General features: G+C 61.9%; 49 protein-coding genes and 1 pseudogene (2 of these 50 running past the window's edge). 28 read left to right on the plus strand and 22 right to left on the minus strand.

Annotated elements, in window-relative coordinates:
- From R3E77_11835 to R3E77_11875, 9 genes and pseudogenes are all read left to right on the plus strand, one after another.
- Positions 1–536: the 3' end of an ABC transporter permease gene (locus R3E77_11835; protein ID MEZ5500103.1), read on the plus strand. The gene continues 553 nt to the left of window position 1, outside the view; the window shows 536 of its 1,089 coding nt (coding positions 554–1,089); the start codon falls outside the window, past its left edge; it ends in the stop codon at positions 534–536.
- A 79-nt stretch (positions 537–615) separates the two neighbouring features.
- A pseudogene (gene trxA / locus R3E77_11840) lies at positions 616–942 on the plus strand (thioredoxin).
- A 96-nt stretch (positions 943–1,038) separates the two neighbouring features.
- Complete coding sequence (locus R3E77_11845; protein ID MEZ5500104.1) at positions 1,039–1,344, plus strand: tetratricopeptide repeat protein; 306 nt, start codon at positions 1,039–1,041, stop codon at positions 1,342–1,344.
- Entirely contained in the window at positions 1,345–1,902 is a 558-nt protein-coding gene (locus tag R3E77_11850) for a hypothetical protein (GenBank protein MEZ5500105.1), read from the plus strand.
- 6 nt (positions 1,903–1,908) lie between these two features.
- Positions 1,909–3,237 carry a hypothetical protein gene (locus R3E77_11855; GenBank protein ID MEZ5500106.1) on the plus strand — a complete coding sequence of 443 codons (1,329 nt, stop codon included), beginning with the start codon at positions 1,909–1,911 and terminating at the stop codon, positions 3,235–3,237.
- 20 nt (positions 3,238–3,257) lie between these two features.
- A complete protein-coding gene (locus R3E77_11860) occupies positions 3,258–4,553 on the plus strand; it encodes an acyl-CoA dehydrogenase family protein (protein ID MEZ5500107.1) in 1,296 nt (431 codons plus the stop codon).
- Between the two features lie 3 nt (positions 4,554–4,556).
- On the plus strand, positions 4,557–5,591 hold the full coding sequence (gene selD, locus R3E77_11865; GenBank protein MEZ5500108.1) for a selenide, water dikinase SelD: 1,035 nt from the start codon (positions 4,557–4,559) through the stop codon (positions 5,589–5,591).
- Between the two features lie 33 nt (positions 5,592–5,624).
- Positions 5,625–6,650 carry a hypothetical protein gene (locus tag R3E77_11870; protein MEZ5500109.1) on the plus strand — a complete coding sequence of 342 codons (1,026 nt, stop codon included), beginning with the start codon at positions 5,625–5,627 and terminating at the stop codon, positions 6,648–6,650.
- Positions 6,647–7,213, plus strand: coding sequence for a VOC family protein (locus R3E77_11875; GenBank protein ID MEZ5500110.1), 567 nt, complete (start codon positions 6,647–6,649; stop codon positions 7,211–7,213). Before R3E77_11870 ends, R3E77_11875 begins: the two co-directional genes overlap by 4 nt.
- A gap of 2 nt (positions 7,214–7,215) precedes the next feature.
- Here the strand turns inward: R3E77_11875 and R3E77_11880 are convergent, their stop codons facing one another.
- On the minus strand, positions 7,216–8,484 hold the full coding sequence (locus tag R3E77_11880) for an MFS transporter (protein ID MEZ5500111.1): 1,269 nt from the start codon (positions 8,482–8,484) through the stop codon (positions 7,216–7,218).
- A gap of 17 nt (positions 8,485–8,501) precedes the next feature.
- Here R3E77_11880 and R3E77_11885 point away from each other — a divergent pair, with 17 nt between their 5' ends.
- A complete protein-coding gene (locus tag R3E77_11885) occupies positions 8,502–9,107 on the plus strand; it encodes a DUF938 domain-containing protein (GenBank protein ID MEZ5500112.1) in 606 nt (201 codons plus the stop codon).
- On the opposite strand, the gene R3E77_11890 is transcribed toward R3E77_11885, so the two are convergent.
- On the minus strand, positions 9,108–12,194 hold the full coding sequence (locus R3E77_11890) for an efflux RND transporter permease subunit (GenBank protein ID MEZ5500113.1): 3,087 nt from the start codon (positions 12,192–12,194) through the stop codon (positions 9,108–9,110).
- Complete coding sequence (locus tag R3E77_11895; protein ID MEZ5500114.1) at positions 12,191–13,453, minus strand: efflux RND transporter periplasmic adaptor subunit; 1,263 nt, start codon at positions 13,451–13,453, stop codon at positions 12,191–12,193. The genes R3E77_11890 and R3E77_11895 overlap by 4 nt, the downstream gene beginning before the upstream one ends.
- Before the next feature lie 227 nt (positions 13,454–13,680).
- Here R3E77_11895 and R3E77_11900 point away from each other — a divergent pair, with 227 nt between their 5' ends.
- The gene (locus tag R3E77_11900) at positions 13,681–14,049 is read left to right on the plus strand and encodes a hypothetical protein (GenBank protein MEZ5500115.1); all 369 of its coding nucleotides are present in this window, start codon (positions 13,681–13,683) and stop codon (positions 14,047–14,049) included.
- 11 nt (positions 14,050–14,060) lie between these two features.
- Here R3E77_11900 and R3E77_11905 read toward each other — a convergent pair whose 3' ends face one another.
- From R3E77_11905 to R3E77_11915, 3 genes are all read right to left on the minus strand, one after another.
- Complete coding sequence (locus R3E77_11905; GenBank protein MEZ5500116.1) at positions 14,061–16,229, minus strand: molybdopterin cofactor-binding domain-containing protein; 2,169 nt, start codon at positions 16,227–16,229, stop codon at positions 14,061–14,063.
- Positions 16,230–16,252: 23 nt separating this feature from the next.
- A complete protein-coding gene (locus R3E77_11910; GenBank protein ID MEZ5500117.1) occupies positions 16,253–18,982 on the minus strand; it encodes a phosphoenolpyruvate carboxylase in 2,730 nt (909 codons plus the stop codon).
- A 70-nt stretch (positions 18,983–19,052) separates the two neighbouring features.
- Positions 19,053–21,623: a TonB-dependent receptor gene (locus R3E77_11915; protein ID MEZ5500118.1), complete on the minus strand. Its 2,571-nt coding sequence runs from the start codon at positions 21,621–21,623 to the stop codon at positions 19,053–19,055.
- Positions 21,624–21,897: 274 nt separating this feature from the next.
- Here R3E77_11915 and R3E77_11920 point away from each other — a divergent pair, with 274 nt between their 5' ends.
- Positions 21,898–22,776 (plus strand): amidohydrolase family protein, encoded by an 879-nt coding sequence (locus tag R3E77_11920; GenBank protein MEZ5500119.1) that lies wholly within the window; start codon positions 21,898–21,900, stop codon positions 22,774–22,776.
- Entirely contained in the window at positions 22,773–23,381 is a 609-nt protein-coding gene (locus R3E77_11925) for a glutathione S-transferase N-terminal domain-containing protein (GenBank protein ID MEZ5500120.1), read from the plus strand. The genes R3E77_11920 and R3E77_11925 overlap by 4 nt, the downstream gene beginning before the upstream one ends.
- A 53-nt stretch (positions 23,382–23,434) precedes the next feature.
- On the opposite strand, the gene R3E77_11930 is transcribed toward R3E77_11925, so the two are convergent.
- On the minus strand, positions 23,435–24,667 hold the full coding sequence (locus tag R3E77_11930; GenBank protein MEZ5500121.1) for a CoA transferase: 1,233 nt from the start codon (positions 24,665–24,667) through the stop codon (positions 23,435–23,437).
- A 156-nt stretch (positions 24,668–24,823) separates the two neighbouring features.
- Between R3E77_11930 and R3E77_11935 the strand changes: the two genes are divergently transcribed.
- Genes R3E77_11935 through R3E77_11950 form a run of 4 tightly spaced genes read left to right on the plus strand, consistent with a single transcriptional unit; the run spans position 24,824 to position 27,806 of the window.
- Positions 24,824–25,516 (plus strand): hypothetical protein, encoded by a 693-nt coding sequence (locus R3E77_11935; GenBank protein ID MEZ5500122.1) that lies wholly within the window; start codon positions 24,824–24,826, stop codon positions 25,514–25,516.
- 15 nt (positions 25,517–25,531) lie between these two features.
- Positions 25,532–26,203, plus strand: a complete 672-nt coding sequence (locus R3E77_11940; protein MEZ5500123.1) for an isochorismatase family cysteine hydrolase — start codon at positions 25,532–25,534, stop codon at positions 26,201–26,203.
- Positions 26,200–26,880, plus strand: a complete 681-nt coding sequence (locus R3E77_11945; protein MEZ5500124.1) for a nitroreductase — start codon at positions 26,200–26,202, stop codon at positions 26,878–26,880. Before R3E77_11940 ends, R3E77_11945 begins: the two co-directional genes overlap by 4 nt.
- Positions 26,877–27,806, plus strand: coding sequence for a DMT family transporter (locus R3E77_11950; protein ID MEZ5500125.1), 930 nt, complete (start codon positions 26,877–26,879; stop codon positions 27,804–27,806). The genes R3E77_11945 and R3E77_11950 overlap by 4 nt, the downstream gene beginning before the upstream one ends.
- On the opposite strand, the gene R3E77_11955 is transcribed toward R3E77_11950, so the two are convergent.
- Positions 27,803–28,579 (minus strand): GntR family transcriptional regulator, encoded by a 777-nt coding sequence (locus R3E77_11955; GenBank protein ID MEZ5500126.1) that lies wholly within the window; start codon positions 28,577–28,579, stop codon positions 27,803–27,805. The two genes, R3E77_11950 and R3E77_11955, sit on opposite strands and share 4 nt — an antisense overlap.
- 129 nt (positions 28,580–28,708) lie before the next feature.
- On the opposite strand from R3E77_11955, the gene R3E77_11960 reads away from it, so the two are divergent.
- From R3E77_11960 to R3E77_11975, 4 genes are read left to right on the plus strand one after another with little or no spacing between them, the layout of a single operon-like run.
- On the plus strand, positions 28,709–29,227 hold the full coding sequence (locus R3E77_11960) for a MaoC family dehydratase (protein ID MEZ5500127.1): 519 nt from the start codon (positions 28,709–28,711) through the stop codon (positions 29,225–29,227).
- A 15-nt stretch (positions 29,228–29,242) separates the two neighbouring features.
- A complete protein-coding gene (locus R3E77_11965; protein MEZ5500128.1) occupies positions 29,243–30,412 on the plus strand; it encodes an acyl-CoA dehydrogenase family protein in 1,170 nt (389 codons plus the stop codon).
- On the plus strand, positions 30,409–31,599 hold the full coding sequence (locus tag R3E77_11970; GenBank protein ID MEZ5500129.1) for a CoA transferase: 1,191 nt from the start codon (positions 30,409–30,411) through the stop codon (positions 31,597–31,599). The genes R3E77_11965 and R3E77_11970 overlap by 4 nt, the downstream gene beginning before the upstream one ends.
- Positions 31,600–31,601: 2 nt before the next feature.
- Entirely contained in the window at positions 31,602–32,768 is a 1,167-nt protein-coding gene (locus R3E77_11975) for a CaiB/BaiF CoA-transferase family protein (protein ID MEZ5500130.1), read from the plus strand.
- A 37-nt stretch (positions 32,769–32,805) separates the two neighbouring features.
- Here the strand turns inward: R3E77_11975 and R3E77_11980 are convergent, their stop codons facing one another.
- From R3E77_11980 to R3E77_12040, 13 genes are all read right to left on the minus strand, one after another.
- Positions 32,806–34,788, minus strand: a complete 1,983-nt coding sequence (locus R3E77_11980; GenBank protein MEZ5500131.1) for a cation:proton antiporter — start codon at positions 34,786–34,788, stop codon at positions 32,806–32,808.
- Positions 34,789–34,864: 76 nt separating this feature from the next.
- On the minus strand, positions 34,865–35,797 hold the full coding sequence (locus R3E77_11985; protein ID MEZ5500132.1) for an AgmX/PglI C-terminal domain-containing protein: 933 nt from the start codon (positions 35,795–35,797) through the stop codon (positions 34,865–34,867).
- A 14-nt stretch (positions 35,798–35,811) separates the two neighbouring features.
- The gene (locus tag R3E77_11990; GenBank protein ID MEZ5500133.1) at positions 35,812–36,333 is read right to left on the minus strand and encodes a biopolymer transporter ExbD; all 522 of its coding nucleotides are present in this window, start codon (positions 36,331–36,333) and stop codon (positions 35,812–35,814) included.
- On the minus strand, positions 36,330–36,821 hold the full coding sequence (locus R3E77_11995) for a biopolymer transporter ExbD (GenBank protein ID MEZ5500134.1): 492 nt from the start codon (positions 36,819–36,821) through the stop codon (positions 36,330–36,332). The genes R3E77_11990 and R3E77_11995 overlap by 4 nt, the downstream gene beginning before the upstream one ends.
- Positions 36,818–37,654, minus strand: coding sequence for a MotA/TolQ/ExbB proton channel family protein (locus R3E77_12000; GenBank protein MEZ5500135.1), 837 nt, complete (start codon positions 37,652–37,654; stop codon positions 36,818–36,820). Before R3E77_12000 ends, R3E77_11995 begins: the two co-directional genes overlap by 4 nt.
- Positions 37,536–38,042 carry a hypothetical protein gene (locus tag R3E77_12005; GenBank protein ID MEZ5500136.1) on the minus strand — a complete coding sequence of 169 codons (507 nt, stop codon included), beginning with the start codon at positions 38,040–38,042 and terminating at the stop codon, positions 37,536–37,538. Before R3E77_12005 ends, R3E77_12000 begins: the two co-directional genes overlap by 119 nt.
- Positions 38,042–41,413, minus strand: a complete 3,372-nt coding sequence (locus R3E77_12010) for a tetratricopeptide repeat protein (protein ID MEZ5500137.1) — start codon at positions 41,411–41,413, stop codon at positions 38,042–38,044. The genes R3E77_12005 and R3E77_12010 overlap by 1 nt, the downstream gene beginning before the upstream one ends.
- The gene (locus R3E77_12015; GenBank protein ID MEZ5500138.1) at positions 41,410–43,350 is read right to left on the minus strand and encodes a hypothetical protein; all 1,941 of its coding nucleotides are present in this window, start codon (positions 43,348–43,350) and stop codon (positions 41,410–41,412) included. Before R3E77_12015 ends, R3E77_12010 begins: the two co-directional genes overlap by 4 nt.
- 9 nt (positions 43,351–43,359) lie before the next feature.
- Positions 43,360–44,040, minus strand: coding sequence for a hypothetical protein (locus R3E77_12020; GenBank protein MEZ5500139.1), 681 nt, complete (start codon positions 44,038–44,040; stop codon positions 43,360–43,362).
- 22 nt (positions 44,041–44,062) lie between these two features.
- Positions 44,063–44,551 (minus strand): TlpA disulfide reductase family protein, encoded by a 489-nt coding sequence (locus R3E77_12025; GenBank protein ID MEZ5500140.1) that lies wholly within the window; start codon positions 44,549–44,551, stop codon positions 44,063–44,065.
- Positions 44,552–44,773: 222 nt separating this feature from the next.
- Positions 44,774–46,375 carry a hypothetical protein gene (locus R3E77_12030; GenBank protein MEZ5500141.1) on the minus strand — a complete coding sequence of 534 codons (1,602 nt, stop codon included), beginning with the start codon at positions 46,373–46,375 and terminating at the stop codon, positions 44,774–44,776.
- A gap of 18 nt (positions 46,376–46,393) precedes the next feature.
- The gene (locus tag R3E77_12035) at positions 46,394–48,871 is read right to left on the minus strand and encodes a LamG domain-containing protein (protein ID MEZ5500142.1); all 2,478 of its coding nucleotides are present in this window, start codon (positions 48,869–48,871) and stop codon (positions 46,394–46,396) included.
- Between the two features lie 13 nt (positions 48,872–48,884).
- Positions 48,885–50,057 carry a hypothetical protein gene (locus R3E77_12040; protein MEZ5500143.1) on the minus strand — a complete coding sequence of 391 codons (1,173 nt, stop codon included), beginning with the start codon at positions 50,055–50,057 and terminating at the stop codon, positions 48,885–48,887.
- Positions 50,058–50,475: 418 nt separating this feature from the next.
- On the opposite strand from R3E77_12040, the gene R3E77_12045 reads away from it, so the two are divergent.
- The 6 genes from R3E77_12045 to R3E77_12070 are packed head-to-tail and all read left to right on the plus strand — an operon-like array spanning position 50,476 to position 56,451.
- Complete coding sequence (locus R3E77_12045; protein MEZ5500144.1) at positions 50,476–53,070, plus strand: hypothetical protein; 2,595 nt, start codon at positions 50,476–50,478, stop codon at positions 53,068–53,070.
- Positions 53,051–53,809, plus strand: a complete 759-nt coding sequence (locus R3E77_12050) for an SH3 domain-containing protein (GenBank protein MEZ5500145.1) — start codon at positions 53,051–53,053, stop codon at positions 53,807–53,809. Before R3E77_12045 ends, R3E77_12050 begins: the two co-directional genes overlap by 20 nt.
- The gene (locus R3E77_12055; protein ID MEZ5500146.1) at positions 53,779–54,495 is read left to right on the plus strand and encodes an outer membrane beta-barrel domain-containing protein; all 717 of its coding nucleotides are present in this window, start codon (positions 53,779–53,781) and stop codon (positions 54,493–54,495) included. The genes R3E77_12050 and R3E77_12055 overlap by 31 nt, the downstream gene beginning before the upstream one ends.
- Before the next feature lie 18 nt (positions 54,496–54,513).
- The gene (locus R3E77_12060; GenBank protein MEZ5500147.1) at positions 54,514–55,023 is read left to right on the plus strand and encodes a TlpA disulfide reductase family protein; all 510 of its coding nucleotides are present in this window, start codon (positions 54,514–54,516) and stop codon (positions 55,021–55,023) included.
- Between the two features lie 4 nt (positions 55,024–55,027).
- Positions 55,028–55,267, plus strand: coding sequence for a DUF4266 domain-containing protein (locus R3E77_12065; GenBank protein MEZ5500148.1), 240 nt, complete (start codon positions 55,028–55,030; stop codon positions 55,265–55,267).
- Positions 55,268–55,308: 41 nt separating this feature from the next.
- Positions 55,309–56,451, plus strand: coding sequence for a DUF3570 domain-containing protein (locus R3E77_12070; protein ID MEZ5500149.1), 1,143 nt, complete (start codon positions 55,309–55,311; stop codon positions 56,449–56,451).
- Between the two features lie 31 nt (positions 56,452–56,482).
- Here the strand turns inward: R3E77_12070 and R3E77_12075 are convergent, their stop codons facing one another.
- Complete coding sequence (locus R3E77_12075; protein MEZ5500150.1) at positions 56,483–57,478, minus strand: FAD:protein FMN transferase; 996 nt, start codon at positions 57,476–57,478, stop codon at positions 56,483–56,485.
- A 110-nt stretch (positions 57,479–57,588) separates the two neighbouring features.
- On the opposite strand from R3E77_12075, the gene R3E77_12080 reads away from it, so the two are divergent.
- Positions 57,589–57,671: the 5' portion of a lipid-binding SYLF domain-containing protein gene (locus R3E77_12080; protein ID MEZ5500151.1), read on the plus strand. It continues 724 nt past the right edge of the window; only the first 83 of its 807 coding nucleotides appear in the window; it begins with the start codon at positions 57,589–57,591; its stop codon lies beyond the right edge, outside the window.

Here is a 57,671-nt window from a genome sequence, read left to right on the forward strand (position 1 = left end):
TTACATCAATTGCCATCGTCCGCGAACGTGAACGCGGCAATCTCGAGCTGTTGATCACCACGCCCGTTCGCAGCCTGGAACTGATGGTCGGCAAGATCCTGCCCTATGTCGCCATCGGCTATGTGCAGATCAGCCTGATCCTGCTCCTGGGTGTGGGACTTTTCCATGTGCCAGTACGGGGCAGCGTCGGCGAACTGTATGTCGCCGCGGGCATCTTCGTGATATCCGTACTGACCCTGGGCCTTGCAATCTCGACACTCGCGAAGACGCAATTCCAGGCCTTTCAAATGACCTTCGTCACCTTTCTGCCACAACTGCTGCTGTCCGGATACATGTTTCCCTTCGAAGGCATGCCACGGGCCGCGCGCTATCTTGCCGAGATCTTTCCCATTACACATTTCTTGCGCATCGTACGCGGCATCCTGTTGCGCGGCGCCGAGCTTGCCGATCTCTACCGGCAGATATGGCCGCTGGCGCTCTTCTTTGTAATTGTCATTACTTTCGCGACGTTACGCTTCAGAAAGCGCCTGGACTGACATGTATACCAGCTGCCATCACAGGCTCGGCGACGCTGGCCACTTGAAATGACCTTGGCGCACCCCCATGCTGCTCCTCATGGCTGCCGTTTCTTCCGTTGGGAGCACAAATTTCCAGGCCGAAGTGCTCGATGCGTCGGTTCAGTTGCCGGTGCTGGTCGACTTCTGGGCACCCTGGTGTGGCCCCTGCCGCATGCTCGGACCGGTGCTGGAGGAAGTCGCGACCGAATACCAGGGCACGCTCAAGGTAGCCAAGCTCAATACCGACGAAGAGCCCGCACTCGCTGGCCAATATCAGATCCGTAGTATTCCGGCAGTCAAGCTGTTCCGCGACGGCCGCGTGGCCGACGAATTCGTCGGTGCACAGCCGCTTGGGGCCATCAGGCGTTTCCTCGAACCACATGTAAAACTTGCCAACGATCCGGTCGATGCCGAGCTTGAGCACGCTCGCCAGGCGATTCGCAACGGACTACCGCAGGAGGCACGGACCATCCTCGATGCGATGGAGCCCGCGCTGCAGTTCGAACCGAGGGTCCTGGCCGTGCGCGCGCTATGCCATTTCGCCGACATCCGGTCCAATCCAGACGAAACCGATGCTATCCAGAGCGCACGCGTGCGCGCCGCGCGACATCTATTGCACGACGAAACAGATCAAGGCATCGAATTGCTCCTCGCCACCATGCAACGCAACGCACGATTTGCGCGCGAGCAAGGCCGAAAGGATCTACTGGAGGCCTTTCACCTCGCTCCTGCCGACGCGCCATCGGTGATCAACGCCAGGCGCAAACTCGCCTCGCTCATTCACTGAGTGCACGCACTGCTGGCTGTAACCGGGCGATTCCAGCCGCTGCATAATGATCATCTGCAGCTGTTGCGTATTGCGTTCGACAATGCCGAACGCGTTATCATCGGAATCACCAATCCGGAGCCGGGGCGTGCCCAAATGCATCCGGCCAGCTCGCACAGGCACCAACGACACGCCAATCCCCTGACCTTCGAGCAACGCCGACTGTTGGTGTCCACCGTGCTCGACAGTTACGGCTGGGCAGTTGACCGTTACAGCATCGTCGCCTTTCCATTGGAGGATCCGTCCAAGTGGTCGATGCTGATTCCCATCACGGCCACACAGCTGGTGCGGGTGTTCAGTGACTGGGAGCGCGACAAAGCGCGTTCATTTGCGGCGCTCGGCTACAGCACCTGGGTAATCCAGGGCGATCCCGATAACCGCATCAGCGCGAGCAACGTACGCCGCCTGATGCGACAGAATGGCCACTGGCGACAGTACGTGCACCCGGCTGCCTACGCGCTGCTCCTCGAATGGCAAAGTGCTATGCTTGCGCACCAGGAGAGTTGTCCGGACATTTAATTCCAAATGAGCGATGCTGGCCTGCCGATCCTGCTCATCGTCCTGGACGGCCTGGGCGATCGCCCCTGCCCGCAACTCGATGGTCAAACGCCCTGTGAAGCCGCAAATACGCCGGTGCTCGATGCGCTGGCGGCGGCGGGAACCAGCGGAATTCACCTGCCTTTCGGTCTAGGCCGAGCGACATCGAGCGAACACGCGCACTGGGCCATGTTCGGCTACTCGACTGTACCGTTCCCGGGCCGCGCCGCTCTTGAGGCCTATGGTGTCGGACATCAGCCGCCGCATGATGTGGCCATTTTTCATCTTGCACTACGTGCAGGGGAAGCGCGCGGCAACCAGCTCTTCCTTGGTGCTCGCGCACGTGCGCAGGAGGATCGCGAATACGCGGCCGGGTTGATGCAGGCGCTAGCGGGCCGGCAAGTTGGCGAACACGTTTTCGAATTGCTGCCGTTGCGCACCGGCGAGGCAATTCTGGTCGTGCGCGGCGCACTCTCCTGCGACATCAGCGACAGCGATGCACTATTCGATCACCTGCACCCGTGGATGGAGCCGTTGCCCCTATCGGAATCGGCACGCCCCGAACACGCTGCCCGCCTCGCAGTCACAATGCGCCGCTGGCTGCAGGACAGTCGCCGCATCCTGCTCGGGCATCCGGACAATGCCGTGCGCCGAGCAATGGGATTGCCAGCGCTCGAAGTCGCCGTGACCAAGTGGGCAAGCTGGATCGATCCCCGACTCCCCGGCTTCAGCCGCCACACCGGCCTGCGTGGTGCCGCTGTGACCGACACAGCTTTGTATCGTGGCCTGGCGCGCATACTCGGCTTGTCCCTGATCGACATTCCCTATGATGAAACGGACCCAACTGGCGACATGACTCGTCGGCTTGAGGCGGCGGCGCATCTGTTGCGCGATGCCGATTTCGTTCACTTGCACGTAAAAGCAACAGACGAAGCGGCGCATACCAAATGCCCCGAACTGAAGCGCGACGTCATAGCCGCAATTGATCGCGGCCTCGAGCCACTCGGCAAGCTGGCAACACGCGCCGTTGTCGCAATTACGGGCGACCATGCATCTCCTTCAATTGGAGACCTGCTGCACAGTGGAGACCCGACACCATTTCTGGTGATTGCGCCGACGGTTCGGCCAGACGATGTTCAGCGCTTTGGCGAGCGTTTCGCCCAACACGGCAACTATGGTCACCTTCGAGCCGAAGACCTGCTGCCGTTGTTGGTCGGACTGGCGAACAAGCCGTTTTTCAAGGGCCACAGACCCGGGCCGTGGTTGTCGCACGCGCTGCCGAGCTCACCCGCCGCAATGCCAATTGACGAATGTTGACATCCCCGAGGATCGATTTCATGACGCCATCACTACCCGAATCTCTCGATGTCGAGCTTAGCCCGCCCGCTCACCTCGGCGATATCCTGTCCCGCATCGCGGCACTGTACGCGAGCGAAGTGGCGCCGCGCGAACATGCGTTGCGCCATCGGCTCGAGGACGAGCAACAGTATCTCGACTCGGACGGGCGATTGCACCCGCAGATCATCGAGGCGCGTCGCGAGATCATGCGCGCGGCAGGCAAGGCAGGGGTATACAGCGCCCATTTGCCGCAACGGGTTGGCGGCGCTGGTCTCGGCAGGGCGGACATGATCTATCTCGAGGAGAAGGTCTATGGCTATGGCTGCGGACTCAACCCGGCGCTGCTATCGTGGTCGGAAGGCGCAACCCCGCGGCTGCTCTATTGTCATGACTACCAGCGCGAGCAATTCGTCGATCCACTGGTGCGCGGCGAAAAAACCAGCCTGCATGCGGTAACCGAGTCGGGCGCGGGCTCCAATCTTTTCGACATGAAGACCCACGCCCGCCTCGATGGTCGCGACTGGATACTCAATGGCGCCAAGGCCTACATCACCAACGCCTTCGATGCCGACGTGGCGCAGGTACTGGCGATCACCGATCCTGGCGCAGGACGGCGCTCATTCAGCTATTTCATGTTCGATACGCGCGAGCATCTGGGTCGTGGCTATCGCACTGGACGCGTCTACCAGACCATGTTCGGCGATGGCTACACGGGTGAGCTTTTCTTCGACGACCTGCGCCTGCCGCATAGCGCACTCATCGGCGAACGCGGCCAGGGCTTCGACATAGCCGTCATGTCCTTCAACTACACCCGAATGCGCCGCGCCGGCATGTGCTCGGGCTGGTCGAAATTCCTGATCGAACGAAGCCTGGAGCGGGTCCGTTCGCGTCAAGTTGGCGATCGCCCGCTCGGTGCCAACCAGGGTATTCAGTGGATGTTAGCGGACATGTACGTTGACTGGCTGCAGACACGCTCACTGTCGCTGGAGGTTGCTCGCAGCATTGATGACCCCGGCCCTTGGTATGCCCTGCCCCGTCCCAAACATGAGATACGGCGGATCTGCGCGCTAAAGGTCAGCAATGACGAGTCCTTCTACCGCATCGCCGATCGCGCGCTGCAAGTGCATGGCGGTTACGGCGTAATGCGCAACAACGTCATCAACAAGCTGTTTCAGATTGCCCGCAATCTGCGCATTCCGGGCGGGACGGATGAAGTGCAGCGCACGACCATCGCCGAAACCCTTGGGTTGCGCTTCGAGGAATCGAAGTCGCGTGCGACGACGCGTCGCGGCTGATGCATGGACACCTTTGCGCCAGCACGACGGAGTCTGTCAACCGGGCTGCGAACCCTGGCGCGATGTGGCGGTTGTGCCGCCAAGATCCCCCCCGCACTCCTCGAGTCGCTGACCTCCGCGATTGCCGCAATCGGTCCGACTGACCCCCGACTGCTGAGCGGGCTCGATCCAAGCGACGATGCTGCGGTTATCGCGCTCGAGGGTGAACAGGCATTGGTGGCGAGCGTGGACTTCTTCCCGCCGCTGGTCGACTCCGCCGCGGATTACGGCGCCATCGCGGCGGCAAACGCCGTGAGCGACATCTATGCGATGGGCGGTGCGGTCGCGTTCGCACTGGCATTGAGCGGGTTTCCCGAATCGGTCGCCGCCGCCGTCGTCACGGAGGTCCATGCGAGTGCCGCAATGACCATCGCCGAGTGCGGCGGACGCATCATCGGCGGACACTCGATCCGCTGTGCGGAGCCGATATTCGGCCTGTGTGTTTTCGGCTTCGTCAATCGCGATCGCATATGGCGCAAATCGGGGGCATGCCCAGGAGATGCGCTCATGATATCCAAGGCGGTTGGCAGCGGACTGCTGCTTTCGGCCAAGGGTGCACGCAACGAGCGTATCGCAGTCGAGGCCATGCGCGTCACCAATGCAAGCGCGGCTCGGACACTTCTGCAGCTTCGTCGACCACCTCATGCAGTCACCGATGTTTCCGGGTTCGGACTGATAGGTCACACCGCGGAAATGGCCATCCGGTCCCGGATCGTCATCGAACTGCGCGCCGCTGCGGTGCCATTGCTGCCAGGCGCTATTGCAGCTGCCAACGCCGGTGTTCGAACCCGGGCCCATTCCAGCGAGCCGCCGTCAGGCTGCAAAGTGGACATCGATGAGAAAATTTCCCCATCGCTGCGCGTCCTGCTGCAAGATCCGCAGACATCCGGCGGCCTGCTCGCGGCGGTGGATCGCGAATGCGTCGATGAACTCGAGGCCAGCGGATTCGTCCATATCGGGGATGTTCGCACCGGCGATCCCGGAGTGCGCATTCTCTAGGGCAGCTCTGCGCTATTTCGTAAGGAGCCAATCATGCCGAGCGCACGCTTCGTCAAATATGTGGCCATCGCGTTGGCGACCCAGTTGCTCGTTGGCGCGGCACTCGCCGGTCCGGGCTATGATTTCGATCGTCACGAACTCGAATCGATCCTCGCCGATCTCAAGGCCTGGCTGCCCGGGCAGTGGAGTTCTGCGCCCCAGGTCTGGTACGAGCGCAATGTACGCATGCCGGCCGAAGGCGAACACGAGCACTGGCATCGTACTTTCGCGCTGATCGATGCGCCGCAGGTCGGCGACGTCGTGTTCTACGGACAGATCAATGTCGGCGGCAGCGATGGCCCGCTGTTGCCGGGAAGCCAGATCCTGTACAAGGCATGGATCGATCCGCAACGCAGCGTCGTGGCGATCAACGGCCAGGGACCGGTGGATCCCCAGCGCTACGCCGACCTGCACGCCCACCCGGAGTTGTGGCACGAAGTGCGCATGCGGGATCCGGACGGTATCCATTGCGATTTCATCTGGCGTCGGGACGGCGATCAGATTGTGGGCGTACTCGACGGCAAGAGCGACGAATACAGAAAATACGGCCCGGGAACCTGCAGCTATGTTTCAAAACGCACCAACGCCGAATTCATGGCCGACGCGGAATGGGTTCTGACACCAGAGACACTCTGGCTCTATGATCTGAACATGATGGGCGGACGGCGCATGCTCGGTCGCAAGGACCATACGCACATTCGCCTCTATCGTGCCCATCCCTTCCGTTGCCACGTGCGCGATGCGACTGGACGACACGAATTTGCCGCGCACGACCGCGGATACACCATGCCGACCAGCAGCACCGCCGCGGATACCTACCGGCTGACGCTGCTGCGCGCGTTCTTCCCGGGCGACGATGATCATGGCCTGCGTGATGAATTGCGCCTGCAGCTTGCAGGCAAGGACGCAGGCGCACCGCAGATTACGCTGGCGAGCGCAGCACCTGCTGCCGGTCGCATTCGCGCGAGGCATGAAAACCTGAGCGTCGACTGCCGGCAATTGCAGAGCGGCAAGCCATGAGGCGAATCGCGGGCAACGCCCGCTCATTGCCATTCGCTTTGCTGTTGGCGCTTGCGGCCATAGCGAGCCCAGCCTCGGAAGTTGCCGGCACGCTCCTGCGCACGACGTTGATAGTCGAGGACATGCAACGCTCGCTCGACTTCTACGCGACGCTCGGTTTCAAACCGGCGCAGGAAATCAGCGGTCCACGCAGTCCGGACAGCCCCTTCCCGGTCAACGCCCGGTCGCGCGAATCACGGCTGATCATCCTCGCGAGCGCGACACAACAAGGAAGCACCATTGCACTGCTGACCTTCGCGAAGCCCGCGCCCCGCTGGACACGCCGACGCGAGCGCCGAGTCGGTATCGGCGACATGGTTTTCGTGATCGGCGTGGAAGATGCCCGAGCGATCCACGCCGACCTGCATGCCGCCGGCATCAAGACGGTCGAGGAACCGTTTTCCTTCATATCTCGAACGCGCACTTCCGACGGCCGCGAACAACAGGGCTGGGTGTTCCATTTGTACGATCCCGACGGCTATTTGATAGAAATCTTCCAGCCACCACGCCCTATCGGCGACTGAAATCAGCCGGTCCGCGAACCGAGCCGTTGCTGGATCTCGTCCACGTCGATTCCCGAGGGCACCGGTTGCAGCGTCAGGTACAGGAAACCCGCCGTGAACAACGGCAGGACGGTTCCGGCAGCCATGGCCATGGTCCATCCGTAGTGATCGGACAGCCAGCCAATCAACAACGGGCCGGTCGCTTGCCCAAGATTGACGGGCAGTGAGCCGCAGACACTGATTCCGGTTGCACGCAGGCGCGTCGGGAACATCTCGGCAATGAACGCAAACTTGACCGCCGCCGTACCCAGAAGGAACACGGCAGCGCAGGAGAACCCGATCAGGCTCGAGAGGTAATCGCGACTCAACCACAGGAACAGCGCGTAGAAGGTGCCGCCGAGAAACGTCCACAAGACAGTGGTGGTACGGCGTGTCAGGTGAAACTCGCCAACCCAGGCGGCGAGCACATAGCCAAGTACTCCAATGAGGTTCGCAAGTCCCACCAGCACCGACGTGCCGCCGATATCGAATCCGCGCGCTTCGTGGAAATAAAGTGGCGCGAAGATGAACGCGCCACCATAGGCGATGACGAAGCAGTACTGGGCAAGAAACAGCGCGATGCTGCGACGTCGCATGTGAGGCGCAAAGAGTTCGCCAATCTTCGCGCGCTGCGCAGGGTCGGATGCAGCGGCAAATCGTTGTGACTCTCTGAGGCCACGCTGGATCACGAACACGAACGGCAGGCTGGCCAGTCCGAATACGAACATTGCACGCCAGCCGAAACGCTCGAGCACGAGCAGACCGATGAGCGATGCGAGGAACCATCCTATCGGGTAGGCAATCTGCAGCAAACCCGCCATGAATCCGCGAACCCTGGCAGGTGCTTCCTCGGCTATGAGCGCTCCGGTCGCCGGGTAGAGCAGCCCGCCGGTCGCAAGGCTCGCCGCGCGTACCAGCGTCAGGCTGAAGACGCCCCGGACCAGCGAATGAGCCGAAACGAACAGCGATGACAGTACCGTGCCCAACATGAGCATCCGGCGCCGACCCGCGCGGTCGGCGAGATTGCCGAGAGCAACCAGACCGAGCCCGCCGCAGACGAACGCCACGCCGGTCATGAGCCCGAGCTGCGTGCGGCTCAGGTCGAACTCCTTGCGAATGAGCGGCAATGCATAACCCCACATCGCGAGGTCCATCTGGCTGAACAGATAAGCACCGAAACAGATGAGCCAGACCCGCAGCGGGTAGCCGCGCATCAATTGCCGGACGGTGCGAAAATGAGTGAGCAGATCCATGAGCCCGACCAAGCATAATGCCTGATCCCGAAATAAGCCTGCTTTTTTCCCCAGCCAGCGAGCGCAACAAGGCACCGATCCTGGAAAGACTGCGCGTCGAGCTGGCGGATTGTCGCGAGGTGCTGGAAATCGGCAGCGGCACTTTGCAGCACGCGATCCATTTTTCCGTGGCCATGCCCTGGCTGCGCTGGCAGCCAACCGACACAGCAGCGCAATTCGCCGCGCTGAACCGCGCCTGCGCGAGCGCATCGATTGCAAATATTGCCACGCCGCTGGAACTCGATGTCGATCAGCCGCAATGGCCGGAGACTGATGCCGATGCCATGTTCAGTGCCAACACGCTGCATATCATGGCCTGGCCGAGCGTGGTTGGAATGTTTCGGCAGCTTGGACTGATGGCGGGCCTGCGCCGGGTGATCATTTATGGCCCGTTCAAGTACCGCGGCGCGTTTACGACTGCAAGCAATGAGCAGTTCGATCAGAGCCTGAAGCGGCGCGACCGCAATAGCGGGATCCGCGACTTCGAAGCGGTGAACCAGCTAGCGCAGCAATCGCAGCTGCGACTCGCTGCGGACCATGCGATGCCAGCCAACAACCAGCTGTTGGTCTGGCATCGCAATTGATCAGCCAAGCGGTTCCGACTGCGGGCGCGTGCCAACCGATGGCTCGCCCTTGTGAACCAGCGCCTTGCGGAAGCGTGGGGCGAGCCAGCGCTCGAAATCGTCGATGATGGTGAATGCCGCGGGCACCACCACCAGCGTCAGCGCCGTGGAGGTGAGCAGGCCGCCGATGACGGCTATGGCCATGGGCGAGCGAAACTCGCCATTGCCGTGCAGATTGAGCGCTGCTGGCAGCATGCCTGCAACCATCGCGACCGTTGTCATCACGATGGGACGTGCCCGCTTGTGCCCCGCTTCGATCAGGGCATCGAGTCTGTTGCGGCCTGCGCGAATTTCCTCGATCGCAAAATCCACCAACAGGATGGAATTCTTGGCAACGATTCCCATCAACATCAGGATGCCGATTACAACCGGCATTGAAAACGGATTTCCGGTCAGGAACAGCGCCATGGCAGCACCACCGATGGACAGTGGCAATGCAGAGAGAATGGTAATTGGCTGGAATACCCTGACGAAAAGCAATACCAGCACGGCGAAGACCATCAGCACACCCGCCGCCATCGCAAGGATGAAGCTCATGAACATATCGGCCATGAATTCCGCCTGACCCACGTCCACCTTGCGTATGCCAGTAGGAAGGTTCTTCATGGTCGGCATGTTGTTGATGGCCTTCATCGCCTCGCTCAACTGCACGCCATTGAGATCGGCCTCGAGCGCGAGGCGGCGACTCTGGTTGTAGCGTCGCACTGTCGTCGGCCCAAGTCCGAAACTGAGGTCGGCGACTGCTTTCAATGGTACTGTCGTACCCGAACTGGTTGGAACGGGAAGGTTCTCCAGTGTCGACAGGTCCTGCCGAGAGCTCTCCTGGAGGGTTACCCGGATTGGAATCTGGCGGTCCGAGAGCGAGAACTTGGCAGCGTTCTGCGGCAGCTCACCGATGGTCGCGATTCGAATGGTCTGGGATATTGCTGCAGCCGAAACGCCAAGCTCGGCGGCAATCTCCTGCCGTGGCCGCACCAGGATTTCCGGTCGTTTGTAATCGCCATTGATGCGCGGGTCGCGGACTTGCGGCAGCTCGCGCATCTCGCGAATGACCTGGTGCGCCGTGTCCTCGAGGAGTTTCGGATCGTCGCCGGTGAGGTAGATCGAAATATCGCGCCCGAGTCCCATTGACTGGCTATTGAAGCTGACTCGCACGTCGGGAATCGTCTTGAGTTCATCGATGACCCGACGCTCGAACTGCAGCTGGCTGGCTTCGCGCTCGTGTCGCGGGAGCAGGGTTATGTACTGCGTCGCGCGCCTCACTTCGTCGTTGTCACCGATCGACTCGATGACATCGGTGACTTCGGGCTGCTTGCGGATGATTTTGGCGAGTTGATCGGACACGCGCGCCGTGTCATCGAGCAAGACCCCGGGCGGCAACTCGATGTTCAACTGCGAAGTCCCAAAATCGCCCGGCGGTATGAAGGTCTGGGGCAACATCGCGAGCGCCACGATGGAGACTGCGAAGAAACCGGTACCGGCCGCGACTGTGCGCCAGCGATGCAGGGCGCACCATTTGAGCAGCTGCAAATAGCGCTCCATGATCGGTCCATCGGCCGAACGGAGATTCTCGTGTGGCTTCAGGAAATATGCCGCGAGCAGCGGTGTAATGAGGCGCGCTACCAGCAACGAGAAAAACACTGCCGCAGCAACCGTCAATCCGAATTGCTTGAAATATTGCCCGACGATGCCGCTCATGAAACTGACCGGAAGGAATACCGCAATGATGGTCGATGAGGTTGCCACCACCGCAAGGCCGATTTCGTCCGCAGCTTCGAGCGCCGCGCGATAGCCGTCCTTACCCATGCGCATGTGGCGTACGATGTTCTCGATCTCGACAATGGCATCGTCGACCAGCACGCCCGCGACCAGCGAGAGTGCGAGCAGCGTCACGCCATTCAACGTAAAGCCCATCCACTGCATGAAGGCGAAAGTCGGGATCGCCGACAAAGGTATGGCCAGGGCCGACAGGGCCGTGGACCGCCAGTCGCGCAGGAACAGGAACACCACCACGACCGCAAGCAGCGCACCTTCGAACAGCGTCCAGAGCGCCGAGTGGTAGCTTGCCATCGTATGATCGACGGTCGTGAAAACACGCGTGATGCGTACGTCAGGGAATTGCGTGCGAATCTTGGCAAGCTCAGCTTCGACGCGCCCGAGGGTGGCGACATCCGAGGACCCACGTGCCTTGAATACACCGAAGTTGGTCGCCTCGCGGCCATTCCAGCGCGAAATCGTGCGCCGCTCGGCGACGCTGTCGCGAACATCCGCGATGTCGCCCAGGCGCACATTGCGCCCGCCGGCAACGGCGATCTGCACTTCCGAAAGCTGCTCCGCCGAGCCCGCGCCGCCGAGTACGCGAATCGCCTGTTCGCCGCCACCGACCTGCACGCGTCCGCCGGCCGCATCGACATTGCGTTGCCGTAACTGGTTGTTGACCTCGACCGCGGTTATGCCAAGGGCCTGCATTCGCGACGGGTCGAGAAGGACGCGCATCTCGCGATCGACACCGCCGCCGCGCGAGGCCTGGGCGACACCGTCGATCGATAACAAGCGCTTGCTGATGGTGTTGTCGACGAACCAGCTGAGGTCCTGCTGGCTCATGGCCGTACTGCCTACGGCATAATAAGCGATGGCGCCGCCGTCCATGTCCATTCGCTGGACGACCGGTTCATTGATGCCTTCAGGAAGATCGGCGCGTATCTTCGCTACCGCATCACGCACGTCATTGACGGCGCGGTCGAGCGGCGTACCGAGCTCGAATTCGATGTTCATCCAGGTGTTGCCTTCGCGCGCGATGGATACGATGTTGCGCACGCCCATCACGCTGGCGACCGAACCTTCGATTTTCTGGGTTACCTGTGCCTCGAGTTCCGCCGGCGCGGCACCCGGCTGGGTGACGCTGACCGTGACGAACGGAAAAGTCACGTCCGGATCCTGGTTGATCGGCAATCGAATGAATGAAACGATTCCGACGAAAGTCAGGACGACGAACAACACGACCGGACTGACCGGATTGCGAATCGCCCAGGCCGAGATCTGCCTCATGACTCACCTCCGCCCGGCTGTGCCGGTTCGTCGGCCTGTACCGGTTCGTCGGCGATACGCACTTCCTCGCCTTCGCGCAGGAAAGCAGCCGCCGTCGCGACGACGCGTTCGTCACCCTTCAGGCCAGTGTTGATCACGACGCCACCCGAACGCGTACCGCCTGTGCGCACCTGGCGCTTGGCAACCTTGTTTTGTGCATCGACGATCATGACGTAGGTACCGTCCTCGTCGGCAAGTACGGCAGTCTGCGGCAGTACCGGTGTCGTCGACTGGTCCACCGTGATCTCGCCGCGGGCGAATGCGCCCGGTCGAAGGTCGGCATGCGATGGCAAAGCAACACGCACCTCGCCGAGCCGGGTCGCAGGATCGATGACGGCACCAACCAGCCGCACCCGGCCATCGAAAGGCTGGTCGACGCCGGTTATGAAGACCCGCACAGGCTGGTCGGGTCGCAACTGTGGCATGTCCTTCTCGGCAATCTGTCCGCGCAATTCGACTTCGCCGTCACGCGCGAGGCGAAACAGCGGCCCGCTGCCCGCCGATACCGTCTGGCCGATTTCCGCCGAGCGGGTAAGGACAATGCCATCGTCGGGGGCACGGATTTCGGCTCGCCCCATGCGCGCTCGCGCCTCGGCGAGCTGTGCTTCGGCAACCTTGACCTTGGCGGCTGCCGCCAGAGCGCTGGAACGCCGCCGCTCGACTTCCTCGGCAGACAATGCGCCCGTACCCGCCACGGCCTGCGCGCGCTCATAATCTGCCGTTGCGAGCGATGAGGATGCGCGCGACTCCTCGAGTGCCGCGGCAAGACTTGCCACCTGCGGCCGCAACACGGACATGTCGAGGCGCGCCAGTACCTGGCCCTTGCGCACGCGATCTCCCGCCTCGACCAGGAGCGCAGCGACACGGCCACCCTCGCCTTCGGCACTGATCGGCATGTCGAACCGGGCGCTGATCGTGCCGGTCACGCTGACGGTCGCCGCAAAACTCTTCGGGCTGGCCGAAATGACGGTAATGAGCGGCCGATCATCTGTCGCAGCCATGCCCTTGCCCGCCGCACCCGCGCCACTGCGCATGACGGCCCAGGCGATGAGCACCAGCAACAAGGCAACCACGGCGGCGATGACGATGCGCCGCTGCGTCGTACTGAGTCCGGGCAGCCAGCCCCCGGACGGCCCCGCCACGGGGTTGTCCGGCAGATAGCGTTTGAGTTCGGTCACGCGGTCGGCCGCATCCGAACGGTCTTCGAATTGAGTGTTCACCAATGCTCCGCGGCTGTCGCCGGGCGGGTCGTAAGAATGGACATAATTCTACTCCCAATGACGCGTCGCGTCATGCGACGCCACACGCCCGAATATGGTTAGACGCAGCGCGGGCGCCGTCGGTTTAAGTCACCTGGCAGAACGCTTATGTCGTCCTGACCGTGAAAATTCCGGGTTGTGTGGCGCAGGCCCTGGCGCCGATACCGCGCCCGGCGCACGATGCCCGCATGCATGCCAAGTTGCACCGCTGCGCAATTATCCTGCTTGGTCTGGGGTGTGCGACCGCACAGGCCGAGGACCTCACCGAGACCTTGACGAGCGCGCAACTCGCCTCGCCCGCCGTTCATACGGACCGCACGATCGCGCAAATGTTCCACGAACCGGGGCCGCGTCTTGCCTCGGCGACCACCAGCGGGACGGACACGGGCAGGTCACTGCACTTCGAGCGTGAGGCGCGCTGGCTGCGGCGCATCGAGGCGCTCGGCGATGATGGCATACCCATGTTTCGTTTCAGGGAAACGCTCAACATGAATCTGGCCTTCGGAATCAATCCCGACGGCTTCATCGGTATCTATACGGTCGGAAGCCGGCACTAGGCCGGCTGACCCTAGACGAATCGATAACCGGCGGATGCCACCGGCAGGCTGCGTGGCCGCTTGCCGCCAGCAGCGGCAATGGCATTGGCGAGCGCCGGAGCCACCGGCGGTACACCCGCTTCGCCGACACCGCCAGGTCCAGCCTCACCCGGAACGATGTGCACATTGATCGGTGGCAGCTGTGCCATGCGCATGATCGGCGCAAGATTGAAATTGCTCGCTCGGGAGCGCCCCTGCGAGAAGAGAATCTCGCCATCGATCGCCGCCGTGAGCCCAAACACCGCGCCGCCTTCGAGCTGTGCTTCGACCGTCCCTGGGTCGAGTGCAAGGCCGCAGTCAATCGCAAGATGCACTTCGGCGATCGAGAGCCGGTTGCCCGCGACTCCAACACGAATTGCGGCAGCGCAAAAGCTGCCGAAGCCTGGCGAGAATGCAATGCCCCGTCCCTGACCGGCGGGCAGTGTCTGCGACCAGCCGGCCCTGTCGGCCACCAGCTGAAGCACCCGCTGCGCGCGGGGCTGCTGCGCGAGCCAATCGAGTCGCAACTGCAGCGGATCCTTGCCGAGATCCAACGCCAGTTCATCGAGCGCGCTTTCGAAGAAAAAGCAATTCATCGAACTCGACACCGACCGCCAGGTACCGACGGGCACCGGCCAGTCGACGGCGACGAAATCGCTGTAGCTGTCCGGGAGATCGTACATGTCATTGATCAGCAGGGTCACGGAGATCGGATCTGCCATGCCTTTGAATGGCGTACCGTAGATCGACTTCCACACGTCGATGCCTGCGCTGCGCGCGCGCAGACTGGTCACCTTGTTGCGCGAATCCAGAGCCACCTCGAAGCGCGCACCGTAGCCTGGTCGATAGCGGTCGTGCTGGAAATCCTGCTCGCGGGTCCAGGTCAGCTTGATGGGCGTGCCCGGTCGTGCCAGGGCAATCTCGATCGCTTGACGCGTGAAGTCGAGGTCGTGCTTGCGGCCGAATCCTCCGCCCGCGAGCAACACGTTGACGCGCACATTGGCCACGTCGACATCGCACATCGTCGCGGCCAGATCGCGCAGCCGGTCGGGCTGCTGCGTCGGCGCCCAGATCTCCACCTTGCCATCGCCGACCAGGACGGTGGCGTTGAGTGGCTCCATCGCCGCATGCGCCAGGAACGGCACTGAATACTCATAGCTGAGGCGGCGCGATGCTTTGTCGAAAATCTGCCGCGTCCGTTCGACATCGTAGGCGCGCGGGCTGAAGATCTGCCTTCCGGGCCTGGCACGCGACTGATCGTCGAGCGCCCGGCGCACTTCGTCCGTCCAGGCGTCGCTGTCGACCATGGCACTCGCACTCTCGTCGAATTCGATCCGCAATGCTGCTGCAGCGCGCATCGCGCGGTAGGTCGAATCGGCTATGACTGCCACGCCCTCGCGAAGCGCAACCAGCGCTTCGACGCCTGGCAGCGCCAGGGCTGCCTCCTTGTCGTAATCCTTCACGGTGGCTGCCACCGCGGTCGAACGCCTGACCACCGCATAACGCAAGCCCGGCAGTTGCAGGTCGAGACCGAACTCGGCCGAACCGTCGCATTTGCCCGGCGTATCCTTGCGCGGCTGACGCGTTCCGAGCAGGCGATATTGCGACCTGTCTTTCAATACCGGCGTGCCTGCGCTACGCAGTGCGGCCGCCGTGCAAAGCTCGCCATAGCCGAACTTTCTCCCGGTCGCCTCATCGATGACCTGGGACGCTTCGGTCCGGCAGGCGTCAACCGTGATACCCCAACGCGCGGCAGCCTCACTGACGAGTTGCAGGCGCGCGGTGGCACCCATCTGGCGCATCACATCGAAGTAACTCTGCACCGATTGACTCGCAGCCGTGCGCTGGCGTTTGGTTACGGGGCTGCGCAATGCATCGTCGGCCTGGGGCAGGTGGACATGCACGCTCGCCCAGTCGGCATCGAGCTCCTCGGCGACCAGCCGCGGCAGACCGTCGAGGACACCCTGACCGAGTTCGGACTGCGGACAGGTGATATGAACGGTACCATCGGTCTCGATCTGCAAGTAGGCGTTGAAGTCGATACGTTGTGGGGCAGCAACTTCCGGCGGCGTATCAGGTAGCCCGGGTAGCGGCAACGAACAACTGACCAGCATCCCGCCGCTCGCGCTGGCCGCCACCTTGATGAATTGCCGTCGCTGCATGTGATCGCCTCGCCTGTCGTCTATCAGCCAGTGGTTTGCAGGCCCTGCGCAATGCCGCTGATGCTCGCCAGCAAGGCCGCGAACAAATCGCGGTCCTGGCGATCACTTTCGCGCCACCGCTGCAACAGGTCAACCTGCATCAGATTCATCGGATCGACATAGGGATTGCGAAGTTGCACTGCACGCTGCTGGGTCTGGTCGGAATCGAGCAGCTCGGCACAATCCTTGATCTGCAAGATCATCAGTCGTGCGAGATCGAACTCACGTTTGATGATCTCGTGCTGCGACCGCAGGGTCTTCGAAACCAGCGGCAGGTACTGCTCGGCAATGGCAAGATCCGCGCGCGCGAGCATGATTTCCACGTCGTCCACCATGTTGTGGAAGAAGGGCCAGGACGCGTACGTCTCGCGCAGTCGCTCGATGCCTGTCGCCTCGAGCAGGGCCTTGAGCCCAGTGCCGGCAGCGAACCATCCGGGCAACATGTAACGCGGCTGCGACCAGGCAAACACCCAGGGTACGGCACGCAGGCCCGCAAGGCCGGCCACCTGTTCCCGCCGGGCAAGTCGCGAGCCGATCTGCATGCGCTCGATGACATCGATAGGTGTCGCCTGTTCAAAGAACGCCTGGAAGTCCTTGTTGGCGTGGACTTGCCCGCGATAGAAAACGGCCGAAGTGCGCGCGAGGTGCTGGGCCATTTCCTGCCGTTTGGCCTCGGCATTCGCAGCCGCGGCGGTTTCCCTGCCGGCGAGCGATTCGGCCAGCGAGTGAAACGCCCGCTCCATGGTGCGCAGCGCAATCGGCCGGAGGCCATAGTTCTGGTTGACGATTTCGCCCTGCTCGGTGAAACGCAGGACACCACCGACCGCTTCGGTCGGCACGGACCGTACCAGCTCGTCGATGCGATCACCTCCCCGCGCTATGCTGCCGCCGCGCGCATGGAAGACCACGAGCTCGTCCTGCGCCATGTGCAGCCGCGACGCGAGCGTCTGCTGTGCCCGAAGTACTGCGAAGCGCGACGCGCAGATGCCGGCTTCCTTATTGCTGTCCGAGTAACCGACCAGTGCACACTGCGTGCGATCGCGGGCAGCCAGGTGGGCGCGATAGACGCGATCGGCGAGCAGGATGCCGATCGTCTCGCCGCAGCCCTCGAGGCTGTCGATGGACTCGAACAGCGGTGCGATGTCGATGGGCACCTGGCCGCTGCCGCGATCGTAGGCCTCCGCCCAGCGCGCCAACAGGAGCGGTGCCAGAACGTCGTCCGCATGCCGCGCGCCACTCACAATGTAGTAGCCGACCGCAGCCTCGCCATATTGTTTGCGCGCCATCAACATGGCGTCGAACACAGCGAGCGTGCGCCGCCCGAGCGCCGAAAGTTCAACGCGCGGCCCGAGATCGCGTTCGATGGCATCCACCAGATAGTCGTGGCGCCTGGCTGTCGGCGAGGACTGCCAGTCGCTCAGGGCGAGGCCATTGGCCAGCACCGCGTGGTGCACGTCGCTGTGCTGGCGTACATCGAGCGTCGCCAGGTGAAACCCAAAAGTATCGATTCGGCGCAGCAACCGGCTCACCGCAAAATAGCCGGCATGGGTGCCGCGGTTGTCCTTGAGGCTCGCAGCAGCCAGGTTGATGTCGATCCTGAACTGATCGGCGCTTTCGTAGGCATTGGATGCGCCGTCGTACGTGCGCCGCAGCCGCTCAGCGACCTGCAGGAACCACGCGCGATAGGGCATGCGGTCATGCCGCGCCGGCACCGCTGAACGCGCCGCCGGAAACAATCGCGAATACTCGTCGAGTCGCTGCGCAAGGTCGGCGGACACGCCGACGCGGCCTGCGCTCTGCGAGAGTTTTTCTGCCAGTGCCTGGCACTCACCGAAATAGGCGTTGATGACGACGCGCTTCTGGCGAGCCAGGGTTTCGCGTATCGTCTTGGCGTTGACGTCCGGATTGCCGTCCATGTCGCCGCCCACCCAGGTGCCGAAAGACAATATCGAGGGCAGATCAAGCGCGTCGACCTCGCGGGCAAAAGTGCGCTGCATCGCCGTCGCGATTTCTTCATAGAATCCCGGGACGATTCGGTAAAGCACCTCGACCAGGTAGAAGAGCACGTGCTCGCGCTCATCGGCGACCATGAGCCGCTCGCGTGGATACTCCTCGGTCTGCCAGGCCGTCGTGAGCTCACTGCGTATCTGTTCACACAGCGTGTGCTCCTCGGGCGGCGTGAGTGTCGGATCGATGCGATCGAACAACAGCTGCGCCACCCGCAACTGGCGGCGCAGCACAGTACGTCGTGTGGATTCGGTAGGGTGCGCTGCAAACACGGGCTCGATGCGCAGCCGGCGCAGCAGCGCCAGCACCGCGTCGAAATCGAGTCCTGCGCGCTTGAGCTTCTCGAACGCCGCCTGCACGCCACCGGGCTGGGGACGGGTGGTGTCGGCAAGAAAATACTCGCGGCGGCGGCGGATTCTATGAACCTTTTCCGCAAGGTTGACGGCCTGAAACCACAACGAAAACGCGCGCACGAGGTCGCGCGCCTCGGTAGGCGGCCGTGCTTTGACCCGAACGGCAAGGTCCACCGCCGCATTGGAATCACCGCCACGACGGCGAATGGCGGTGCGACGGTCGCCTTCGACCAGCGCGAAAAGCGCATCGCCACCCTGCTCGCGGACGATTTCGCCGACCATGCCGCCGAGCAGGTGCACATCGTCGCGCAAGGCCGCATGCTGGGGCGGGAACTGGATCTGCTCGCGGTTCATCGCGATCGCGATTCTACAAAGAAAACGCCGGCGCGAGGCCGGCGTTTCCTGACTCGGGGGTCGTTCGCGGCTAGAACTTGTAGCCGACCTCAACCGACAGGCGCCGCTCGGCACCCGGGTGGATGAAGGCGCCACCGAATTCCGGCGCAGGAATTACTTCCTGCAGGAATTTCTCGTCGGTGATGTTCTTGCCAATGAGCGCGAAAGACCAGTTGCGTGAGGTCAGTGCCAGTCGAGCATCGACCGTCGAGAACCGGTCGCGCTCGCCATTGGTGAAGTTGGCCGTACCAAATGCCACCGTTTGGTTGTCCTGCGCCTGGATCACGTGGAACCAGGTGGGACCCACCTGGTTCCAGTAGGCGCTCGCCTTGAATTCCCAGTCGCCCGAACCTATTGGTGCATTGAACTCCGCACCCAGCGTGGCCGTATAGCCGGGCGTGTAGGGAGACTCATTGCCCACTGACGCAGGACGCGACGTATTTTGCTTGATCTCGCTCTGCACCCGGCTGTAGCCACCGACAAGGCTGAGCATGTGATTGACGCGGAAACTCGCGCCGACTTCAATGCCCTGGATGTCGACCTTGTCGATGTTGTTCACAACGCGCAACAGGCCGAACTGCCCGACCAGGAATTCGAAGAACTGCATGTCATCGACCTGGGTGTAGAACAAAGACGTCTCGAGCGACAGGCGGCGGTCGAGCAACTGCGCCTTGAAGCCGAGCTCAGCGGCGCTCGATTTTTCCTTGTCGTAATCGTCACGCACGATCACGCTGCGATACTGCGGCACGGGGCTTGCCGCCGAGCAGTTGTTGAGTTCGCCATTCGGTCCGCGGCCCGTGAAACAGTTGATGAACAGGTCAACTGTCGCAGCCGACCCACCGTTGTTGAAACCACCGCTTTTGAAGCCGACGCCCCAGTTGCCATAGAAAGTCCACTCAGACGATGCCTCCCAGGTGAGCGAAACCTTCGGCTCGAACTGCGAGAACGTGCGGCTGCGATCGTTGATGACGCCGGACGGATTGATTGTCGGATTGAGCGCAGGGTTCAAGGGCGCATTGCCGACGAAGGCGTTATCGAACGGGTCGTAGTCGAAGTAAATCGTGCGGGCAGCAGTCGGTACCAGGTTATGGACCTTGCGCTCCTCTGTATCGTAACGCGCGGCCACCGCAAGCTCGAGCGTATCGGTCAGGTCATAGGAAATACTGCCGAAGGCCGCGTAGATATCGCTCTTGAAGTTGTCCCATACGAGCTGTTCGGTCGAATTCGGCTGCCCGGCCGGAATGAACAACGTCGGCACGACACCGACCCCGCTGTCGATGCCGGTGCTGATGCCGACTTCGCGATCGATGTTGAGGTAGTAGACGCCCGCCAGCCAGCGCAGGCGCTGATCGCCCGACGACGCAATGCGTGCCTCGAAGCTGTAGTCCTTTTGGTTGCGAACCTGGTATTGCGTTCCGTCGCAGCGGGTCGGGGTATAAGGTCCGAATATGGCCGCCGGAACGGTATTGGGTGCAGCGAAGAAAATGATCTGGGGTGGCGGCAGCGCAAACCCGGCATTGAACACGTCGGCCGCAGACTGCTGGCAATTCGGGTCCGCGTTGAAGAAGCCGTAGGAGGCGCTGGTACCATCCGAGCCAAAATCGTTCTGAATGTCGCTATAGAGCGCCCACAGGGTCAGCTTGCCGAATGACAGGTCGGCGTCGTACTTGACCGACAGATCCTTCGACTCCTGGTTGTTGTATGGGAAGACGTTGTTTACAAAGTTGAAGTCGTGCGTATTGACGTCTTCGTCGAAGAGCTGCGCATTGGGCAGCCCCGAGAACACCAGTCCCGGCACCAGGAAGTCGGCATTGAACGAGATCGATGCGGCCTCGACGTCGCCAGCATGCGCCTTGATATCGAGCGTCGAGCTCTCGGTGGGTTCGAAGAGGAACCGGCCCGTGATATTCCAACCCTTGAAGTAATCGACCGCATCGTCACGGCCAAGGAAACTGTTGCGGAAGAATCCGTCCGTCTTGCGATAGTCCGCAGCGACTTTCCAGCCGGCGCGATCGGACATGGGCCCGGACAGCACGGCCGAACCGGTCAGCGTGTTGTCCTCTCCGTAGCCGACCTTGAAGTCGCCGGTAAATTCGTCCGTGGGCTTGGTCGTCGTGACGATGATGGCGCCTGCCGCCGCATTGCGACCGTAGATGGCACCCTGCGGGCCTTTCACGATTTCGATCTGCTTGAGATCGGCGTATTCGCGGTTGAAGGCGGCGGGATTGGTCTGCAACACGCCGTCGATGATCAAGGCAAAGCTGTTCTCGGCATCGCGCGCGCCATTGATGCCGCGGATATTGACCTGGGCATCGGCAACTTCGGCGGTCTGCACGAGCGATACGCCCGGCGTGAGGCGTACGAAATCGCCGGCACGTTCGACCGACGCTGCTTCCAGCGTATCGGCGGTGATCGCGGTGATGGTTGCCGGTACGTCCTGCAAGGCTTCCTCGCGTTGACGCGCTGTGGTGATGACGACTTCCTGCAAATCGTCGTTGGCATTGGCGCCCTGCGACCATGCAGGCGCAGAAGCCATGCCGGACAAACCCAGGCCCAACGAAATGCACAAGACCTTCCTGAGTGAATTCGGGACGGAATTCATGATGTTGCAGCTCCCCTGGACGTCATTTAGGTAGGATCGGATCGAAACGCGACGGCCGATCCTAGCATGGTGGTTTCCGAGCAACCATGGGATTTCGGCGCCGACAGGTGGGCAGCCGACTCTTCAATTTTGCCGATGATCGCCCCTGCGCCGCCTAATAGGGTATGAAAAATAGCCAAGGCCTTGATTGTCCGTACATTTCGTTGTTTTCATGGATGTTGTATTATTGCAACAGCAGCTGCGGCGCAGGCCGGGTGGTGCAGGAGATGATCCCTTGAGCGAGAACGCACTGGTTGGCGAAGTGGCGGCCATCGACATCGTGAGCGGCATCTGGACGCCAGAGGCCCTGTCTCATCGCCCAGGCTGGCAGGAAGAATTTTTCGCCGGCAAGATGAAATCAAAGACCGATATGCAGGGCGTGTCGCTCACCGACATGCTGCGTCAGATGGATGCAGCAGGAATTGAACGTGCGCTGCTGTTTGCTCCGAAGGCTGGGCGGCAGGGACTGCCCGGTTCGTTTCATCTGCCCTACGAAGTCGTCGCGAGGGCAGTCGAACAATATCCGCAGCGATTCTCTGCCATGGCGGGTATCGATCCCTACGAAGGTATGCGCGGCGTACGTGCACTCGAGCGCGCCGTGAAGGATCTGGGTTTCGTCGGCGCGCATGTCTACCCGCACTGGTTTGATCTGCCGCCCGACCACGCGCGCTACTACCCGTTCTACGCCAAGTGCTGCGAACTCGACATCCCGATCCAGATGCAGGTCGGGCAGTCCATGGTCTACGCGAAGGAGCAACCGCTGCGCAGCGTCGGCCGGCCGATACTGCTCGATGGCATTGCCTGTGATTTCCCGGAACTGAAGCTGGTTGGCATTCACGTCGGTATCCCCTGGACGGACGAGATGATCGCGATGGCCTGGAAGCACCCGAATGTTTACATCGGATCCGATGCGCACAGCCCGAAGTACTGGCCTGCCAGCTTCATCAACTACATCAACACCTATGGCCAGGACAAGGTCATGTTCGGAACAGATTTCCCGGTGCTCGGTTTCGAACGCACGCGCAGCGAGATCGATGCACTTGGCATTCGGCCAGCGGCCTACAGGAAATTCATGCGTGACAACGCGATGCGCGTGTACGGACTCGCTTCATGAAGCTGATTGGCACCTACAGCAGTCCATTCGTGCGCAAAGTGCGTATCGTCGCGGCGGAGCACCAGTTGCCGCTCGAGATCATTGAAGATCCGCCACTCGGTCACGCGACCCACATCACAGCGGTCAATCCCCTTGGAAAAGTCCCGGTACTGGTCAGGGACGACGGCAAGACACTGATCGATTCGTCGCTGATTTGCGCCTGGCTCGACCAGCGTGGACAGGGCGAACGATTGTTGCCCGCCGCACCCGAAGAATCGATGGCCGTTCAACAAGCCGAGGCGATCGCCGATGGCATCATGGATGCTGCCGTTCTCATCCGGATGGAAATGCTGCGACCCGAGCCGTTGCGCAGCAGCGCCTGGGTCGAACGCCAGAGCAACAAGATTCAACGCGGTATTGCCTGGCTCGACACGCAGCTCGCGCGTCACGCATTCGTTGCCGGCGAGTCGCTGACGCTTGCCGACATCGCAGCCGTCTGCGCCAATTCCTATCTGCTTTTCCGATTTGCAGACCAGGCCTACACCGCCGAAGCGATGCGGCTGGAAAAACTCTGCACCGCTTTGGAGACCCGGGCCAGTTTCGCTGCGACCGCGCTGCGCGGCTGAGCATCGGCGCGCAACGCGACCGCCAGGTTGCGCGCGACAAGAGCCAAGCGCAACTAGGCAGAACTTTCGGTCGGACCGCTCAGGCGCACCTGGCTATCATCGAGCGCAGCTCCGCTTGCGAGCAATTCCTCGACAGCCTTGGCATCAAGGCCTGCTTCGCCCAGGACCTCGCGGGTATGTTCACCGAGACGCGGTGCGGGACGCGAGTTGGCTGCCGGAGTGACTGCGAAATTGACCGGGAAGCTCGCCATGCGCAGGTGCCCCTCGGTCGGATGCTGGGCTTCCTGCCAGAATCCGACGGCCTGCAGATGTGGATCAGTGATCAGGTCCTCGAGCGTATTGACGACAATGGTCGGTACGCCCGATTTGTCGAACAGTTCGAGCCACTCAGCCGTGGTGCGCGTCGCCATGATGCGCCCCGTTTCCGAATACGTGTCGTCGATATTGCGTACCCGATCCGCGAGCGTCTTGAAGCGCGCATCGGCCAACAGGTCTTCGCGATTCGTCAGGCGGCAGAATTTCTCCCAGTGAGAATCGAGATACGGCAGTATCGCGATATAGCCGTCTTTGGTCTGGTAGGGCTTGCGATGCACGCTCATGAGCCGTGTATAGCCGGGTGGACCCAGCGGTGGCTCGAAGGCATTGCCCCACAAGTGCTCGGCCATCACGAAATGCACCATGGTTTCGAACATCGGCACTTCGATTTCCTGTCCCTGGCCGCTGCGCTCGCGATGGTAGAGCGCGGCAATGATCGCGTACACGGCGGTGAGCGCCGTCGTCTTGTCCGCGACCACGGTTGGCAGGTAACGCGGCTCGCCCAGGACCAGCTTGTTGAGCATCGCGATTCCGCTGACCGCCTGGATGGAATCATCGAGCGCACCGAGCGCACCGTAAGGGCCGCGTTTCGAATAACCATAGGCTCCGCAATAGATAATGCGTGCATTCTCCTTGCGCATATGCTCGTAGGTGAGCCCCAGCTTGGTCATCACCTGCGGTCGGTTGTTGTGAAAAAAAACATCGGCATTGCGGATAAGCGCCAGCAATGCTGAACGCGCGGCGGGCTTGGTCAGATCGAGCACGATGCTGCGCTTGTTGCGGTTGCAGGTGAGGTAAAGGGCCGCCATGCCAGGATTACGCGCAGCGCCCAACGATCGATTGCTGTCGCCGCGCGGTGCTTCCACCTTGATCACCTCGGCACCCATGTCGGCCAGCATCTGGCTCGCGAATGGCCCCAGCACCACGCTGGTCATTTCGACGACGCGCACTCCTGCAAGCGGTCCAGGCATTCTTTTCACTCCCGATTCACAGTTCGACTCAAACTACATGCGCGATCCGCACCGTGGCAAGCGTCTCGTTCTGTCCAAACGCACGGCGGTCATCGCGCGCGTCGTGCTATTGCTCGCGGTTGCACCCCACACCGCAAACCCTGCCAGAGAATTGCCGTGAACGCCGCATTCGTCATCTACGGCTGCTTGCAGTGCGCGTTGCTGATCTGGCTGTTGCGTTATTTTCGCAGATCGCGGGATCCGGCCGCATTGGTACTGATGGTGCCGCAGGCCCTTCTTGTCTATGACAATTGGGTCATTGCGGCCGGGGCATGGATCGGCCCGGGACCGACGCTGCTCGCGCTGTCCTGGCCGCGGTTCTGGGGCCATTGGCTGTTCGGCAGCTGGCTGGTGCTGGCCTGCGGCGCAATCCTGCAGCGTTGCGGATTTGCGCGCGGCCATGGACGACCGTTCACTGGCACTTTCGGCCTGCTGACCTTGGCACTCATGGCTTGCGAGGCGCCACATTTCTGGAATGTCGAAATACATGCCGTCTGCGAACCAGGCGTGATCCGCTACTCGAGTGCAGTGCGAGCCGGCACGAGCTGCTTCGACCCTTGGTTGGTCGTCGCCGGCGGCCCACCGCTGGTACCCATCATCGTATGCCTCGTCGTAATCGGCTGCGGCATCGCGGTCTCCTGCCGCTGCCGCTCGTTCTGGCTGATGGCAGGCGGCATCCTGATGCTCATCTCGGCAAGCCCTCCGCTCGCTGCAGCGCACCTCGACAACCTCGGCGAGGTTTGTATCATGGCGGGCTTCGCCGCGACGCTCGAGAGCTTGTCATGCGCCGTGCGAGCTGCAACCCGATAGGCTACATTCGCCACCATGAGCACGACATCGCCAACCTACATCGACGATTACACGCGCCCTGTGAATCTATCGCGCGACACGACCGCATTGGTCATAGTCGACATGCAGAACGCGAGCGGAAGTCGTGCGCACGGCCTCGGCAAATTGCTGGCGTCGCAGGGCAAGCTGGCTGATGCCGAGTACCGGTTTGCGCGCATCGAGAATGTCATCATTCCCAATATCGCCCGCCTCGCGGCAAGCTTTCGCAAAGCAGGAGTCCGCCTCATCTACGTTACCTATGGCAGCAATCTGCGCGATTTCAGCGATGCACCGGTGCATCTCAAGGATTGGCTGGTGGCCACCAACAATCGCGCCGGCGAGGCCGAGCACGAGATCGTCCCGGCCCTTGCCCCGCAACCCGGCGAGCTGGTACTGAACAAGACGACCATGGGCGCGTTCGGCTCCACGGCGATCGATGCGCATTTGAAGAGCATGGGCATCAGCGAGATCGTGGTCGTCGGCGTATCGACGAACAATTGCGTCGGCATGACAGCCATGGAAGCGGCGGACCGCCAGTACGGCGTTGTTATCGTCAGCGACGCGACCGGCACCTGCAGCGACGAAATGCAGGATGCCTACCTCAGGACCTTTCGTCGCCTTTGGGGCCGGGTCGCCAGCACCGACGAAGTCATCGCCGAGGTCACTTGATCGTCAGCGATGCAGTACGTTCGCGACGTTCGATTCGCGCATTTCTCTCCCGCCCGGTAGAGCGGCACACTATCGAAGCCATCCTCGATGCAGCCCGCTTTGCGCCGAGCGGCAGCAATATCCAACCCTGGCAGGTGCACGTGGTGACGGGCGCCGCCCGCGACGCGCTCGCGGCCCGCGCGAGCGAAGCCATGCGCAATGGTACGCAAGGCAGCCGCGACTGGAATTACTACGGTGATGTGATTCCCGAGCCCTATTTGGCGCGACGCCGCAACTGCGGATGGGGCCTTTATGGCCACCTCGGCGTGCAGAAAGGCGATCGCACCGCGAGCGGCGAGCACGCATTGCGCAATTTCAGTTTCTTCGGAGCACCAGTCGGCCTGTTCTTTTTCATCGACCGGAAGCTTGCGCTCGGCAGCTGGGTCGACTACGGGATCTTTCTTGGCGAATTCATGCTACTGGCACGCGAGCATGGGCTCGCCACCTGTGCGCAGGCGGCGTGGCTGCAGGCACATGAAATCGTGCGTGCGCAACTTGGCGTGGGCCCGGAACATGCCCTGGTCTGCGGCATGTCCATGGGCTATGCGGATGCGGACGCACATGTAAACGCCTACCAACCAGCGCGTCTGGCCATTACCGACTTTGTGCAATTTCACGACCTCGCGAGCGCGCCATGACTGATCCAGCGACCAGCGATCGGCGCTGGTGGCTGATCGGCGCAGGCGCGGCAATGCTCGGCGCCATGCTGTTCGCCTGCAAGGGCATCGTCGCAAAACTGCTGCTTGCGCGCGGCGTCGACTTCGAGTCGATCACGGGGTTGCGCGCTTTGATTGCCATGCCCGCCTTCATCGGTCTGGCAGCGGCGCGCCATGGCGGCAAATCGCTCATGATGACGCCGCGCCGTGCGGCAATCACTGCCTCGGTCGCCGGGGTCCTGTGCTACTACCTCGGAGCGCTCGCCAATTTCTATGCGCTCACCATGATCGATGCGAGTATCGAGCGCGCGATCATTTTTTCCTATCCTGCGGTCGTGGTTGTCCTGCAGGCGGCGTTGCGGCGCCGTCTGCCGACGGCGGCCGAAGCGCTGGCGGCCCTTCTCGCCTACCTCGGCGTGTTCCTGGCGGTCGGCGGTTGGCACAGTCACGTCCTCGAGGCGAACCTGGTCGGAGGCTTGCTGGTGCTCTTTTCCGCCGCCACCTATGCGATCTATTACATTGCCGCAGAGAGTTGTGTCCGCCAGATCGGCAGCGTACGTTTTACGATGTACTCGATGTCGGCATCTGCGCTGGCGCTCGGCGCGCATCTGACGCTCCGTGGCCATTTTGCCGCAGTACCGCGCTATGGCGGCGATGTCTGGCTATTGCTGTTGCTGATATCGGTCGTCTGCATGGTGTTCCCGGCGTTGCTTCAGGCGGAGGGCGTGCGCCGCATCGGCGCGAGTGCCGCCGCCGTCGTGTCCGCAGTGGGTCCGCCGACCACCATAGCGCTGGGTTGGCTGTTGCTCGATGAGCGAATAACGACCGGCCAATGGTTCGGAGTAGTCGCCGTCGTAGGTGGCGTGCTCCTGATCGATCGTGAGCGTCGCAGGCGGGGTTCCAGCTAGGCCCCTTTGTTCCACGCACGCTGCGCGCGCCAGTCGCGGTTGAGTTCAAGCGCAAACCTGTAGCGATCCGCGGGATGTTCCGCTACCGACACCTCGAAGACCCGCTTCGACTTACCTGTGTATCGACGCACGATGCGTAGCGACGCGCTGCCTGGTTGGACGTCGAGCGTCGCAGCCAGCTGCCCTGACAATGTCGATGCCTCGACATCGATGTGCACGCTCTCGATTTTCTCGCCGAAGCGTTTTTCGATCAATTCGTACACGGGTATCTGCCGCTTGCCGATCAGCTGCAACGCTTCGGCATATTCTGGAATGAGATAGATGTCGGTCCAGCACAAGGGACGCTTTTGAAGCTTGAAGGTGCGCAAGCTCCCTATCCGCAGCCAGCTGCTACCCACCGTTGCACCCATCAACTTCGCCAGGCGACGATTGAGCTTGACCATCCCGGAATTGACCACCCGCAGCTGGCTATCGGCCGGATACTGGAGCAAATCCTTCGGCGCGTGAGCCGTATGGGTGTAACCGACCGTCGAATCGCGCGAGCGTACGACCGTGCCTATACCCTGCTGCCGGTCGATCAGGCCCAGCCCTGTCAGCACGCGCAAAGCCTCACGCACCGTGTGGCGCGAGACTGAAAACCGCTGCACGAGTTCGTGCTCGCCGGGCATGGTCTCCCCAACTGCGAGCTGTCCCGCCCGGATTTCGCCAATCAGGAGATCCGCCAATACCCGGTAGCGCGGTTGGCGGGACTGGTTCGAGGTCAATTCGCTCATGTGCTCGGCCAATGGTTGCGTTACGGCGGATGCATTGACAGTGGCTATTGTCGCAACCTAGCATTTGTCCGTACAAGCTGCGGTTTCTCCGCCGGTGCCGCGCGGCGCTTACCTGGCGGCATCCTACTCATGAGCCAATCCAGTAAATCATTGGGAAAACAGCGATTTCGCGAGTCATTTGGACGCTATTTCGAAGACTTCAACGTGGGCGATGTCTACGAGCACCGCCCCGGCCGGACGATCAGCGAATCGGACAATACCTGGTTTACCCTGCTCACGATGAATACGCACCCACTGCATTTCGATCACGAATATGGAAAAGCGAGCGAGTTCGGCCGTTGCATCGTTGCGAGCCCGCTGACGGTGGCGATCATCGTTGGCATGAGCGTCTCGGATGTCAGCCAGAAGGCGATTGCGAATCTTGGCTGGCGGGAGATCTCCTTGCCCCATCCGGTTTACCCGGGCGATACGCTGTATGCAGAGTCCGAGGTCCTCGAGATACGCGAGTCGAAATCGCGTCCGGGTGCCGGCATCGTGTCGGTACGCTCCATCGGCTACAACCAGAACCGGATGGAAGTATGCCGCTTCGACCGTGTGATGCTCATCGCGAAGCGCGGCCATTCGGTCGAAGACCGAATCGACTACTAACCCGAGGACGAACGCGTGGCAAGCAATCCGGCAATTGAGCGAGCAAGCGACGCCGATGGCGAGATTCTGGACAGCATCGAGCGCTGGCTCGAGCGCGAGGTCAAGCCCATCGCCAAGCGCTACGACCACGCCGACGAGTACCCGAGCGAGCTCGTCGAGCAGATGAAATCGCTGGGCCTGTTCGGCGCCACGATCAGTACCGAGTTTGGTGGCCTCGGCCTGTCAGCCAGTACCTATGCGCGCATCGTCGCATCGATGGCGTCCGTTTGGATGGCGCCTGTCGGCATCTTCAACTCGCACCTCATCATGGCGGCGTGCGTCGAGCGCTTTGGGACGGCGGAGCAGAAAGCGCGCTATCTGCCGCGTTTCGCGAGCGGCGAACTGCGCGGTGGCATAGGACTCACGGAACCCAATGCGGGCACCGATCTGCAAGGCATACGCAGCACAGCGACCCGTCGCGGCGACGATTATGTGATCAATGGCACGAAAACCTGGATTACCAACGGCGTCTACGGCAGTTGCTTTGCGGTGCTCGTGAAGACCAACCCCCAGGCCATGCCGCGGCACAAAGGCATGAGCATGTTCCTGTGTGAGAAAGGCACTGGATTCAGCGTTGGCAAGAAGCTGCGCAAACTCGGCTACAAGGCCATCGACAGTGCCGAACTCGTTTTCGACAACTTCGCTCTTTCGTCGCAACAGTTGATCGGCGGCCTGGAAGGACATGGTTTCCATCACGCCGTCAGCGGTCTGGCTCTGGGAAGGATCAATGTCGCGGCCCGTGGCGCCGGCATCGCCGCCGGCGCGTTGCGGGATGCACTGCGCTATGCCCAGGAACGCCAGACCTTTGGCAAACCCATCGCACAGCACCAGGCGATACAACTGAAACTCGCGGATATGGCAACGCGCGTGGAGGCGGCCCGTCTCCTGATCGAACAGGCGGCAGGCAAGTACGACAGCGGCGAACGCTGTGACCTGGAGGCAGGCATGGCCAAGCTGTTCGCCTCCGAGGCGGGCGTCACCAACAGTCTCGAGGCAATGCGAATATTTGGTGGCTACAGCTATTCGACCGAATTCGATGTCGAACGCTATTACCGCGATGCGCCGCTGATGTGCATCGGCGAAGGCACGAACGAAATGCAACGCATCATCATCGCCCGACAGCTGCTCGAGCGAAATCCGATATGAAAAGTCCGCTCGCGGGCCTACGCATTTTGACGCTCGAGAATTTCGGAGCAGGCCCCTTCGGTTCGATGTACCTGGCCGACCTCGGCGCTGAAGTCATCAAGATTGAAAGTCGCGAGCAGGGCGGCGACGCAACTCGCAGCATGGGACCACATTTTCTTGGCGCGCATGACAGCCACTTCTTTCAAACCTTCAATTTCAACAAGCGCAGCGTCACGCTCAACCTGAAGTCATCGCGCGGGCGCGAGATATTCCAGCGGCTGGTGAAGACCGCGGACGCGGTGATGCACAACCTTCGCGGTGACCAGCCGGCCAAACTGGGCCTGACCTACGCCGATTTGCGCACGGCCAATCCGCGCGTCGTCTGCGCCCATCTCACGGCCTATGGCCGCGACAACGAGCGCTACGCCTGGCCGGGCTATGACTATCTGATGCAGGCGGAGGCGGGTTACCTGAGCCTGACCGGAGAACCCGGCTCACCGCCCTCGCGCATGGGCCTGTCGATCGTCGATTTCATGACCGGCATCACCACGGCTCTCGCGGTACTCGCAGCGCTGCGCGGTGCCGAAAAGACAGGCAGCGGTGGCGACGTCGACGTCAGTCTGTTCGATGTTGCAATGCATCAACTGACCTATCCCGGTAGTTGGTACCTCAATGAAGGCACCCTCACCGGCCGCCTGCCGCGCAGTTCGCACCCGTCTGCGACGCCCGTGCAATTGTTTCGCACCGCCGACGGCTGGGTCTTCATCATGTGCATGACAGAGAAGTTCTGGCAGGCGCTGCTCGGCGTGCTCGGCAACGAAGCGCTTGCATCCGATGATCGTTTCATCGGAGCCGAGCAGCGGCGGCGGCACAGAGACGAGCTGACTGGACTCCTTGATCGCGAGTTCTCGCGTGAAACGACCGCCACCTGGCTGTCGAGGCTACAGGGTTTGCTGCCGGCGGCGCCGGTCTATGACATGGCGCAGGCTCTCGACAATCCTTTTGTCGAACGCATAGGCATGCTGCGCAAAGTACAGCATCCGCAGCGAGCGAATTTTCGTGCGCTTGCCAATCCGATCAGGCTCGACCGCGAACGTCTGCCGATGGCGCCGGCAGCTGCCCTCGGTGCCGACACTGCGGACGTACTTGGCGAAATTGGAATCAGCGCCGACGAACTCTCGGAACTGAAAAAAAGCGCGGTGATCTGAGCATGAAGCTCGATGGCGTCAAGGTCCTGGATCTTTCCTTGTTCCTGCCCGGCCCGCTGATGACCCAGGCCATGGCCGACCATGGCGCAGAGGTCATCAAGGTCGAACCTCCCGGTGAAGGTGAACCCAACCGCCATATCGGCGCCGAGCAGGACGGTACGTCGGTTTATTTCCGCAACACCCATCGTGGCAAGAAAAGCGTCTGCATCAACCTCAAGAACCCGGCCGGTCGCGCTGCCTTGTTGCGACTGGCATCGCAGGCAGACGTATTCGTCGAGGCATTTCGCCCGGGCGTGGTCGACAGGCTGGGCGTGGGCTATGAGGTCGTTGCAGCGCTCAACCCACGCATCATCTACTGCAGTATCGCCGCGTTTGGCCAGGACGGACCGTATCGGGACCTTCCCGCCCATGATCTTGGGGTCGAAGCCTTTACCGGACTCGTGAGCTGCAATCTCGGCAACGACGGCAAACCGACCATGCCGCACATTCCGGCGGCCGACGCGACCGCATCGCTGTCCTCGCTGGCCGCCATTGCCATGGCGCTTTACCGGCGCGAAAAGACCGGCCGCGGCGATTACCTCGATATCGCCATGTACGACACGCTGATGGCCTGGACCGCGAATGTGCTGGGCGATGTGTTTGCACATCGCCGCCCGCCAGTGGTCAAGCATGAGCGGACATTCGGCGGCAGTGGCTTCTACAACATCTACGAGACGGCCGACGGCCGGCATGTCGTGCTGGGTGCCCAGGAGCTGAAATTCGTGCGTAATCTCCTCACCGAATTTGACGCGCTCGAATTCGTCCCGCTTTGCGAGCGAGGTCCGGGCGCACACCAGAAGCCGTTGATCGACTTTCTGCGCGGGAAATTCAGGCAACGTACCCAGACCGAGTGGATCGAGTGGTTTCAAGGGCGTGATATTTCCTTCGCTCCGGTCAAGAACCTGCGCGAAGCCATGGATGACCCCCAGGCCCAGGCACGGGCGATGCACCTGCTCGATGAGGACGGGCGGGAACATCTGGGCAGCGCCTTCAAGTTTCGTGACGAGCCAGCCAAGCTCAGGTTGAAGGCACCGAAGATGGGTGCAGACACCGATTCCGTGCTCGCGGCAGCAGGCTATTCAGCGGCGGAAATCGCCGCGATGCGCGCTGAAGGCGCACTGGGCGGCTAGCGATTCTCCCGTGCCGTCCACGCACGGGGCGCAGGTCTCAACCAGCGAGCAGCACGGCTTCGGCGTGTTCGAGTGCTTCGGGTTCGCCGTAGACGACGACAATGTCGCCTTCACGCAGTTGCATGCCCCCCGCCGGCTCCCTGCCCAGGATACCGTTGCGCCGAACGGCGGTGAAGGCAACTTCGGCGCCGCGTCCACGCACGTCTTCGAGCGTCCGTCCGACTGACCAGGCTTTGGGTGGCAGGACGATGGATTTCAGCTCCTCGCGATGCTCGTGAGTCTCGTCGATCTGCAGTGCGTCATCGCGACGAAATATGCTGCGCAGCACGGCGTAACGGTTGTTACGAATGTCGCCGACCGTGCGCACCACTTGCCCAACCGGTACATGCAGGAGCATCAAGACCTGCGATACGAGCATCAGGCTCGCCTCGAAGGTCTCGGGCACAACTTCCGTCGCGCCGGCCGCGCGCAGATCAGTGAGTCGTGCATCATCCTGTGTGCGCACCAGAATCGGCACGTCAGCACGAATGGCGCGCACCGTAGCTATGATGGCGAGTGATGTCGCCGGATTGGCAAATGTAATGACAACCGCATTGGCCGTATCGAGCCCCACCTGCTTGATGACGTCCTCGTCGGCCGAATCGCCATACATCACGGGATCTCCCGCCTGGCGCGCCGCGCGGATGCGCGTCGGATCGAGATCGAGCGCCACGTATTCGAATCCGTGCCGCTCGAGCACGCGCGCAACATTCTGCCCAACGCGCCCGAATCCGCAGAGTATGACGTGTTCGCGTCGTGCCAGATCCTGGGTTGCCGCCGTCTCGCGATCGGCCGGACGAATCGGCGGCGGCCCCTGCTCACGCATGATGAGACGCGCAATCCGGCGATTGTTCCGCAAAACGAACGGCGTTGCGATCATGCTGGCGACGAGGACGACCAGCAACAGCGAACCGATGCCGCGATCGATCGCGTGACCTTGAATGAGTATCGTCAGCAATGCCACGCCGAACTCGCCGCCGCCCGACATGACGATGCCTGTTCGCGCCGCCTTGAAGCGCGCGTCTGTGAACGGCCGCGTTGCAAGGCCTGCAAGCAGCCCGCGAATAGCCATGAAGGTCGCAAGCAATGCCATAACCAGCCAGAACTGGCGCAGCACCAGGCCGATATCGAGCAGCATGCCGACAGAAATGAAGAAAAGGCCGAGCAGAATGTCACGAAAAGGCCTGATGACAGCGTCGACTTGATGGCGGTATTCGGTCTCGGCCAGCATCATGCCGGCCAGGAATGCCCCCATGGCCATTGAGAGTCCCGCGAGGTGCGTGGCCCAGGCGGACGCCAGGACAACCAGGATCACCGTCATCGTGAACAGCTCGCGCAAGCGGCTGTGCGCAATCTCATAGAGCAACGGTCGCAACAACCAGCGCCCTGCGAGCAGCACCACGATCAGCGCCGCGCCACCGGTCAGCAGCGCACGCAATACGCCAACAAGCGAGAAATCCTCGGCTGCACCGGAAAGGACTGCCGCGATGGCGAGGAATGGCACGAACGCCAGGTCCTGGAACAGCAGTATGCTGAAGCTGAACCTCCCGTGCGAACGATTGAGCTCGGCCTGCTCGGTCAGCTGCGCAACGACCAGTGCCGTCGAGCTCATCGATAGGGCGCCGCCCAACACGATCGCCGCCAACCAGGGCACGCCTGACCAGATCGCAAGTCCGGCGAAGAAACTCGCTGCCAACGCAACCTGCAGCGCGCCAAGCCCGAACACCTCGTGGCGCATTGCAACCATGCGCGGCCAGGAGAACTCCAGGCCAAGGGTGAACAACAGGAACACCACGCCGAGTTCGGCAAGCAGCCGTGTTGTATTGTTCTCGCTCATCAGCCCGAGCGCGTGCGGGCCGAGCAGGATGCCGACTGCGAGATAGCCGAGTATGGCGGGCCAGCCGAGGCGGCGCGCCAGGGCAACGACGAATACGGCTGCCGCCAGCAGCAGCAGCACCTGACTGAGGGGCTGATCTATCATGCGGACCGCTTGAACTTGGCGTTGCCTCCGCCTTGCACACTAGGCGCAATGGCGAACGGCCGCAAGTCAGTGCCGGTCAGGCCGGGAAGAAATCGATCGGCTTGGTCGTCGTGACGGTCTCGACGTCCTTGGCTTCGAAGCGGAACAGGCGCACGCGCGAGACGATCTTGCGTTCGAGGTCCGCGTCGTTCAGTTCACTCGAGACGACGCGGCACATGGTGACCTCACCACTCGGCGCAATCGTGAACTCGAGCACCATCTTGCCTTGCAACTCGGGCTTCTCGCGCAGGGCGCGGCTGTAGAGCGCGTAGATGGCGCCCTTGTTGCGATCGAAGATCAATTCCACTTCTTCGCGGCTGCGGGCTGCCTTCTTGCTGGCACCGCTGCGTCGCACGCCACTACCGTCGCCCGCACCACCACCGCCGCCAAAAGGCACGACGACCTGGGTGGTCGCATGACCGCCGAGGTTGCCCGAGCCGCCACCAAAACCGCGACTCTGGCCTGCCGTATTGATGCCACCAGACGATTGACCAACTTTGGACGTGATCAGCGACCGCTCGGAGCGCGTTGGGCCGTCGATGGCACCCGTGTCATTGGCCGTCGGCGTCATCTGCTCCTTGGTCAGCTCGAATTGCTGGCGAAGGTCTGCCAGGTCGTCCTGGAACGCGAGCAAGCCGGCTTTGGATGCCCGCTCACGCGCATCTGGTTTTGGCCGCGGCGATTGCTCGCGCGGCTTTGCCTGGTCGGTCGGTTTGATCGGTTCCGGCTCTACCACCGGGGGCGGCGGCGGCGGTGGAATTTCCTTTTCGATGACGATCTTCGCCAGGCGGGGCGGCACCGAGGGCGCGAGATTCGTATCGCGCTCTGGAACATCGATCAGCCAGATGAGGATCCCAAGCGCGATGCAGGCCAGCAGCAAAATGCGCCAGAGCTTGGCAAAGAACGCCTCATTGTCGAGGTCCGCCTCCCAAGGCAGCTCGAAATTCCGGTAATAGGGCCTAAGCAGCACTATTCACTCCTGCTTCAACTGCGCGAAGCCGACATGGCGACGGCTTCATCGCTTTGCATCACGGCAAGCGACAACTTGCCGTAGTCGGCATCTGTACAAGTCGCCATGACTTTCTTCAATATTCTGTAGGGCACGGTCTTGTCACCCAGAACCGTTATTTCGCGCCCCGTGATGTCGGTGGCGGCGGCGGCCCGCAAGATGCGGTCGCTCTGCTGCTTCAGGGCCTCGCGCAGCGGCGCGATGACGAGCCCGCTCTGCGCGTCGATTTCCGCGATGGTGGCAATGGGCGTGCCCTGGACGAACAATGCGTCCTTACCGACGGTGACGACCACGGTCTCGGCGGGATGCTGCTGCGCCATAGACTCAGGCAGTTTGATCTCCGGCGGGACGTCGAGATCCTGCACTTCGGCCTGATTGACAAGCAGGAAGAACACCAGGATGGTGAAGATGTCCATGAGCGACACCAGATGGAGCGAAGCCGGGCGGGCACGCTTGTGGTGCCTCTCCATGCGCTTGGCACGGGCTGAACCGCTCATATCGGCGCATCTCCTATGGAAATATCAGGAAACAATTCCGCCTGGGTGGCTTTGCCACCGTCGAGCACAGTCACCGCGCGAACCGTGTCCATGAATTGCACGACGGTGTCGTACTGGGTATCGGGTTCGACGAGCAGTGTCGCGTCGGTCTTCTGCGGATATTTGGTCTTGACGAGTTGCAGGTATTCGGACAAACCCTTGTAGTCGTAACCGCTGGCAACATTGGGCAGGGCTTTGAGGAGACCTGTGCCACGGTCGGCGACCTGGATTTGATCCTTGCGGACAATGACCTCGATATTGAGGACCTGTTCGGTTTCGACCTGCTCGGACTGCTCGCCCGGCAGGTTCAGCTGCAGGATCGCAAGGCGCGAGAAGACCGCCGAAATCAACAGGAACGGCACCAGCACGACCATCAGATTCATGAAGGCCGTGACGTTGATGTCGCCATCATCTCGGCGACGGTGCCGGCGTGCCGATCGGCGGATCATGACTTCGCCTGCGCGCCCTGTCGCTCAGTGATGGCATTGAGGAATTTGACCGATGCCATCTCCAGTGAATCGATCAACTGCGTCGTCTTTGACTGGATCACCGAGTGCACAAGCAACAGGGGGATCGCAACGATCAGCCCGAACGCGGTCGTGTTCATCGCAATCGAGATGGAAGCCGACAGCAGGTCCGCCTTGTCTGCCGGATTGGCATTGCCAACGGCCTGGAAGGCCTGGATCAGACCGAGAATCGTGCCGAGGAGCCCGAGCAGGGTCGCGATGTTGGCAAAGCTCGCGAGATAGTGAGTGCGCTTCTCGAGCTTCGGCACCGCTTCCATGATCGACTCATCCATTGCCTTTTCGATGTCATCGCGCGTGCGCGCCGATTGGATGCGGGCCAGGCCGTAATTCAGGATCGACCCGATGAACGATGATGATCCCTGCGTCAGCTGCACGGCTTGCTTGAAGTTGCCGGACTGCAGATGCGGTACCAGTTCGTTCCAGAGGGAGCGATTCATGATCGCCTGGCGCGACAGATAGATGTAGCGCTCTATGGCGATCGCGACGCCGAGCACAAAGACGATCGCGATCGGCCACATGAAGATCCCCCCCTCCTGGAAGAACTTCACGATCGTGTTGAAAGAACCCATGGAAATCTCCTCAAAGCTTTGATCAAGCGGACCCAAATTGCCTAAATTAAGTAAAAAAAACTGCGATTTAATTCTCAGGCTTGCCGGCTGGCGAGCCAGAACCTTGCGCCGCGTCGGGTTTGACGGCCTCGTAATAGCGGTTCTCGCGCCGAAATACGTCGCGATCCACGGGCTGCAGGACTTCATCCAGCAGGCTATTGACCGGTTTGCCGAGCAGATCGCCTAGGTCGGAGCGTTTCCAGGGCACGATATAAAGCACTTTGGGCAGTTCGCGATTTCCCGTGATCTGCGTGGTGTCGAGATCGAGGCGATCGATCCCCCGGCCACCTCGCGCGCCAGCCGGGGCCGGCGTCGGTGTCGCCGTGGTTGCCGAGGAGGTATCGACTGCCGGCTGCAGGTCCTCCGTCGCATCCTTGGCCGTTGCGTCCGTTTTATCGGCGGGCGACGATCCGCTCGCTGGCTCGGCCGTCGCAGCGGTTGGCTCGGGCGCTGGCGTCTGTGCAACGGCGTGCGCAGCGCTCAGACAAAGCGCTGCAAGGGTAACCGGCCAGGTTCGATGCATTAGCAGCGACATCAGCCACCTCCATTCGTCTGACTTGGACCCGCACCACCGGCGCGACGTTCCAGATCGGCGATCCAGCCCGCCACCTGCTTGTCTTCCGGAGCGAGCTGCTGGTACTTGCGAAACGCAGCAAGCGCCAGAACGGGTTCATTCATGTAAAGATCTAGCAATACACCATAATTGCGCTGAAGTGCCGCATCGTTCTCATCGAGCGCGAGCGCCTGTTCGTAAGCGCGACGTGCGTCCGCGAACTTGCCGGCAAGTCGCGCCGTGACGCCCATTTCTGTCAAACCGGCAACGCTGCGCGGATCACGCCTGGCGCCTTCGGCGAACGCCGCAAGGGCCTCGTCAAATCGCTGCAGCTTGCGAAGCAGCAGGCCCAGGTTGAACCAGGGCCCAGGCAGGTCCGGATACGCCACAGTCATCTGCTTCAGCTGCAATTCCGCCTCGACGTCGTTGCCCGAGGCGAGCGCCGCCAGCGCACGCTCGAAGTCGGTTTGCGCCTGCGGCGGCGGCGGCGGCACGATGTCCGGCGGCGCATCGGGCTGGGCCGGATCTGCGGGGCGCGCAGCCCGGCTCAGTTGCGAAATGACCGCATAGGACTGCTCGGTCTTGCCGTAACGCGCTGGTTTGAGCTTTGCAAGCGCCACGAAGCTCTGCTGGACGGATGCATCGTAGACACCGTCCGCGATGCGCGCAGTATTGACCTCGTGCATCTCGATCGCCTGTTCCTCGAACGGGAAGGCCTGCTCTTCGAGCAGCAGATCGTATTGTTCAAGTTCGTCCGCCGACAGCCCCTTTGGCCGCTCGGAGGCCATCAGATCACGGCCGAGACCGCGGTAAAGTTCGGCCATCTCGAAGGTCGCAGCCGTGGTGACCTCGGCAATACGGTAATCAGCCGCCGTTTTGTAGGCGGCAAGCGCTGTCTCGAGCGCCTTGCGCTTGCTGGCCAGGCTCTTCTTGAGAGGTATGGTCAGCTTGATCGCGCGGAATGCGTCACGATCCGGCTCAGCCAGAGCCAACTGAGCCTTGGCCGCGAGGAATCGTGTCCTGTCGGTACGACCCGCGCCCGCCTCGCGGTCCGATTTGATGATTTGCGCAAACCAGTAACGCTGGCGCTCCGTATTGCCGCTGCCGCTGGCGATGGTTGCCAGGCGCTGGCGCGCCTCGATCGCCTCGGCAACCGGCTGTGGATACTCAGCAACGAAGCGCTCCAGCATCGCGGTTGCCTTGGCACTGTTCTTTGCCTGCTCGTACAGGTCGGCCGCAGTCATGGTGGCCTCGCGGCGAACCGCGGCATCTTCGTTGGTATCGAGCGCCATGCGCTCGAATTCCATGGCCGCCTGGCCAGCACGCCCCGTCTTCGAATACGCAACCGCGAGATTGCGCGTCGCATCGCGAACCAGCTCATGCTTAGGAAAGTTGTTTCGAAAGCCCTCGAGCACGGTGATCGCCCTGTCCCACTGCTCGCCCTTGATCAACTGGGCTGCAGCGTCGTACTCGGCTGTCGGACGGATACTCGAATCAGGTGCGACGCGCGCGACGCGTAGAAACGCATCGACCGCGCCATCGGCGTCGCCGCCCTGCTGCAGCGCTTCGCCCTGGCGATACACCGAGGCAGCCAAACGCTCGGTCAGATCCTTGCGCATCGGATCATCCGGGGGCACGAGGTCGCGGGCGCGCTGGAACCCCGTTTCCGCTTCGCCATATTGCTTCAGGTCAAAATTCGATTGTCCGATGATCGTCCAGGCGATGCGCTGCTTGGCTGTCTCGACGGGTGGCTGGCGCGCGAGCAGCTTGTTCGCAAGCCCGATCGCGCGCGGGAAATCATTACTTGCGAATACGTCCTCTGCCGCACGCGTCAGCACACCGGCGCTGTCCGGATGTTCCGGAAACGTCTCGGCAAAGCGCACGCCGGCGTCGACGGCGCGGGTATGCCATTCGCCACGAGACTGGGCAGGCAGCGACTCTTCGAGCTTCTGGTAGGAAACAAGGCCCGCATAAGCCGCCTGCGCGGACCTGTCGTTCTTCGGATACTTGTAGGCCGTGCGTTCGTATTCGGCTGCTGCATCGGCGAACTGCTTCGACTCGAACAGGGTTTCGGCCAGAAGGTAGTTGGTGGCAGCCGAGTCCGGATCATCGGGAAATGACTCGAGATAGCTGCGGTACCAGCGCGCTGCCTGCATGTAGTCGTCAAGCTTCCCGGACTTCTGCGCAGTGCCATGGAAATGCTGCGCAACGTCCTTGAGGTTGATCTTGAGCTCACCGACCACGGTCGGATAGTCGGCGCGCTCGCGGCCCTGCCAGAACGGTGCTGCAAAATTGTAACGCTCGACATACTCGCGCTTGCCATCGAGCACGAGCTGGGCGAAGCCACCCTTGCGGTAGGCTTCTATGGCCTGCATGGACAGCCCGGGCGCGTTCTCGTTGTTCGGATCGCGGCCTACGAAGGCGCGGTAGGCGCCGGCGGCATCCTGATAGCGCTCCTTTTCAACGTACAGGTCGCCAAGGCGGCTGTACAACAGATAGGAATATGGCGCGTTGCCGCGTCCGGCCACGAATTCATCGAGGCTGGATGGTCCGTCGAGATAAGAAAACGTAATGCTCATCACGCGCAGGGTGTCTTCAGTCAGCTCGCGATCGGCGCGGGACAGGCTATCCATCTTGACCGCGCGGCCCGGATCCTTGGGATCGCGCAGGTATTTGTCCAGAACGCCGACGAAGGACGGCAGGCTGTCCTCGTTCAGGCCCTGCTTGAAAAGCGACCAGCCGTGCTTGTAGAGACTTTGCGCATAGAAAGCGGACTTGTCGCCCGCATCAACGACAAAGCGGTAGGCGCGTTCCGCATCGCGGTACTGCTTGGCCGAGAACAACAACTCGCCGCGCCGGAATTCCACTTCGTCACGCTCGCGGGACTGCGGATACTGCTTGACGATGCTATCGAGCGTCGCGAGCGCGCGTTCGGGCTGCCCGGTCGTCTCGTAGGCACGGGCGAGCTGATACAGGACCTGGTCGTTACGCGGATAATCCGGATAGGCCTTCAGTAGGGTCGTATAAAGTTCGATTGCGGCGGCGCCCTGCATGTCGAGTGAGGTCACTTCGCTCGACATACGCTCGAGCTCGCCCGACTCCAGGTTGAGATCGCCGAGGCGCCGCAGGGCTTCCGCACGCAATTGTGGATCAGTTTGCTGCAGCTCGAGGAAGCGCCGGTAGTTCTCCATGGCCTTTCCCGAACTCGATGGTACGGGTTGCGTGGTGCGCACGTCGACGGCCTTGCGTTGCAGGTCGCCAATGGTCTCGGACTTGCGCGGCTTGGCGGCATCGGCTGCCCCAGCGGCAAGCGCCAGCACCAGTGCGAGCGAAACAACTTGAGCCCGGCTCACGGCTGCGGCTCCTCTGGTACGTTGCCGTCGCTCGTCGGTCCCGAAGGCTGCGCGGGTTCGGTGGGCAGGTCGTTGTTCGCGGCCCGATCGTAGATCGAGGCCAGGGCGAACCGCGCCTGCACCTGGTAGGTAGCGAGGCGCTGCTGCTGTGCACCGAGCTCATTGGTCGCAAGGAGCGACAGATGATTCGACAAAGCCGTCCGGGATGCCTGCAGGCGCTCCAGCAAGGACCGCAGCCGCTTGTCCACCGAATCCAACCGTGCGGCGAATTCCGCGGTGTTCGTGACGGAATTGGTCCGCGCGCGCTGCACTCTCACCCAGCGGTTCTGCGCTTCGAACAAGGCAAGGTCGAGCTCGCGAAATGCACGCCTTTCCTGCCACATGCGTCCGCGAAACGCTTCGTCCAGGCGGTAATAAAGGACACCCTTGACCAGGCGCAGTTTTTCGCGGGTTTCGGCATCGACCTGCTCGGCAGGAGCCGACTCGAGCGCAACTTCAACGGCCCGGATACGGCGCCACTGGTCGCGTTCTTCAGCGGTGCCGAGCGCCGCGACATCCTTGCCGCGCTCGATTTCCTTCAACTGCGCCTCGAGCTGGCCGCGGTATTGGCGCAGGTCCTGGAGCTTGTCCGATGCCAGCAAGGCGTCAGCGCGCGGCAGTCGCTCGGCGTAGGCGCGATCGCGGGTGTCGATCATGTCCTGGTAGGCGACCAGATTGTCCTGCCACCGGCCGAGCGTGCCGCCGAGGTATACGAGGTCACGGTAGTTCTTCAGGCCTTCCTGAAAACCGTGGCCCGCGAGTATGGTGTAGAGGTAGCGCGATTCGACGGCATTCGGCAGTTCCTTGAGCTGCCAGAACCAGCCGAAATTGGCACCATCCGCTTCGCGTTGCAGGATGGCATCGAGCATCTCGCCCGAACGGATACGCTGCACCGCAGAGTCGATACGGGATGATTCATCCGCGAACGAGGAAACCGCCGATTCGTAGTACTCGGCGGCCTGCGCGTTGGCATTGAGCTTGCCAAATGCGTACGGCACAGCCAGGAAGGACTCCTGGACTGCGGCGTCGAGCAGATTGCGATCGTGCAGTTCGAGCCAGGGTGTCAATGCGGCGCGGTAATCGCCGAGCTGCGCATCGGCCCAGCCGGCGCCGAGTAGCGCCTTGTTGGAATAGGGTCCATTCAGGCGAACACGTAGCAGATAGTTGCGGGCTTCGGCAGGTTGCTGCGCCTGCAGATAGGCAAAACCGAGAGCGAGATTCGCCCGGTCCCTGAGCGCCAGCAACTCACGCCGCGATGTCTCGAGCGAACCGACCGCACCGAGGAACCGGGCAGCGTCGGCGAGCAGGCCCTTTCGCACCAGTGCGACGCCCAGATTGAACTGCGCAAAGGCAACCCAGTCCGCCGGGCCGCGCCAGCCGTTCAACAGCGCGATGGCCTCATCGTACTTCTCCTGGCGCATGAGTACGTTGGCCAGCAGGTGCTGCTTCTCGGCCTCGAGCTGCGGGCTCAGCGTACCGGCCACCTGCCGTATCGCCTGCTCGGCGCGATCGTAGTAGCCGCGCGCATACCAGACCTTGCCCAGGTAGAACCAGGCACGATTGCGAACGCCCTGAGGGATGTCGGGTGTCAGCAGGGCCTGGAAGATCTGGCCGGCTTCATTGTGCAGGCCAAGCTCGAGGTACAGGCCGCCGCGCAACAGCTGCGCCTCGGCCTTGTGATTGGGCAGGAGCTGCCATTGCTCATAGGCATTGAGTCTCGTCAGTGCCTCGAAATTGTTGCCCTGATAGAACTGGAACAGGACATCGCCGTAGTGCAGATCCCTGACCCGCGTGACCGGGAGTTTCTCCGGATCGGACTTCGCAGCCGGTGCAATCTGCGGCAACGACACGAGCGCTGCCGCGGCCAGCCAAGCTGCAATTTGACGCGAGCCCACCATAGGCGCTGGTTATTCCCAGTCCTTGATCTCGAATTCGGGCTGTGCGCGACGTTGACGGTCGGTTATTTTCAGTTCGAGATATTTCGCGCCGATGCTCTTCTCGAAACGGAGGTTGGCACCGCGGCGATAATCGCGATCATTCGGGCCCTTGCCGGAGAAGAACGCGACCAGTTCGTGCTTGCCAACCTTCAGATTGCCGAGGAACAGCCTGTGAACACCGCCTTTGAGCAACGCCTCGGCCTCGCGCGGCGTATAAAGGTAGTTGGTCACTTCCTTGTTGTCGATCTTGAGCTGGATCGAATCGAGCGCGAAGAACTCGCCGACATCCATCGAGACGAAAACCGCAACCTGCGTGTTGGCAGGAAACAGCAGCTCCTCCTCCAGCACGAATAATTCGCGATTGAGGTCGACGACGTCCTTCTTGAGGTCCTGGATCTGCTCGTCCATGCCGCGGTCGTCGACAGCTGCTGCCGGTTCGTCGGCGCCCGCGACCGACGCTGGCGCCTCGGTCGCATCCGCCATGCCGGTCTCGCCGGAAGCATCGGCCGCCGACGCGGCGGGCGCCTCGGCGGCGGATGCACCAGCATCCCCCGGCGCTACGGCCTCTTGGGAACTGACGCTCGCGCACAACAACAAAGACGCTACCAGCATCATGTTGCGCGCGATCGTCCGGATCGAAGGACGCATCATATGGCCAAGCTCTCCTGCTCGTTCATTCATCCAACAAGGTTCGCAATACGCCGAGATAGTCGGGCTGGGTCTTGCCACTGCCGTCCCGGCTGACGTAACGCACGACTCCGCCCCGATCGACAGCGATCACGGTCGGCAGGCTCTCGATTCGATAACTGCGCGCAACCGTTTTTTGCGGATCGAGCAACATTGGGAATCCGACCGGTTGCGAGGCAGCGAATTCGCGCGCCTTGCCATCGTCATCCTCGACGCCGATTCCGACGACGACGAGTCCTGCATTGGCGTAGGTGCGGTGCAATGCATCGAGCGATCGCAGCTGGTCGCGACAGGTGTTACAGCGACTCGCCCAGAAGGAGATCAGCACCACGTCACCGGCAAATTCGGATAAGCGCTGATTTGGTCCATTGGTCGCCCGCAATGCGAAGTCCGGCGCGGCCTTACCGACCAACGACGAGTCGGCAGCGCTCGCTGCGAGCGACAGAAGAAACAATACAATGAGAAGCAGACGCATGGGGCAAACAAGCCTGTCTTTCGCGCTCCGGGATCACGGACCGAGATGGTCCCGGCAGTGCTCGCAACACTCGCACAGCGTAGTTAACAATGTCAACGGAACAGCTTCGCTTTCCGGCAACTCGTTCGGGCGCTGAAATACCGGCGAGCGCCGGAAACAGCGTCGGCGCGTGGCGACAGCCGCCGCCATGCGCCGACAGATGCACAATTGCGCGTTCAGCGATTAGCTGATGACGCCGTTCACAATCGGCTCGAACGCGACCAGGCTGTCCTGCAACTGCGCCCCACCCAGGCCGTTGTTCGGGAAGGTGCCGCTGAACTGCCCTTGCTGGCCGTGCAGTGCCATGTAGTTGAGCAGCACGGTCTGCACCAGCAGGTTCACGGCGTTCGCTGCCGGGCTCGATGAGGTGTCGACTGAACCATCGGAACGGAAGTAGCCGATCTGCTGGTGACGCTCGGCAATGATGCCGCCGGCAGTCGACACTACAGGTCGACCGGCCGGGTTGTAGACGAGGAAGAACGACGAGGCGGTCGACTGGTTGTCGCTCGCCCACATGAACTTGCCGCGGCCATCGACGGTATTGTCGATCTGGCCGTTCGCCGACAGCGAGCCATCGCTGAATACATACATCATGAGCGGCACGCCGCGCCGGGCGGCGAATTCCAGGCAGGCACCCATGCAGCGGCCCGCGCGCAGGTTGCGGATCTCACCTGTGTTGCGACCCTGGCCATGGTAGTCATAGCCGCCCATGGTGATGGTGCCGGCGCCGGCATAGCCTTCGATGACCATCTTCATGACCGCGGCGGTTTTCTGGAACTCGCCGTCGCCGTTGTACTCGGCCTGGCTGAAGATGCCCGTCGGACCCACGATGTCGGGGTCGAGGTTGGGATTGAGCGAAGCCGGATTGCCGAAACGGTCAGCCAGATCGGCTGACTTCACGTAGCCGCAGTCCACCAGGTCCTTGAGCACCTGGTCGGGACCGACTGTCAGGATGCGCTGGTCCTTGCGGTGACTGATGCGTGCGATGGACTCGAGCACCTTGACCGCATCCGACTGATCGAGCAGTCCGACCAGCTTGCCGGTGTCGACCAGGCCCGTCACGTCACTCGCCCGATCAACCTTGGTCGGGCGTACCGACGGGTCGATCAGATCAGCCGGTGCCATGGAATTGCCACCGGAATCGGAATTGCGCGAGCCGATCAATGTAAGCAATTCACCGTCTGCGCCCGCACGGTAGATTCCGTACATCGGATTGTGCGGATTGTTGCCGGTATCGTTCTCGGAGCGGGCCGCAATGACGGCGCCGTTGGTATTGGCCTGGGCAGCGACCGAGGCTTTCTCCAGGATACCGCGCAGCAGCGCGCCATCCGAGTGCCAGGCAAGCCCGAGCGAGGTGTTGATGAAATTGTTGGTCGCGCTCTGCGCATTCGGCGCATTCGGAACCATATCGCCCGGCAGGCCGAGCTTGGCATAGCCCGCTGTGCTCAGGAAGTCGAGCTGTCCGCCGGGGCCGCCAATCAGAACTTCCGAGCCCGCCATGTTCGCGCCGCCGGCCAGATCGAAGCAGATGAACGGGATCTTGCCCGCACCCGGCAGGATGTTGCAGGGGTTGACCTTCATCGCATCGAGATCCGGCGAGAGCGCTGCGCGCGCAGCCATCGGATTCGCGAACAGACTGAAAATGGTCGGTGCGGCGATCACCGCAGGACCGGTCAGGAAGCCGTTTGAAATGAAGTCACGTCGCGTCACCGGACGCTTGTGGCTCTCGTGCCGAATCGGCTCGTCGAGTTTCAGTTGGCGCGGGGCTTTCTTGCGAATGATCATGTCGATACTCCCAAAAACCTATTGCAGCAGCAGCGAGCCGCTACCGAGCACCGCTGCACAGGACGCCTTGGCAACGACTGCCGTACGGCCCGACTGGCCACCCGCGGCACCGGCCGTGAGCTTGGCGATAAGGTCATTGATTTCGGTGCGCACTTCGGCGGCCGAAGGCTGCGTGCCGAGCTCCGCACTGCCGGCGAACTGACCCACCACGCGCTCGATCAGCGGATCGATCACGAGGTCGCGGTTCGCTTGCGAGGCAAAGTAGGTATTGGCGGTCGTATTGAGATTGAGCCCGGGGAAGAAGCCGCCGCGCAGCGTGCCGTCGTCCACGAGTTCGTTGCAGTACTCGATGGCGAGCTGGGCGAGTGCTGTCTGCTGGGACGCACCGAAGGTGCCGAGCTGCTCGGTCGAGGGCAATGCCTGCTTGACCAAGTTGTAGGTCTGGGCAACGTTGGCATTGGTCACCGGCACGCTGGTGATATTCGAGAACGTCTTGTTGATCTCGTCGAAGGTGCGCAAGCCATACTGCGGTTGCGGCGGGCCGTCGGCCGGCGGCGGCGGCGGCACGAGCGCCGGCTCCGTCACCGTATGCGTATTGCTGCCGATGCGCTCGAAGGTCAGGAAGAACTGGTCGAGATCCGGACCCTTCTCGAGTGCGACCACGGTGCCGATCTGGCTGAGCGGTTGGCCGGTCTCGGGCAGGTAATTGGAACTCGACAACGTGGTATTGAGCGGAATGTAAGCCTGACCCGCGGTGGCTTCGGCGCCATTCACGCCGAGGCGTACGCCTGCGAGCGGAATGTTGTCCGGCACGGCGGTGCCATCGAGGCTGATGAAGGCCGGCTTCGAGAACAGATAGCCGTAGCTGTCGTACTGGCTCGCCTCGAACATGATGTAGCTCTGCGGCACGTTGATCAGGTGGCTTACGCTGAAGAGCATGTAATAGCGCTCGCCGACGCCGGCGGCGAAGTTCTGCTGTATCTGCTCCAGCGTCAATGCGCGGCTGTGTATGGCAACCAGCCGCATGACACCGGTCCATTGCCGATCGTTCGAAGTCTCGTTGCCGAGCACGAATGCGAAAGTGTCATCCCAGTCGTTGAGCGAGCCACCGGTCTGCGCGTCGTTGTCGCCGGTGAATTCACCATTGACGTAGATGCGTCGACCATTGACCGGATCGAAGGTAAGGACCACGTGCTGCAGGCTGGCCTGCGCATCCTCGTCCGCCGCGGCGGTGATCATGAACGGCTCGCCATTGGTGTCGGTCGTGCTCGAACGATTGAATGCCTGGTACTGGTATTCGCGCTGGGCGAGTGTGAAATTGCGCGCCATCGTGCCGCCGGAGTAACTGACCATGAAGGCGTCCTCCTGCATCACGTTGGCCGGCGCGGCCCATACCTCGATACTGTATTCACCAGTCAGGCGGATGGTGTCGGCGAGTTTCTTGCTCGCCGCGGTCGTACCCTGGGCCTTGCCGCCGGTCTTGACGTTCACGCCCCAGCCGCCAACCCAGGTGATATCACCCGTCATGTTGAGGTTGAGCGCGGGTTCCACGCCCGAGGTGTCGTAGATCGTGTTGCCGGTGCCGGTCTTGAATTCGTACAGCGCCAGCAGATTGTTCTCGAAGCGATTGCCACCTGCGGCGATCGTGCCTTCGTACAAGGTCAGGGCCTTGGACGTCACGAGGCTCGGATCGATCTGCGTAAGAGGAATGGCATCGGCAAAATTATGTATCGCCTGCTCCATGGTGTTGGCGTTCGAGGCGCAGTCGCTCCAGCAGTTGTGGAACTCATCGCGCAGCCGAAGTACCAGACGCGATTGCGCCGGATCCTCGAGATTGATCTTGGTACGCGCCGCCGCGTAGGCCACATCGACGTCGGCGCTCGCGAAGTACGGTGACTGCGGAGTAGCCGCGCTCTCGGAGTGACAGCGCGAGCAGTACTGCGTCACGATCGGATAAATCGTGTTGGCGTAGCCCGCCGAGCTGGCCGGAAAGTTCTTGCTCGCGCCCACGTCACGCAGTACGGGAGGCTGCAGCTGGATCTGGCGGCCGCCGGTCGCCACGGCTCCCGCCCAGTTGCGTATCCAAACCGTGAGCGTATCGCCGCAGGCGGAAGTCGCTGTCAGCCAGCAGTTGTGACCGCCGGAGACCTTGGTGACCATGCGCGAATTGTCGGGTTGCGGCAGATCAACAACGCCAATGGCTTCCTGGTAGGCCAGGTTGACGTCGTCATTGCGCGCAAAGCGTGGCGATTGTCCGGTCGCGTTGTGGCAGCCGCCGCAACGGTTGTTCGCCTTGATGTTCTCCCACAGGTTGATCTTGAACGCCTGCACGTCGGCATTGGCGGGCGCGGGACCTGTGTAATCGGCTACCGGGGGCGCCTGGGTGATGGGCGCTTCCTCGGTTGGCGCTCCGCCCGAGCAGGCAGTGAGCACTGCGACCAGAGCGATCGCCGAGGCGCTACGAATAAGGGTTGTCATTGGCAACAGGCGCGTCATGTCGGTATCTCCCTCAATCGCCCATGCAATAAGCGGCGGTCTCGGCGAACACGTCTTTCAACTTGTAGCCGCCACTCTTGAAGTCGCTGGTGATCTGCTGCGCGCGGGCGCGATCTGCTGCATCGTTCGGTGCGCGGAAGCAGACGGTCTTGAATACTTTCTCGACCTGGCAGGAGGCAAAGGCATCCGAGGCCGCGAGCTCCTCGCCCATGGTCTTCGCGCCGCTGCCGAAGCCGGGCTTGCTGGAATCCCAGCCGAGTTTGCGGTTGGGCCCCTTGCGCCAGTAGTTCTCCCAGCTGTCATCGGGCGTTGCGAATCCCGGCTTGAAGTTGTCCTGGTTGTTGAAATACTTGGCCTGCACCTGGCCTGCGGTATAGACCAGGCGATTCTGGGTCTCGTCGAAATCGTAATAGGCCAATGACTGGGCGAGCGGATCCATGCCGCTATGGCAGCCAATGCAGCTGTTCAGGAAAATCCGGCTGTCACCGCCTGGCGAACGACTGACATCCTGGCGAATGCGATCGGGCGGGCGCGACGTGTCCTGCACTTCCTCGAGGTCGTGGCACAGGTGATTCATCATCGTGAACCGAAACATCGCGCGGTTGGTGCCGTCGATGAAAAATGCCTCTGAAGCCGCCCGCGAGGTCATCACGCCCGCCGTGGCGGCGGCAGGGATACCTAGGAGCGACGATTGGCTCGCCTGCACGAGATTCGCCTTCAGGTCGATGCCGCGCGACTCGAGCTGCTCGTAGTGATCGTTGTTGACCTGCGAGTAGGCCGGGAGACCGAGACCATTCGCTCCAATGTAGAGAATGTCGGCCGACAGTAATGTATTGAACGGCACGTCATCGCGCACCATGCCGATGACCGTTGCCGTGTAATCGTTGAGCGGCGCGAACACGGTCTGGTCCCGATTGGTCCAGGGCGTGACGAAGTTCTTCAACGTCACCGTGTAGAACGCGGAGTTCTCCATGGCGATGCGCGCGGCCTCCTCGGGGCGGCCCGCCGCAACCTCACTTTCCATCTGATCCAGCACGGCGGCGCTCGGTGGCACGCCCGCAATGCGATCGTGAATGCGTCGCGCCTGTTCGCGCGCGCCAGCGCTCGCGAGATTCGCACCCGAGGCGATGACAGCGAGCGCCGCGAGGCCGGCTGCCGTCAGTACCGAACGCTTCGTCGATTGCATGGTCATAGCTCGCGTTCCCTTGAAGTCGTGTTACCCGAGTTGCAACGATGCGGCGCCGTTGCCGCATGTCACGCAATTTACAGCCACAAATCCACCCGTGAAGTTGTCTCAATCCGCGCACGTCGCCAGCTAACGACAGCGTGCGTTGTTACGTCACACGGGTACCCTTATTCCCAGGAAATGCGATCCCGGTCACTGCGTGAAATCGCCATGCGCGGAACCTTGCACACCCAGGGTGGATACCTCTCGGCGCGTCTGTACAAACAAGCGCGGCAAGAGAAACCCAAAGGCGAAGCGGCCGCTGTGACGACATCGGCAGAAACTTGAATGTGCCTTCTGGATTAATGCATTACGTCAGATTGGTGCGGCAATACGTCAACATCGGCATTGCCGCGAGGAGCGAATGATGGTGCAGCGCATGATCAAACTTGTCCTGGGCGCAGGCTGCCTCGCCGTGCTCGCAGCCTGCTCCGGCGGCGGCAATATCGACATTGGCAGTGGCCAAAGCCCTGACCCGGCTACCATCGATTTTCCCATCGCCTACGTCAAACGCACCCTGCCGGACCTGACCCAGGACGATGTCCACAGCCAGCGGTTGTTCCAGGTCGACGCCGACCTGTTCGTCCGCGACCGCGCCGATCCGTCGACACCCGAGCGCAACGTGACCGAGCGCATCACGGGGACGACCGACATGTGGGACGTGCGCGACGTCGATGTCGCCTTCGATGGCACGTCGATTGTATTCGCAATGCGCGGCCCGATGATCCCGAACGGCCAGGAGGAAGATCAGCCGACCTGGAACATCTGGCAGTACACCTTCGCAACCGACACCTTGAAACGGATCATCACCTCGGACCTCATCGCCGAAGAAGGTCACGACCGCTCGCCCCACTTCCTGCCCGATGGGCGCATCGTCTTCACTTCGACGCGCCAGCGCCAGGCGCGCGCCGTATTGCTCGACGAGGGCAAACCACAGTTCGAGATCCAGACTGAAGATCGCAGTGAACCGGTTTTCCTGCTCCATGTCATGAACGCCGACGGCACGGGAATCAAGCAGATCTCCTTCGGCACCAGCCACGACATCGATCCCATGGTGACGCGCGACGGCCGCGTCGTATGGAGCCGCTGGGACACAGCGCCGGGGCGCAACGGAATTCACCTGTACAGCGCCAATCCCGACGGCACGGACGAGCAGCTGCTGTATGGCAAGGAAAGTCACGCCACCGGCACGAACAACTCCGATATCGAGTTCATCCAGCCGCACGAGCTGCCGGATGGGCGCATCATGGCATTGATACGGCCCGACACCGACGCGGAATTCGGCGGCGACCTGACCATCATCGACACCGCGACCTATGTCGAGAATACACAGGCGACGCTCGCGAACCAGGGCATGACGGGACCGGCGCAGTCGGTGGCCACCGGCAACGATGTGCGCACCGTGCCCGGTATCTCGCCGGGCGGACGCTTCAGCTCATTCTTCCCGCTCTGGGACGGCAGTGGCCGCATCGCCGTCAGCTGGACGCAGTGTCGAGCGCAATTGAACGGCGAAATCCGCCCTTGCACCAACGATGTCGTCAACGATCCGGCGGCGCTGCCCGCCGAGCCCCAGTACAGCATCTGGATGTATGACACGGTGGCACGGGCCTTCCTGCCGCTGATGACGCCCGAGACCGGCATGATGATCACCGACGTGGCAATCGCGCAGCCGCGCAGCCTCCCGGCCGTGATCCTCGACAAGGTGCCCGGCCTCGATGTCGATCAGGACCTGGTCTCCGAAGGCGTCGGCATCGTGGACATCCGCAGTGTCTATGACATCGACGGCACCGACAGCGCACCGGCTGGCATTGCAACGCTTGCAAACCCCGCCAACACGACAGCCGATGAGCGCCCCGCGCGCTTCATCCGGTTCGTGAAGCCCGTATTCATTCCAGATCGCGACGTGCTCGACATCGACAATGCGGCGTTCGGCGCCAGCAACTTCATGGCCGAAATCCTTGCCTACGCCATGGTCGAACCCGACGGTTCGGTGCGCAGCAAGGTCCCGGCGAACGTGCCATTCATGATGGAGATTCTCAATCGCGACGGCATGCGCATTTCGCCTCCCCATGGCAACTGGCTGCAGCTGCGGCCGGGCGAAGTGCTGAGCTGCAATGGCTGCCACGTGCGCGATCCACAGAATCCGCAGTCGCACGGCCGGCGAAACCTCTTTGCGCAAGCCTGGGTCGGCGCGCCGGGCAACGGTCCTTTCCCCAATACCGTGCCCACCGTGAACGCGCAGTCGGGCGATACCATGGCGCAGGCCATGGCACGCTACACCTGCGGCCTGGGCGGCCTCGACAAGTGCAAGTCCATGCACCCGGCCGTGGACATGCTGTTTGAGGATGTCTGGACCGATGCGGCAACCGCGGGTCGCGCACCCGATGCTGCGTTCAGCGTACGTCATGCCGACCTGTCGACGCCCTCGCCGACGCGTCCAGATTGCATGAGTCGCTGGTCCGCGACCTGCCGCCTGGTGATCAACTACGAGACCATCGTGCATCCACTGTGGTCGCTGCCGCGCGTGACCCTGGATGCGGGTGGCGCCGTCATCGCCGACAATACCTGCACCAGCTGCCATAGCCCGCGCGATGCAGCCAATGCCGTGCGGGTACCGGCCGGGCAGCTGGACCTGACCGATGGCCCGTCGGATGAGGAACCACTGCAGTTCAGGGCCTACCGAGAACTGCTGTTCACCGATAACGCGCAAGAAGTTAACATGGGCGCGCTCCAGGACATCCTGGTGCAGACGGGGACCGATCCGGTGACGGGGCAGCCAGTGCTGAGCCCCGTACCAGTCGCGCCGTCGATGCGGGCACGGAACGCGCTTGGCTCCACCGCATTTTTTGGTCGCTTTGCAGCAGGTGGAAGTCACGCGGGCTATTTGACGGCGGCAGAACTGCAACTGCTGGCTGAATGGCTGGATATTGGAGCGCAGTATTTCAACAACCCATTTGTGGCGCCGGTCAACTGATCTAGCAGCTCTACTGCTGTGCAGCCTGCTGTGCGTCGGCGCGACCCTTGCCTGGGCCGCGCCGCGCCAGTATTTGCAGGTCTTCGTTGCCGAACCCTACCTCGAACTTCGCACCGGGCCTGGACGCGGTTACCCCGTCACTCAGGTGGTTGCGCGCGGTGAGTCAGTGCAGATCCTCAAACGACGCACGGACTGGTTCCGTGTGCGCACCGAACGGGGCATCGAAGGCTGGGCGTCGCAGCGCGACATGGTCAAGACCCTGCTGGTCGACGGCAGTCACTTCGAAATCGATCTCGGCGATCGCGATGGCTTTACTTCGCACCGTTACGAACTCGGCGCTTTCGCCGGCGACTTCGACGGCGCGAACCTGGTCTCGGGCTATGGTGCCGTGTCGCTGAACGACAACCTGAAAATCGACCTGACGGTGTCGCAATACCTGGGCGAACAGCGCAACGGCTACATGATCGACGTCGGGCTCAATCACGTCTTCGTGCCCGAGTGGCGCCTGTCGCCATTCGTGACGCTCGGCGGCGGACTGTTCCGCGTCGACAAGGATGCACAACGGCCCAACCTGATCGATCGCACCGACCAGTCCGCCTATTACGGCTTCGGCCTGCGGTTTTACCTGACGCGGCGCTTCTTTATTCGCGCCGAGTACAAAGAGCGGGTCATTTTCACGAGCCGCAACGACAACGAGGAGCTTGAGGAATGGAAAGTCGGACTCGCGTTCTTCTTCTGACACTGGCCATGACGGTCAGCATGTCGGGCTGCGCCGCGCTCAAATGGCCGTGGTTCGGCAAGAATCGCGCTGCGGCGGCCGAACCCGACACCTCGCTCGAGGAACAGGACGAGGCAACGGAGAGCCCGCCCCGCGTCATCGAACCCGAAGTCGAGCGACGCAAGATCAAGGTTCCGAAGATCGACACCGAGAATTTCGAGCTCGGCGCGTTCTACGGCGTGCTCGGGGTGGAGGACTTCGGCACCAATCCGTCCTACGGCCTGAGTGCGACATATCACATTACCGAGGACTTCTTTTTCGAGGCGAATATCGGGCGTACCAAGCTTGGACTGACCAGTTTCGAACTACTGAACCCGGGTGCCGATCCGCTCAACCTGGGCAATGAGAGGCGGCTCACATATTACTCCCTCTCGTTTGGGTACAACTTCCTGCCGGGCGAGGTGTTTATCGGTCGCAATCTCGCCATGAATTCGACCTTCTACGTTTTGGGTGGCATCGGCAGCACGAAGTTCGCGCAGGAACAGAAATTCACGGTGAATTTCGGCGCGGGGTACAAGGTTCTGCCGACCGACTGGCTGGCGCTGCACATCAGCGTGCAGGATCGGGTTTTCGAATCCGATATTTTCGGCACCAACAAGCTGACCAACAACCTGGAGGCGCAACTCGGCGTGACCGTGTTTTTCTAGTTGTGTGAGGTCGGACAGATGATGCTCAACCGAAACCAGTTCATGAAACGTGCCGCGTTGGTCCTGTTGGCTGCTGCCCTGCCGGTCGTAGCAGGCCCGGCGGCTGCGCCGGCGCCCGGATTCACCCTCGCGAGCCGCGGCGGCAAGCCTGTGGCGCTGAGCCAGTTCAAAGGCCAGGTCGTGATGCTCAATTTCTGGGCAAGCTGGTGCGGACCCTGTCGCCAGGAGATGCCGCTGCTCGAGAGCATCTACAAGAAATACAAGCCCATGGGCTTTACCATGGTCGGCGTCAATGTCGAACCGGACACCAAGGCGGCTGATGCCTGGCTCGCCGAACATGCCACCGTCAGCTTCCCGATCGTCTATGACACGGACAGCAAGGTCAGCAAGCTGTACAAGGTGCAGGGCATGCCGAGCACCGTTATCATTGATCGCAAGGGCAATGCGCGTGTTTTCCACAGAGGCTACAAGCCTGGTGACGAAAACGAATATCTCAATCACATCCGCAGTCTGATTCGGGAGAAATAGCCCCATGCTCGACCGCAAACGTAGTGCCTGCGCAATAGCGGCGTTATTGGCTGCGGTCGCACTGACAGGCTGCAAGCCGATCGAGCCCTGGGTCAAGCCCTACGAACGCGAACGCCTCGCCGACGTCATCATGTCCTTTGAGCGCGACCCGGTGTCGGCCGCGTATATCGACCACGTCTACGAGGCGCGCGAAGGCGCGCGAGGCGGCATGGGCAGCGCAGGCGGGGGCTGCGGCTGCAACTGATGCACAACCTGCGCACAAGGGGATGTTCACGACTGCGGCGATTGACGTTCGCTGCGGCGCTGATCCTGCTGCTGCAGCCATCGCTGTCGCGCGCCGGCGTGCTACCGGAAGACCGTGCCGACGTTCTCTACCACCGTTACGACGGCGGTGGTGTCGTCATCGACGGCCCTTCCGTGCTGGTGCGCAAGAAGTTCTTCGACAAGGTTTCGGTTGCCGGCAACTATTACATTGACATGGTGAGCAGCGCATCAGTGGACGTGCTCTCGAGCGCGAGCCCCTACGACGAAGAGCGCACGCAGAAGAGCCTGTCACTCGATTACCTGCGCGGCAAGTCGACCTATTCGATTGGCTACATCGACAGTGCGGAAAGCGATTACAAGGCGAAGACCTACTACGCCTCGATCAGCCAGGACATGTTCGGCGACCTGACCACGGTCAGCTTCGGCTTCAAGCGCGGCAGCAATGATGTCTTTCGCAATATCAAGGACAGCTCCGGCGTACGGCTGCGTGATCCGAACTTCGCCGAGCAGGTTGACACGCGTAGCTACAGTGTCGGTCTGACTCAAATCCTGACGCGCAACATGATCGCGGCCGCTGCGTTCGAGACGATTACGGATGAGGGCTATCTCAACAGCCCCTATCGTTCGATCCGTTTTCTCGATGGCGCGGGGTTTCGCCTGGCGCCGGAAGTCTATCCGCGTACGCGCACCAGCAATGCCGGTTCCATCCGTCTCAAATATCACCTGCCCTACAGGGCCGCAGTCGATGGCATGTACCGCTTCTATTCCGACACCTGGGGCATCGTCGGTCACACCGGGGAAATCGGCTACACACATCCCTGGCGCAATTTCATCTTCGAAGCGAGCTATCGCTATTACACGCAGACCTCAGCCGACTTCTACCGTGATCTGTTCCCGCGGCAGAACACACTCAACTTCCAGGCCCGCGACAAGGAGCTTGCAAGCTTCGTTAGTCAGACCGCCGGCTTCGGCGCGAGCTACGAGTTCAGGATCGGCCGCGCGCCGTGGCTGAAGAAGACCTCGGTCAATTTCCGCTACGACCACATCCTCATCGACTATGACAATTTCCGGGACATCACCCAGACCGGCTTCGCGCCAGGCGCCGAGCCGCTTTACTCGCTGAACGCGAACGTCTTTCAGGTCTTCTTCTCGGCCTGGTTCTAGCCGGACTAAGGGCTCGCCTGCATAACTCTGCTTAGGGCGGCGCGAGGCCATTCGAGTACAGCAGCTTGCCTTCGGGTGTAACCACCACCGCATCGACATCACCCAGTTCGTTGATCAGCTCGATGCCGCGCTCGGGCCCGAGCACGAACACGCTGGTGGACAAGGCATCGGCGCGCAACGATGTGGTCGCGATCACGGTCGCGCTTCGCAAAGCGCGTGCTGAATCACCGGTCTTGGGATCGATGATATGGTGGTACCTGACGCCACCTTCGTCGAAGAAGCGCTCGTAATCTCCCGATGTCGATATCGAGGCGTTCTCGAGCGGAATGCGCAGAGCGACCTTGTCGCGATCATTTGGATCGCGCACGCCCACCATCCACGGCTGACCCCGGCGATCGCCCAGTATGCGGGTGTCGCCACCGGCATTGACCATCGCGTCCTTGACGCCGGCGCGTTGCAGGATGGCAATGCCGCGATCGACCGCATAGCCCTTGGCGATGCCCCCGAGGTCGATCCGCATGCCAGGATTCATGAAAGCGAGAGTGCGGGGCCCCGCCGAGAATTTCAGTTTGCGGTAATCGACATTGGCGAGACCCGTAGCTATCGCCGCTGAGCCCGGCCGCTTGTGCGAACGGAAATCATATAAATATCCAACGCTTGCGTAGGTAATATCGAACGCACCATGGGTTACCCTCGAATAGTCCACGGCGGTTTCGATCAAATCGAAAAGCTCCGCCGACACCTGGACGGGACGTCGCCCTGCGCGCGCGTTGAGCCTTGAGAGCTCGGACTCGGGTTTGTAGGTGCTCATCAAGGCATCGATACGACGCATCTCCGCGAACACGTCATCGATCAGCGCAAGGCCGTGTGCGCGGTCGTCAGTCCACAACTCGACAGCGCAACGCGTGCCCATGATGGCGGTCTCGCGAAACAACCACTCGCCATGCGCTTGCGCCGACGCGGCGCCGACCAGCAGCAACGTGAACGCTGTCAGGAATCGGCGACAGCCCCGTTCAGTTTCGCTCATGAGCGCATTATCGCGGCGCCGGCCGCCCTTTCCAACTGCGCCACGTATTCGGGTAAGCTTGCGCGCTAGCGAGACCACTGCACCAGATCAAGCCATTCGGGGGACATTGCATGCCAGTACGCGCCATCAGCCAAGCACTATTCGCGCTGCTACTCATCGTCACGGTACCCGCACTGCAGGCCGAAACGCGCGA

This window comes from Steroidobacteraceae bacterium, assembly GCA_041395505.1.
In the GTDB taxonomy this organism is placed as follows: domain Bacteria; phylum Pseudomonadota; class Gammaproteobacteria; order Steroidobacterales; family Steroidobacteraceae; genus JAWLAG01.

Coding starts and splice junctions, on each gene's coding strand:
- R3E77_11845 (MEZ5500104.1), top strand. CDS start 1,039: ATGGAGCCCGCGCTGCAGTTCGAACCGAGGGTCCTGGCCGTGCGCGCG.
- R3E77_11855 (MEZ5500106.1), top strand. CDS start 1,909: ATGAGCGATGCTGGCCTGCCGATCCTGCTCATCGTCCTGGACGGCCTG.
- R3E77_11860 (MEZ5500107.1), top strand. CDS start 3,258: ATGACGCCATCACTACCCGAATCTCTCGATGTCGAGCTTAGCCCGCCC.
- selD (MEZ5500108.1), top strand. CDS start 4,557: ATGGACACCTTTGCGCCAGCACGACGGAGTCTGTCAACCGGGCTGCGA.
- R3E77_11870 (MEZ5500109.1), top strand. CDS start 5,625: ATGCCGAGCGCACGCTTCGTCAAATATGTGGCCATCGCGTTGGCGACC.
- R3E77_11875 (MEZ5500110.1), top strand. CDS start 6,647: ATGAGGCGAATCGCGGGCAACGCCCGCTCATTGCCATTCGCTTTGCTG.
- R3E77_11880 (MEZ5500111.1), bottom strand. CDS start 8,484: ATGGATCTGCTCACTCATTTTCGCACCGTCCGGCAATTGATGCGCGGC.
- R3E77_11885 (MEZ5500112.1), top strand. CDS start 8,502: ATGCCTGATCCCGAAATAAGCCTGCTTTTTTCCCCAGCCAGCGAGCGC.
- R3E77_11890 (MEZ5500113.1), bottom strand. CDS start 12,194: ATGAGGCAGATCTCGGCCTGGGCGATTCGCAATCCGGTCAGTCCGGTC.
- R3E77_11900 (MEZ5500115.1), top strand. CDS start 13,681: ATGCATGCCAAGTTGCACCGCTGCGCAATTATCCTGCTTGGTCTGGGG.
- R3E77_11905 (MEZ5500116.1), bottom strand. CDS start 16,229: ATGCAGCGACGGCAATTCATCAAGGTGGCGGCCAGCGCGAGCGGCGGG.
- R3E77_11910 (MEZ5500117.1), bottom strand. CDS start 18,982: ATGAACCGCGAGCAGATCCAGTTCCCGCCCCAGCATGCGGCCTTGCGC.
- R3E77_11915 (MEZ5500118.1), bottom strand. CDS start 21,623: ATGAATTCCGTCCCGAATTCACTCAGGAAGGTCTTGTGCATTTCGTTG.
- R3E77_11925 (MEZ5500120.1), top strand. CDS start 22,773: ATGAAGCTGATTGGCACCTACAGCAGTCCATTCGTGCGCAAAGTGCGT.
- R3E77_11930 (MEZ5500121.1), bottom strand. CDS start 24,667: ATGCCTGGACCGCTTGCAGGAGTGCGCGTCGTCGAAATGACCAGCGTG.
- R3E77_11940 (MEZ5500123.1), top strand. CDS start 25,532: ATGAGCACGACATCGCCAACCTACATCGACGATTACACGCGCCCTGTG.
- R3E77_11950 (MEZ5500125.1), top strand. CDS start 26,877: ATGACTGATCCAGCGACCAGCGATCGGCGCTGGTGGCTGATCGGCGCA.
- R3E77_11955 (MEZ5500126.1), bottom strand. CDS start 28,579: ATGAGCGAATTGACCTCGAACCAGTCCCGCCAACCGCGCTACCGGGTA.
- R3E77_11960 (MEZ5500127.1), top strand. CDS start 28,709: ATGAGCCAATCCAGTAAATCATTGGGAAAACAGCGATTTCGCGAGTCA.
- R3E77_11970 (MEZ5500129.1), top strand. CDS start 30,409: ATGAAAAGTCCGCTCGCGGGCCTACGCATTTTGACGCTCGAGAATTTC.
- R3E77_11975 (MEZ5500130.1), top strand. CDS start 31,602: ATGAAGCTCGATGGCGTCAAGGTCCTGGATCTTTCCTTGTTCCTGCCC.
- R3E77_11980 (MEZ5500131.1), bottom strand. CDS start 34,788: ATGATAGATCAGCCCCTCAGTCAGGTGCTGCTGCTGCTGGCGGCAGCC.
- R3E77_11990 (MEZ5500133.1), bottom strand. CDS start 36,333: ATGAGCGGTTCAGCCCGTGCCAAGCGCATGGAGAGGCACCACAAGCGT.
- R3E77_11995 (MEZ5500134.1), bottom strand. CDS start 36,821: ATGATCCGCCGATCGGCACGCCGGCACCGTCGCCGAGATGATGGCGAC.
- R3E77_12000 (MEZ5500135.1), bottom strand. CDS start 37,654: ATGAAGTCCTGCAGCCCGTGGATCGCGACGTATTTCGGCGCGAGAACC.
- R3E77_12005 (MEZ5500136.1), bottom strand. CDS start 38,042: ATGTCGCTGCTAATGCATCGAACCTGGCCGGTTACCCTTGCAGCGCTT.
- R3E77_12015 (MEZ5500138.1), bottom strand. CDS start 43,350: ATGGTGGGCTCGCGTCAAATTGCAGCTTGGCTGGCCGCGGCAGCGCTC.
- R3E77_12020 (MEZ5500139.1), bottom strand. CDS start 44,040: ATGATGCGTCCTTCGATCCGGACGATCGCGCGCAACATGATGCTGGTA.
- R3E77_12025 (MEZ5500140.1), bottom strand. CDS start 44,551: ATGCGTCTGCTTCTCATTGTATTGTTTCTTCTGTCGCTCGCAGCGAGC.
- R3E77_12030 (MEZ5500141.1), bottom strand. CDS start 46,375: ATGATCATTCGCAAGAAAGCCCCGCGCCAACTGAAACTCGACGAGCCG.
- R3E77_12035 (MEZ5500142.1), bottom strand. CDS start 48,871: ATGACGCGCCTGTTGCCAATGACAACCCTTATTCGTAGCGCCTCGGCG.
- R3E77_12040 (MEZ5500143.1), bottom strand. CDS start 50,057: ATGCAATCGACGAAGCGTTCGGTACTGACGGCAGCCGGCCTCGCGGCG.
- R3E77_12045 (MEZ5500144.1), top strand. CDS start 50,476: ATGATCAAACTTGTCCTGGGCGCAGGCTGCCTCGCCGTGCTCGCAGCC.
- R3E77_12055 (MEZ5500146.1), top strand. CDS start 53,779: ATGGAAAGTCGGACTCGCGTTCTTCTTCTGACACTGGCCATGACGGTC.
- R3E77_12060 (MEZ5500147.1), top strand. CDS start 54,514: ATGATGCTCAACCGAAACCAGTTCATGAAACGTGCCGCGTTGGTCCTG.
- R3E77_12065 (MEZ5500148.1), top strand. CDS start 55,028: ATGCTCGACCGCAAACGTAGTGCCTGCGCAATAGCGGCGTTATTGGCT.
- R3E77_12075 (MEZ5500150.1), bottom strand. CDS start 57,478: ATGAGCGAAACTGAACGGGGCTGTCGCCGATTCCTGACAGCGTTCACG.